The sequence below is a fragment of the Bradyrhizobium sp. Ken64 genome (genome assembly GCF_055807555.1).
The window spans coordinates 167,233-214,769 of record NZ_JBVVPA010000015.1 but is presented as its reverse complement, the minus strand read 5'-3'; the positions used below and the strand labels follow the sequence as shown (position 1 = coordinate 214,769).

The window sequence follows — 47,537 nt, the reverse complement described above, 5'->3', positions numbered from 1 at the left end:
GAGGTCCCCCTGAGCGCCGATACCCGCGTCTATGTCGGTGACGTCATGACGCTGGTCGGCAGCACCCGCAACATCGAGCGCGCCGCCTCGCAGGTTGGACAGATCCTGAGCTCCGAAGACCGTACCGACATCGCATTCCTTGCCGCAGGCATTGCCATAGGTCTGCTCGCCGGTCTCGCGAGCGTCAAGATCGGGTCTGTGCCCCTGACCTTGGGAGGTGGCGGCGGCGCCCTGATCGCCGGGCTATTCTGCGGCTGGCTGCGGTCGCGACGACCAACGATGGGCGCAATGCCGCCTGCGGCGCAGCAGACGCTGAGCGACCTCGGCCTTGGCGGCTTCATCGCTGCGATCGGGCTCGGCAATGGCCACGCGGCCTGGGTCGCGATCCAGTCACACGGCATGCTGCTGGTCGGCATGGGCCTGGTCGTCACACTGGTGCCGCTGATCGTGACGACCCTGTTTGCCCATCGCGTACTCCGCATGAACCCGGTCATCATTTGCGGCGCGCTGGCCGGCGCCATGACGGTCGACGCCGCCGTGACCGGCGCCTGTGATGTTGCAGAAAGCCAGACGCCGGTGCTCGGCGTCGCGGTGCCCTACGCTGTCGGAAACGTTGTGCTCACCGTGCTTGGACCGATCATCGTGGCCAGCACTTTCGCCGGTTGAAGGAGGCGCGCGTGAATCTCCGCCATGCTTCAACAGCGACCTACCTGGCGGCGGCCTTGAGCATCCTGGCCGGCCTTCTTGCGCCTGTACGCGCCGACGACAATGTTCGGATTCAGGAAGAGGTCTGGGCTCTGCCGCTGCCGCTGCCGATGTTTGCCTATGTGGTGCGGCCCGTCCGCGACGGCCCCTTCCCGCTGGCGATCATGAACCATGGCGTCTCGCTCAAGCCCGTCGATCGCAGCTTCTTCCCGCTGGTGGAGTTCCGTGACGCCGCCAAGTGGTTTGCCAAACGCGGCTACCTCGTGGTGGCGCCCGTGGGCACCGGCTTTGGAGCAGCCGCCATCGACATTCCCGAGCACGGTGTCTACGGGCCGTTCTTCTCCAAGGTCGGTAACAGCACCAATCCGAACTTCCACGACGCCGGCCGTACCGTTGCGAAAGCCGATCTCTGGCCCGCCTGGTCGAAGCGCATGCACGACGCCTTCACCGCTGCCGGCGGCTCGGCCGAATATCATCTGATGCCGCCCTTTGGCAACGACGGGCGTTTCTTCATCGACTCTCCCGACACGATCCCGATGTGGTCACCGCTCCTCGAAAAATTCCTCGACGCGCAGAAATAGCCGTGGAGGCCGGCGCCCGGAGGCAGAACATGGCAGACGCAACTTCAACGCCATCGCCGGGGCGCGCGCTCGTCTGCTTGTCGATGGTGTTCGCCGCGGCTCTTGCCGAACCAGCTTCGGCGCAGAATACAGCCGCGCCAAAGCCGGCCCCAGAGGCAAACTCCGCCGAAATCGCACCTCGCGGGCACCGGGAAGCCAAAGACATCACTTATGGCGAATGGAAAAAGCTCTGCGTCAAGCCTGAAGGGAGGCCCAGGCTATGCCGGACCTCAATCGCGGGCCGGTTTGCTACCGGCCAGAGGGCAGTCCGCGTCGACCTGATCGAGCGTGACGGCGACCGCACTGCCCGGCTCCAAGTGTTTGTTCCCGTCGGCATGTATCTGCAGCGGCCTGCCAAGCTGACGGTCGATGGGGCAAACGTCCAGTCATTGCCGTACACTCGGTGCCTGACCAATGCCTGCATTGCAGCCGACGCGGCGGATCCCAAGTTCATCAACGACATGGAAGCCGGCAAGGCTCTGGTGCTTGAGGTCACCGACTCCAACCTTCTGTCTCTCACGACTTCGCTGCCGCTGGCGCAGTTCGGCTCGATTCACAACGGCGCGCCCGCACAAACCCTGGAGCAGGACATCGAGGAGTGAGCACGCGGTACAGAATCAGCCATGCTCGGTGCAGGCGCGTTCGATGGAGTCGATGAGTGCGCTTGCTGCGAAGGGCTTGGCCAGATAGGCGGCGCACCCAGACTGAATCGCGGCAACCTGATTCGCCTGGCAGTCGTTGCCGGTAATGTAGATGACGGGGACCGTGGCACCCTCGCTGGCGAGCCTGCGGCGGAGTGAGATACCCGACTCTCCGTTCAGATTGATATCCAGAACGATGCAGCACGCCTCTTCGATGCACCCATGACGAAGCAACGCACCCGCGGAATCAAAAGCAACCGCGTCAAAGCCGTGCTTTCGAAGCAGCCGCTCCAAGCTTCGGCGCATTGATAAATCATCATCCACGACGTAAATCGGCTTACGTGCAAACAATGGCCCGTCTTTCTGATTGGAAACCTGTCACTTGCGTCGCAACGACGCTACGGGGCAAAGGTTCCTGCGCTAATCCGACGGCTAACGACGCCGGTATGTAGGCGGTCCAGGCCGAATTATGTCAATAACATTTCATACTGTCCCATCGTACAGGTCTGATCACCGACCTGACGAAGCCACGAAAACCGGCCTGCATCACATCTTTGCCGAATCCAGAAGGCCGAGCCGCTCTGCAGCGGACACCAGTTCGGCAAACGATAGTACCTGCATCTTTGTCATCACCTGGTGGCGATGCGCCTTCACCGTGCGTTCGGTCGTTCCAAGCTCATAGGCGATCTGCTTGTTGATTTTACCGCGTACGATCAGGTCGAACACCTGTCGTTCGCGCCGCGATAGAGACCTCAAGCGAGAACGTAGCGAATCGAGCTTGCTGTGTTGACTCCGCGCCGCCTCCTGTTGAGCCATTGCCCGCTCAATCGCATCGATCAACTGTTCCGACGACACCGGCTTGGTCAGAAAATCCTCCGCGCCGGCCTTGATCGCACGGACCGTCGTCGCGGTATCCGCATGTCCGGTCAGAAAGACGATGGGCAGCTGCGAATGGCATCGGATGAGCGAGGCTTGCAACTCCGGCCCGCTCAGGCCCGGAAGCTGCACATCGAGCAAGATACATCCCGGTTCGTCGGACCCTGGCGGATCATCCAGTAGCTGCTGGGCGGACGCGTAGGTCACGACTTCATACCCGGCCAGTTTAAGCCGACGCTGGATCGCCACCCGAAAGGATGCGTCGTCGTCCACGACATAAACGAAGCCGGGCAAGTTATATCCCTCGCAGGGTACTTCAAATGCAGAATGACCGGACGCGCCGTTCAGTACCTGAGCAAAGCAGCGCAATTGGGATGCCGCAACCGTGAACGCAGCGTCCGTTTTCGGCTTATTGCCGCACCATCTGACAGACACTCTGACGGGTTCTCATCCGGCGCACCATCGCCATGCCTGTACCTTGGTACAATGCACCTACAGACAATGGTTGAAAACCCCACTTATGGCCTAAACAACCTTCGCGGGAAGCGGATTTTCGGCGGCTCCTTATTCCCAGCGATGGAAATACCGCGTCACCATCAGTTCGGGAGTTGGCCATGTTCGTTCGCACCGCTGCCGACGCCTCCTCGCGACTTCATTCGCTCCGCGAGCTAGGGTTAAACACCGATTCAAACCCAATCATCAGTTTAAACGAATTTACCTACAAGAAAGGCTCGGAAGTCTACGGCGAAAAGGAGGCTGCGGAATACGTTTATCAGGTGAAGAGGGGCGCGGTGCGAAGCTACAAGCTGCTGTCCGACGGCCGGCGCCAAATCGGCGCATTTCACCTGGCCGGCGATATTTTCGGGCTCGAGAACAGCGGCGCGCACAGATTCACGACCGAAGCGATCGTCGACACCACGGTTCGCCTGGTCAAGCGCCAAAGTCTCGAGCTGGTTGCGCAGAGCGACCCCATGGTCGCCCGAAACCTGCTGAGCATGACCACCAGCAACCTTCAGCATGCGGAAGACCACATGCTGCTGCTCGGCCGCAAGACGTCGCTGGAGCGGGTCGCAGCCTTCCTGATCGAGATGGACAAGCGGCTGACGGCCGCCGGAATCATGGCGCTGCCGATGTCGCGGCGTGATATCGCCGACTATCTCGGATTAACGCTGGAAACCGTCTCCCGCGCACTATCGCGATTGCATGAGCTCGGTATCCTCGGCTTCATCGGCAACACTCAGCGCCAGATCGTGCTGCTGGACAGGCTGAAACTCGCTAGCCTCGATCTCCAGAACTAGACCTGGGTGCCGCAATCGCGGCGAGATGCTCGACCGTCTTGCGCAAAACCTCAAACAGGACCGCAGTCGACCATCCGAACATCAGGATGCCGTTCATCGCTGTCATAGGTCCCGTCAACCGCCACCCCGGCGCGGGCGTGATGTCGCCATAGCCAAGCGTGGTGTAGTTCACGAAGGTGAAATACAGCAGATCGCTGCCCGGAGGCGCCGCGCCGACTATCGCATAGGCGAGCGCCCAAATGAGAACCTCGACAGTGTGCGCGACCATCAAAATGACAGCAGTGGTGACCATCACGGCCATCAGGTGCGACCGGGGCCGCGCCGTGTGCTTCAATCCGGCAGTACGAGCGATGTCGATGGCCGCAACGGTCACCAGCGCGTGAATCATGATGTTGATCACGCTGATCAAGGTACCGAGCAGGAATTGAACTGCCATCGCGCTCCGTCCGCTCGCTTATGCTGTTGGTTGGGTTGATCAGCGCTGTCATGCAACGGTGAGAACGATGCGGCGCCTTGATGCAGATCAAGAGTGTGCGGCAGCCTAGCCCCAGCATCCTCAGCTAGGGCCTTTGTCGCCTACCCGCTGACCGGAGCTGCATCTTGCGTACCCTCTCCGTCGAAGAAGCCATTTCCATGATCCCCTCGGGCGCCAGCGTCATGGTCGGCGGATTCATGGGCGTGGGGACACCGGAGCGCCTGCTTGACGAGCTTGTGCGGCAGAAGAAGACCGACCTGTCATTGATCTGCAACGACGCAGCCATGCCTGGGAGAGGCGTCGGCAAGCTGTTCGACGGCGCGCAGGTCTCGCGGTTGACCGCAACCCACATTGGGCTCAATCCAAAAGTGCAGCAGCAGATGCTGACGAATACGATCGCCGTCGATCTCGTCCCTCAGGGAACCTTGGTCGAGCGCATCCGCGCCGGCGGTTGCGGCCTGGGCGGCGTTCTGACGCCGACCGGCGTCGGCACGCTGGTTGCGGAAGGCAAACGTGAGATCGAAATCGACGGCAAATCGTTCCTGCTGGAGACGGCGCTGCGCGCACAGTTCGCGCTGGTGCACGCCTTCCTGGCCGACTACCTCGGAAATCTCGCCTACGCACTCACCTCGCGGAACTTCAATCCCGTCATGGCAATGGCCGCCGATACGGTGATCGTCACGGCCGAGAACATCGTGCCTGTCGGCGTGATCGCGCCGGATCACGTCATAACGCCGGCACCGCTGGTCGACTACCTCATTACGAACGGGTGACGTCATGGATCCGCAGACCCTGATCGCTCGGCGCGTGGCCAAGGAGCTCCGGAGCGGCGACCTCGTCAATCTCGGCATCGGCATCCCCACGCTCGTCGCAAACTACGTTCCAGCCGACCTGAAGGTGTTCTTCCAATCAGAAAACGGCCTGATCGGCACCGGGCCGATCCCCGAGCAAGGCTTGGCACATCCGGCGCTGACGGACGCCGGCGGACGTCCGATCAGCGCACTGCCCGGCGCTTCAACCTTCGACAGCGCGATGTCATTCGGCTTGATTCGCGGCGGTCATGTCGATGTGACCGTGCTTGGAGGTCTCCAGGTCGATGCACACGGCCATCTCGCCAACTGGACGATTCCGGGCAAGATGGTGCCAGGCATGGGCGGCGCAATGGACCTCGTCAGCGGCGCCAAGCGCGTCATTGTCGCCATGCAGCACGCGGCAAAGGGCAAGTCCAAGATCGTCGCGAAATGTACTTTGCCGCTGACCGCGGTGCGGCCCGTGAGCCTGGTCGTCACCGACATGGCAGTGATCGGCTTTGCCGGGGGCAAGGCAACGCTGCTCGAGACCGCGCCCGGCATTACGATCGGCGAAGTCATGGCGGTCACGGACGCCGACCTCATCGTTCCCGACCACGTCCCGGAAATGATGATCTGACCGGGTGGTGCGCATGCGGATATTCGGCGATTTCAATGAGATTAGATCCGCCGTCGGCACCGAGATCGGTGCCAGCGACTGGATCGAAGTCACGCAGGATCGGATCAACAGATTTGCGGAAGCGACCTGCGATGAACAGTGGATCCATGTCGATCAGGAGCGCGCGAGGAAAGAAATGCCCGGCGGCACCACCATCGCCCACGGGCTGCTGTCGCTGGCGCTTGCGCCGATGTTCATCCGCTCGGTGATGGGGCTGAAGGGGCTGCGTAAACACCCTGAACTACGGCGCGGACAGGATCAGGTACCTTTCGCCGGTCCAGGCGGGATCGAAGCTGCGCGGCCGCGTCAGCGTTGCCGAGACGGAGGACGTGCCTCCGGACGGCCTGCGTGTGAATTATCATCTCGTTATCGAGATCGAGGGCGGCAAACGACCGGCCTGCGTCGCCGAACTGATCGCCCTGCACTATCGCTGAGCAACGCGCCGGTCTCTCCTCAATCGATAATGTGATAACCGCCGTCGACGTAGAGAACGCTGCCCGTGATGAGCTTGGCGCCGTCGAGCGCCAGGAACGCAGTGGCGTTCCCGACATCGTCGATGCTGACGAGGCTGCGCGATGGTGCCTTCGATTGCGCCTTGTCCATCAGCTCGTCGAACTCGGGTATGCCCGAGGCGGCGCGCGTGGCGAGCGGTCCAGGCGAAATCGCATGCACGCGGATTCCTTTGGGTCCGAGCTCGGCCGCAATGTAGCGCACCGACGCTTCGAGCGCGGCCTTGGCCACGCCCATCACGTTGTAATTTTCAACCACCATCTGACTGCCGTAATAGGTCATGGTGAACATGGTGCCGCCGTTCTTCATCAGCGGCTCGGCCAGATGAGCCATGCGCATGAACGACCAGCAGGAGACCTCCATCGTCTTCAGGAAGCCGTCGCGACCGACATCCACGACGCGCCCGTGCAAGGCTTCCTTGGGAGAGAAGGCGATCGAATGCAGCAGGAAATCTAGCTGTCCCCACTCCTTCTCGATCCGCGCGAACACCTCTTCGGTCTGCCCCTCTACCATGACATCGAGCGGCATGAAGATGGGAGCCCCAAGCGCCTGCGCGAGCGGCTCGACGTGCTTCTTCGCACGCTCGTTGAGATAGGTGACGGCGATATCGGCGCCGAGGGCGCGAAAGGCCCTGGCGCAGCCCCATGCAATCGACTGGTCGTTGGCGATGCCTACGACGAGGCCCTTTTTTCCCTTCAGGGCAATCTTGGTATCAGGAAACACGGGAATCATGACGCCCTCTCCTGTCTGACGTTGGTGGTCGGCCGTTTCATCAGCAGCGATAGCGTATGTTGCGCGATCATCAATTCCTCGTCCGTCGGGACGACATACACCGGAATCAGGCTGTTTGAGCCCGATATCAGTCGCGAATGACGGGAATTTTCCGCCTGATCGAGGGTAACACCAAGCCATCTCAGTTGCTCGGCTATACGTGCACGGAGGGTGGCGGAGTTCTCGCCAATGCCAGCCGTGAAGACGAACGCATCAAGACCTTGCAGTGCTGCTGCGAGCATGCCTGCGTTGAGCCCGGTTCGGTAGACGAAATAGTCGATCGCCAATTTGGCGTTGACATTGTCGCTGGCCTCGAGCTCGCGCATGTCGTTGCCGATGCCGGACAGTCCCTTCAGGCCGCAGTCGCGGTAAAGAAAATTCTGAACGTTGGATGCCGACATCCCTTTCTCCGAGATCAGGTAGAGCACGACGCCCGGATCTATCTGACCAGGGCGCGTTCCCATCGGGAGCCCGTCGAGAGCGGTGAAGCCCATCGTGCTGTCGATGCTTCGCCCGCCGCTGAGCGCGCACATCGACGCGCCGCTCCCGAGATGAGCGACGATGACCCGTCCCTTCGCAATCTTCGGCGCGATCTTCGGCAAGGTCTTCGCGATGTATTCGTACGAGAGGCCGTGAAATCCGTAGCGACGCACGCCTTCGGCATGAAGCCCATACGGGATCGCGTAATGGTCGGCGACCGCGCTATGCGTGCGGTGAAAGGCGGTGTCGAAACAGGCGACTTGCAGCAGCTCCGGGAAATTGGCCAGAATCGAGCGGATCGGCGCCAGATTGTGTGGCTGATGCAGCGGCGCCAGCGCGACAAACCGTTCCAGCCGGGTCACGACACCATGATCGACCTGGACCGGGCGGTCGTAGTCCGGCCCGCCGTGGACGACGCGGTGGCCGACGGCAATGGGGCGGATGCGAAGCTCGTCCCGCAGCCACGCGCCGGCGATGTCCATTGCGGCCGGAACGTCCGGCACGGCATCGATCGGATAGGCGCGATCGGCGAGCGGATCACCCTCAGTGCCGCTCGCCCGCAAACGGGGACGGCTGCCGATGCCGTCGATCTGCCCCTTAAGCTGCTGCCGCAGCATTCCTTCGTTCTCGATAGAATAGATCCGGAACTTGACACTGGAGGAGCCGGCATTGACCACGAGGATGGTATCCATGGCGCTCACGCCGCGATCGTGGGAGCATGCTGGCGCCGTGCATGGGCATACAGGGCTGCAACCGCACAGGAGGCCATCCGTGCGCGCGGCGAATCCGCACGCGACGTCAGAACGACCGGCACCCGGGCTCCGAGCACGACGCCCGCGCCGTCAGCCTTGGCGAAATAAGCGAGATTCTTCGCCAGCATATTGCCGGACTCGAGGTCGGGAACCACCAGGATCTGCGCCCGGCCGGCGACTTCGGACTTAATCCCCTTGATCCGCGCCGCCTCTTCGTCGATGGCATTGTCGAACGCCAGCGGCCCATCAAGTATCCCGCCGGTGATCTGGCCCCGGTCCGCCATCTTGCAGAGTGCCGCGGCCTCGATCGTCGACGGAATCTTGGAGGTTACGATTTCGACCGCCGACAGAATCGCGACGCGCGGCGATTTCCCGAAGCCGGCTTGCACGTACAGATCGATTGCATTCTGGATGATGTCGCGCTTGGCATCGAGATCCGGGAAGATGTTGATGGCCGCATCCGTGACGAAGATGGTTTCGGCATAGGCCGGCACGTCCATGACGAAGACATGGCTGATGCGCCGGTCGGTGCGCAGGCCGCCGGCCTTGGCGGTGACGGCGCGCATCAGCTCGTCCGTGTGCAGGCTGCCCTTCATCAGCAGCTCCCCCTTGCCTGCGTGGATCAGCTCGACACCCCGAGCGGCCGATGCTTCGCTATGCGCGGTATCGACGATCTCGAACGCGCCAACGTCAAGACCGTGCCTGGCGGCCGTATCCCGGATCTTCTTGTCGGGCCCGACCAGGATCGGCCGAATGATGCCGGCCTGTGCGCTCTCGACGGCGCCGCGCAGCGATGTCTCGTCGCAGGGATGCACGACGACGGTCGGGGTCGGCGGCACCGCCCTCGCCGCGGCGATCAGGCGGTCGTACTTGCTCGCGGGCTGTGTCTGCGTGGCATCGGCTGACATGTGGCCGTCCTTCCAACGAGTATTACGACGCCTTCGCCTTGGCATCGAAAGGGGCGATATTCGACGCTCTCCCCGGCTGTTCACCAGCCTCAAGGCCAAACAATGCCGCGATCTGCTGCAGGCGAATTGCGCGCTCGCCCGTGATTTCCTCGCTGGCGGACAGCACCTCGCTGATCGCGGCGAAGACCTCGCGGCGTTGATCGACGTGGTCAGGCAACAGCTTCGGGATCGCGGCCAAGGCGGCCTCGCGATCGATCAGCAGCATGAAGAACTGTTCGCGCACCAGCGTCTTGAACTCGGGCAGAGTCAATCGCGCTCCGGCGTAGTCGCGGCGAACCAGACGCAACGCCTCGATGCTCCGCTCGTCGACCATTCCTCTCGCCGAACCGACATACAGCAGGGCACGAAGCGCCGCTTCGCGCAGCCCTCCTTTTTCCATCGAGGACCTGAGTTCAGCGGCCCGCTTATCGAGCAGGGCACGATGCTCGGCGGGCATCTCGCGCGGGCGCGAGGGTTCGGCTTTCGGATCTATACCAAGCGCGGTCTGGAGCGCAGGCGAGCCATAGACATTGAGGAAGATCGCCTCACTCATTGCTTCCTGCGAATCGCGCCAGCTGTCGAGCACATGAACGATCTGCTTGGAGAGCTGCTCCTGGAACGCCAGGAACGGATTGTCCTTCGAAACTGGCTTGCGGTTCTCTTCCACTCCTTCCGCGACTGACTTCACCGCGCTCATCCACGGATTTTGACTGCTGAACGCCTCATACTGCGTCCGCAACGGATGAAGATTGCGCATCAACTCCGCCGTCTGCGGCGCGACCATGCCGCTAATCCACGGCTGCACGAATTTGCGATAAGCCGCAAGATTGAGCTCGGAGACGCGCTTGGCCGCGGCGAAGCGCCGCTCGTCCTCGGGCGAATTGCCGCCCATGGCACGGATGTCGTCGAGCGTCCGGGCCTCGCAGCGCATCACCCATTGTCCGGCTGCGAGATCGGCATGCGTGGTGTCGGCGCCCTTGGCTTCGAAGGTCGCCTCATAGAGTCCGGGCGGCAGCACATCGATCAGATCGATATTGCTGGAGAATTCGGCATGCTCCTTCTTGGCGACGCCCCCGGAGACGAAGATGCCGAGATGACCGACGCTTTCGTGAACTGTGTAAACGATCGTCTGCCCATACGCCCTGATGTCGTCGACGTCGGTGTAGCAATCGAGGATCCAGTCCAACGCCTGCTGCGGCGGCGTGACGTTATCGCCCTTCGAGCAGAACACCACGATGGGCGACCTGATGTTGCGCAAGTCGACCTGCTCGCCGTCAGACATCTTGATGTTGCCGGAGGCAAGGTTGTTGCCGACAAAGAGCTCATCGACGATGAACTGGATCTCCTCGGCGTTGAGGTTGACGTGTCCACCCCACCAGCGTTCGAAGTCGAGGTAACGCTCGGCTTCGGTGTCGATTTTCGAATAGACGTTATACTGCTTTGTCCAGAGCGTGTTCGAAGGATTCTGGCCCTCGAAGTTCTGCACCAGCCAGGCGCCGTCGAACTTGCCGGCGCCGAGATCGCTGACAAGGGCCGTCAGCCAGCTTCCACCCAGCAAGCCGCCCGAATAGCGCATTGGATACTTGCCATGCACGCCCGCCCAGTAGGCGAGCGGTGCACCGGCAATGATCAGCGGCCCGAACAGTTCAGGCCGCAGAGATGCCAGGATCATGACTGCCCAGCCGGCCTGGCAATTACCGATCACGCAGGGCTTGCCGTCGGCGTCCGGATGGCGGCTGATGACCTCCTCGACGAACCTGGCTTCGGCGCGAGCGATGCGCTCGATCGTCTGTCCCGGCATTGGCTCCGGCAAGAAACCGACGAAGTAGCAGGGGTGCCCCGCCTTCATGGCGACGCCGATCTCGCTGTCGGCCCTGAATCCGCCGATGCCCGGCCCGTGTCCGGCGCGCGGATCGATCACGATGAACGGCCGCCGCGCAGGATCAATCTCCACGCCTGCTGGCGGGATGATGCGGACAAGCGCGTAGTTGACGGGTTCGTTCAGCTGACGGCCATCGATGATCAACTCGGCCGCGTATTGCAAGACGTGAGGAGCGGTCTGAGCGACGTGCTCTCGATACTGATCACCGCGCCGGCGCATCACATCAAGGAACAGAATGCTCCGTTGTCCTGCATCCACCATGTATTCGACCGCCGAGGCGACGAACCCGGACATCGGGCCACCGGGCAATACAGACATTTCCATCCACGTTCTCCGGCCTTATCGTCGTGTCGATCCATCCAAAGCCCGCTGTACTTGGCGGCGTTGATATAGGTCAACGCTTGGCCGCCAGCTGCACCGGCGCAGCACCTTCCGTCCGGATCCAGGCCACTGTGAGCTCCCAGACAACAGATAGAATGATTGGTCCGATGAAGAGACCGAGTATGCCGTGGAAGAGAGTACCCCCGATCACTCCGATCAGAATGACGAGCGCCGGCGTGGTCAGCCCGCGCCCCATGACAAGCGGCTTCAGGACGTTGTCGAGTACGGCGACGGCCACAAGGAACAACGTCAGCAGCAGTGCGATGGAGAATTCCTTGTCGGTCCATATCCAGATGATGACTGGCAGGATCACGATCGTACCGCCGATCTGCACGATGGACAGCAACAGCACCACAAACGCCAGAAGCCCCGCGCTGGCAATGCCGGCCAGCTTGAATCCGATGCCGGCCAGCAAGGCTTGAATGACCGCGACACCGATTACACCTTGAGCCACCGCGCGGATGGTGGCGCCCGCCAAGTCCAGAAAATGCTCGCTCTGGTCCGGCACGATGCGTGACAGAAAGCCGCGCCCCGCCGCCACGAGCTGAGGTCCATAGGGAAACAGCACCCCGGCCACAGCTACCGACAGCAGAAACTTGACCGTTCCCACGCCGGCATTGCCGGCAAAGCCAAGCAGGGTGGCCGCGAATGGCTTCAGATAGGGCAGCACTGGGCGCAAGAGCGACCGGAGATTGGTCGTCGCCTGGTCCCAGAGATCGAACAGTTGAGGCCCGACGATGGGCCAGTCCTTGAGAGACTGCGGCGGGGATGGAACATGCAGTTCACCAGCCGTCATTTGGGCTGCGAGATCGGTGATGCCGTCGACCGCTCCGATGCCCAGCCACGTCGCGGGCCCGATCACGACCGCGAGATTGACGAGCGTGAGGATCGTCGCTGCAAGCTTCGGTCGTCCTCCGAGAATGTCACTGAGGCGCCGAAACACCGGGTTCAGCGCAGCGGCGAGCACGACACTCCAGGCCAATATGGGCACGAATGGGCGGACCAGGAGGAGCGCCCAGATGAGCAACAGCCCCAGCAATCCCAGCCGGATCAAAAGCTGGATGATCTCGTCTCCGGAGAATATCTGGCGGAGTGTTTTCACGGACTCGCCTTCAGCTCATGCTGCGCATGCTGAAGCGAGTTAGCCAGTCCCCTCGCTCAGCTGGCTTGATCCAGATCAACGAGCGCGCGCTCTTCTAGGGCTGCGGTCCGGATAGGTTCAGCTCACGCTCGGCCCGAAACACGTTGCCGTACAGACTCGCGATCCACTGCCGGCCGCGCGAGGTCACATTGAGATAACGTATCGCCTGCTGGATCTGAGGAGCGACGTTGCCCCAATAGAATTGAGGATATTTGTAGACGATATCCGCCGGCGTCGCGTAGCCCAACGTCTTGTTGAGACCGATCTCCTCGAACTCGTAGAACAGCGCGTTCGACTTCTTCAGATAGTTGGGATCGCCGAGCTGACCGATGAGATCGGCGGCCCGCAACAGCAATCCCTCCTCTTCGATGAGGCTGTCATTCGAAGACATCGCGTAAGGAAACCGGGTATATTCGATCGCCCGGGAAACCCGGTCGGCATCCAGCAGCTCAACGGAATCCAGCCGCTCCAGCACGAACAGTTTCGACCGATCGACATGGTATGGCGCGAGAGCTGCATCGGACGATCCTCGCGGCAGACGAACCGTTCTGCCGGTGACGTCCGCGATGAACAGATCATCCTCATCGCCCTGAACGACGCCGCGGACGTATCCGATGTCGTGGGTAAGGCACGCCAGAATGAAATTCGCATAGTCGTTTGCCGTGGTGGGCCGGAGCAGCGCGCGCCCCGTCAGGATATCGTGCCCGGCAAGGGTCACGAGCAACGTATGCTCGATGTTATGATAGAGAGCATCGCTGTTGCCGATGCACTCCATCGTGAGCTTGGCTGCAAACGGAAGCAGTTCGGTCAGGCCGGCATGGGAGGCGCCGAACCGGTCCTTGGTTTCCGTCGTCAGAAATGCGCCCAGAGCTTGCGACACCAGTTCCGGAACTGTGATCATCAGGTCTCCCCGCTATGGTATTGTCGACGATGCAGATCAAGCCGTTGCGATTAATGTTCGCGATATTCGCAGGTTCTTCAAGCCCGCCGCGCTCTGCGATCTAAGGACGATCCATCGGGTGCCGCGCCTCGGGCAAGCGGACCCGTGATCGGCCGGAGCCGCTCACGGCCTCCAACCTCGCTCGTTGATTCAAATCAAGGCCAAGCCGGTAACGACCGCAAACATTTCATGTGCACGGTCGTGCCGCCGGCGTGACGGAATTCTTCTCTCGCCGGTCAGTCGAGATTTAAACCAGTGGAGGATATAATGAGTTTCATCAAAGGAGCATTTGCAGCAATTCTTAGTGTCGCGACCACCATGATTTTTGTGGCCGGAAGCGAAGCAGCGCCCTTGCCGACCAACGTCGGCGCCATGAGAGCCACGCTCGATAATGACGTGGTGAAGGTGCGCTACGGAGGCTGGGGTTATCGCGGCGGATGGGGCGGAGGCTACCGCGGAGCGGGATTGGGCTATCGTGGTTTGGGATATCGCGGCGTCGGATATGGCTACAGAGGTTACGGATATAGAGGCTACCGCGGCTGGGGCTCCGGTGCAGTGATCGCGGGCGCTGTGGTCGGCGGCGCGATCGCAAGTTCCGGCTACTATGGTGCATATCCCTCCTACGGCGGCGGATACTCCTCTTACGGGGGAGGATACGGCTATGAAAATTGTCCGCCCAGTGCCTACAGCGCCTACGGTAGCTATGGCGGTTATGGCGGTTATGGCGGCTACTATGCGAGGCGGAGCTACTATTCCGGCTGGTAGATCTGCGTCGGATTCTCCTGAGCACGCGCTCTTGGTGCCCGGGCTCGTCTTCGCGAGCCCTGAAAGCGCCAACGCCGTCGCGTATACTGCCAAAACGTGAACTACCCCACGCATTGCGTCGCAAGACCGGGCGTGGTCCTGGGAGTGCGTCCCGTCGCGCGCGCTGGCGCACGAGAAGCGGAGCGGCCCGGCACTCCGGCCAACCGCGGCGGTCCGGTCGATCGCGCCGGCAGACGCTGACTGGCTTGCGCGATAAGACCACAAAAATGAGGGCCGACATGACTGCCGGCCCCCTGAAGACGTCAGACTCTGGAGAGCTCAGTACCTCGCGACGACCGGGTTGGCCCCACCGAAGCGGTAATTGAAGCGCACGGTGAGCATATCCACGTCCTGGGTGATCCGGTCGTTCACGAAAGCAGCAAGTCGCGGATCAGCGACCGTGAACGAATTATTCCGGTGCCCCATGAACAGATGGTCGTATTCGAGACCCACCGACCAGTTCGGGGTGAAGCCATACTCGAATCCGACACCGATGACACCACCCCAGCGGGTTGCGCTTTGCGCCGCGAGCTCGGCGCCGGTCGCAGTATCAAGCACGCTGAGACGATTGTCTGTTACCGCAGCGCCGCCCTTCACGTAGAACAGTGACGCATTCCAGGCGTAGCCGATTTGGCCGGTGAAGAGGCCGATGGCGCTCGTTTTGGCGCGCGTGGAGAGCGTCGGATCGAACAGGCTGACGCGCTGGTTGCTGAGATCCGCCCAATCGCCCTGAGCCTCCAGACCAAACACCCACTGGCTGGCCTGCCAGCGATAACCGAGCTGGCCACCGATAACGCCACCGGATCGATCGCGGCAGCCGGAGGCGACGGCGACGCCAGCCGCGTCAAGGAAATCGACGCAGTTGTGGTTCTGCGCCCAGCCACCGTTGCCGCCGATGTAGAACCCCGTCCAATTGTAGATCGGAATGATCGGTGCCGGTGGCGGCGCCTTCACGGCCATATCGGCAGCCATGGCGGGTCCCATGGCCAGCGCCACCAAACCAATTGTTGTCAGCAGAAGTCTTTTCATCATGCTCTCTCCTTGCCGGCCGCTTTTTAATTGCTCGAACGGCGGCTTGTTGCACTGCAATCGTCCCCCAACTTCCAGCTGAAACTCTACGGGCGAGGGCACAAACTCCACGTGCCAAAATGGCAACACTCAAGACATTTCGAACGCAACATCGGCATGATGCACCAAGACTATGCGGCTTATTTCTCCGGGTCGCGCTTGGCATCGTGGCCGGCAATCTCGTCGCGTTGGTCTTGCTCTATCCAGGACGGAATGTCGCTCGAGGGAATCAGCCGTCGCGGCAAAAAGGGATTGAGCGTGCCAGCAAACACGATCAATCCTTCATTGAACTTCTCTCGCGCGAAAGCCCGCGCCTCGGCTTCGCTCTCGAACGTGCGTGTCTCCCGTGGACTTCGCCGCTTCGGCAAGGTCCCACGCTTCTGCACCTCGAATGTTACGTACCAGGTCTGCGGCATCCGCCAGCTTCCGGATCGCGATCAAGCAGACATCTGCCGGCGAACGATGATGGGTGAGATCATGTCGGCGTCCTAGTTGCGCCGCTCTTCACGGCGCTCCGTGCGCCCGGTACGCCTTTCCTGGCGGCGTTCAGTCCGGCCCGTGCGCCGTTCCTGACGCCGCTCGTGGCGGGCTCCCCGCCTCTCCTGGCGTCGCTCCATTCCGATCGTCTGAGCCGGCACTTCTGTTGCTAACAGCACCGTGCCGGATGCGGCCAATCCGAGTACAGCGGCCCATCCGAGCAATGAAAGAGCCCCGCGACGATCGATTCGTTCAAACCTTGACGTTTCACTCATGTCAGTTACTCCCGATCTTGAAGGACGTTTGATGGGCAATGCCTCGACGTTCACTCGTTGATAGGATCAATGGCGAGCGCCCCACTCCGAAGATGCGACCATCGGAGACGCTCACCAAACCTGGTTGCCAAACCAGCCGTACTGCGGCGGCCGCGCGACGAGCCGGATCTTCTTTTCGATGTGCCTCCTCGCACTTTTGTTTTGACGCTGCGGCTTCACATCAGCCTTTGTCGGCGGACGCGCTGGCGGTCGTTCGGCATCGGGTGCTACTAGCTGAGCAAAGGCCTCGCGAACACGAATCTGTGGGAGGTCGGCGCCCGGCAGGGCACCAAGCTCGGCCTTGGCGATGTCGGTTGCGACAATCGTCGGCAGGCTAGTGTCGAGAATGACCCGCTCGGGCAATTTCCGATCGGAATGGATGCGGATGGGGGCGGAGCGCGCAGATCCACCGTGGATGGCAGGCCGATCCGGCACCAGGGCGTCCACAACGAAGAGCATCGCGAGCAACGTACCGCCGACATAGAACACATACCGCGAGATGGGCATTGTCGGCGCCATTGCCGCCGCAGATCTTCGTCTGGCAAGCAACGGGCCACGGCGGCAAGATTGGCGAAGAAATGCAACCTGCATGGGCATGGCTGACTAAATCGAGCGGCCGTTGCTTCCGCCGCGGCGCGCCCCTGGTGGACCACTTGCTGATGCATGGGCGGCGCTTCACTGGTAAGCGCACGCACGGCTGCAGCAGGCTAATGTTCACCGCGTTCAAATGCTGCGGCGCTTGAGCCAGATCAACGAATTGAATTTTCGCAGCACCGCCTCGGGCAATATCGCACGGCTCGGTCAGTGGCTGTGACATGATCCTTGGTACAATGACCGGATGGGCAATTGCGGAGATGTTGCACGCAACGCAGAATTCTCACCGCGTACATCGAGCTTCTGGCAGGGAGGGCCGATGATGAGTCAATTCGAGCTGAGTTCGCGCGCAGTACTTTGTCGGAAACTTGCAAGGCAGGATCCGGCAAACCAAACGGTCTGGATGGCCGAGGCAAGAAGCTGGTCACGCTTGGCGGCCGAGAGGCTTCATGATGAACACCGATCGAAAGGTGGCATCACCGCCCGCTTGTTCTTCGCGTTCACCAAATTGATCGAGGCGCAACACGAGCCCACGAACGAAACGGCAGAGATGATGAAGAGCAGATCAAGAGGCGTCATGCCGGCTCGGAGCTTGTCGCCGACTGCATGACGCATTCCCGCGAGAAGCGTTCGCACGATCGGACGTCAGAACTTCGTCATCCAGATTCACTTAACTTGCTTCGAACTTGACCCGGCAAAGTCGAAGACGAAGCGGATGCGATTTGTTTGCCCTTGATCTAAAGCTGCCCTGGTACTGCGTTGGTGTTGTGACGCTAGAGTTCATTTTTGGAGAAGGTCCATGAAATCAACGAGCGCAAGGAAGATTGCCGTTGCCGCCCTCGTATGCGGAACGACGTTGGCCATCGGCTGGAACGACCAAGACGGAATTTCGCTGGGGCTCGACAAGGCGCAAGCGGCGACGAGGTTGTACGTCACTCCCTATTATCGTGGACACTACTACACTAACGAGAGTCTGCCCTGGTACGCCGTGCGAGCCTATTACTCCGGCGGGCCATGGAGCTACGGCTATAGCGGCTGGACCGACTATGCGGCGCGCAACGGCATCGGGTGCGTCCCAGGCTCGCTGGTGAAGGGCGGTGATGGCATCATGTATGTGTGCCAATAGACTGATAATGGCGCGATGGGCGGCGCTCGTTAAGCCGCCTCTCGCGCTAATCTGCGCTCAGGAGATCGACGGCTGAGGGGGAGAATACCATGACCTATGTTCTGGTCGTCATCAGCTGGCTCGGCGTCGCGAATGGCGCCGTCATATCGACACAAGAGTTTTCAAGCGCAGAGCGTTGCGAAGCGGCCCGGACGGCGCTGATGGAATACGCGAAAGCGCGCAGCAGCGACGAGACGCTGAGACCGCTCTGCGTGCAGAAGTAAAGAGTCGAAGAAGCTGTCGCTCCGCCCATTCTGCAGGAAGCGCCTTCGCGTGTTGCTCGCGCTTACCAGCTGCATCGTTTTCTTGCGATTCCTTGACCTTGATCAATGGTCCGAGCAGCGAACCATGGAGCGATCGAAATTCACTCTCACAGGACGGAGACCATCATGAAGCGTGGCTTGCTCACAAAATTATCACTCGCAGGTGCCGTGATCGCCCTCGGAGTGTCCGGCTCAATCGGCTGGTCGGCCGACGAAGGGCTTTCACTCTCGCTCGGCCGGGCAGAAGCACGGGTCGGACGCCCCTTGACACCCGTGTCGGTGGCCGGCGTTGCACGGCGCACCACCAGGCGTGCGGTCGTGGGCGGCGCGGCAGTCGGTGCGGCCGCGGTCGGCACGGCATGTGTCCGCGTTCTCGTCAATGGCAGCTACGTCTGCCGCTGATAGCGGGGGGTCACCGGCTCTCAGTACCGCATCCTGCGGGATGAACTCCTTGCAGGATGCCACGGGCCTCCCTTGCCAGAGCGCCGGTGAGCTTGCCAGAACGCCCTGGAGTTACTGCTGGTCGTGAGTGTGTGGAAACTGCCGAAAACAGGAGCCGCCGAGGATCAACCATTCGTCTTACGTTGCGTCCGGCCCAATATGCGCTCGGTCGACGTAAGTACCTGATTCCAGCCACTCAATTTTCGTTCGACGGCGCTGGGGAGCGCCATCATCCGGCCGTTGATGACACGGCGAAATCTGCCGCTCCGCATGAACCTCCCCGCCCCTCGCCGCCGACCAATGTCCTGTTGGAACCGGATGCAGGCCCATGGCGCAGCATAAATCTCCCTCGGACGACCAGGCCGGGATCGCCTCGCCGGCGCCGCCGCCATGGATCCACCGCTCGGCAGCCTACGCGCCGGAACGGCGCGCCAGAATGCTGGAACACATGGCGCGCGCCAGATCGGGGCCTCGGGCCACGGCTGTGTCGGAGCCGTTGCATACGGCCGGCACGACCGTCGTCAGTGACGCTTTCGGCTACGCCGTCCTGTTCGGCATCATCGCGCTGCTGTTTCAGTCGCGCGTCCCTCTCTATCTCGGCGCCTTCCTCTTCTTCAGCGATGGCGAGCGCATCGAACTCGCTCTTGGAAAGATCGGCATCCGTCTCGAGCCTGGCACGGTCGGGCCCGAAATCATCAAGGGCTTCGTATCCCTGTTCGGATGGTTCGCGCTGCTGGCATCGATGAAAGCGTCCGTCCCCGCGTGGCTCGCGGCATGGATGCTGCCGGACGCATCATGGTCCTTCCTCGCCGGAATCGCTCTTCTGCTCGCCATCGTCGAAGCATTTGCGACGCGTGCGATGCGGCATGCATTGCCGTGGTTCGGACTTGAGAGCAGACCGGACAGCCTGGCCTGCGCGACGATCAAGCTCGTCCTGGCCATCGGCGCGCTCGCCCTGCTGGCGCTGCTCGGATGACGCGATCGTGAGGTCACGTGCCTCATAATTGCGGCGCTATGCCGCCCGTCCGGATCCGCGCATTTACCAAGAATTTACCCCTGCTCGTGAGTGCCGGTATCATTTGCTTAGAATTTGCTTGTTACCGTGGAATTACGGAAACACTCCGAAACACGATTGGCGCCCATGTCCGTCGCAGAGTTCCTCAGACAGCGTGCCGTGCAAGTCACCGTGAGCGGCAGCTACTCGCTGCCGCGCTGGTACGATTGCGAGGGTAAGCTCCGAACCTTCGCCTGCCGCACCAGCCGCGTGTCGCCGTTCCGGATGATGGTCGACGTTCCCGTGGTCGGAAAGGTCGGCGAGCGCGTGACCTCCTACTTCCAGGATTTCGGCGAATTCCAGTGCACCATCAGCGCGACGCTGAAATTGGGCTTCCTGATGGAGCTCGAGATGACGCGGGCCCGGCGCGCCTGGATGTCGGAAAAGCTGACCTGGCTCGAGAAGAAGCAGAAGGACGCCAGCGTTCAGGAGCTGCGGCGTGACGCCCGCTTCGTTCCGCAGGTCGCGCACACCTTCCTGACGCTCGCCGACGGCAGCACCCATGCCTGCTTCATCATCGACGTCTCCACGGCCGGTGTCGCGATATCCTGCGAATACGATCCGCCAGTGGGAACTCCGCTTGCGGTCGGCGCTTGCGTCGGACGGGTGATCCGCAAATTCGAAAACGGATTTGCGGTCAAATTCGCGGAAAAGCAGTCGCGGGACGATGTCGTCCGGCTGATCGTCCGCTCGCACATGCTGCAATCGGCCTGATCCTGCGGCCGCGCCGCCCTATCGCAGCCCTATTTCGAGATAAGCTTTTGAAGGTCCGCGCCTCGTTCCGGACGTCATTTGGAGACTTGCGATCGGGGGACCGAATGGCAGTCGAGAAAATTACAGTCGATAAGATCACCTGGGACAAGGTCGGCCGGGTCACCGAACCCGGACGCTACATGTACACGTTCGGCTGGCTCACCATCACCGCTGGCGACCTCGATATCTGGAGGCAATACCCGCAGGCCGCGTTCACGCTGATGGCGCAGCATTCCGAGCCGGACGCGTCCATCGGCGACGAATTCCATCTCGGCGCCTTCGACGTCGCGCCCGACGCACCGCCGCCGTTCACCACGCATTGAGACAGTCAAAAGCGGATTTGGGATCGGCAGCCGTTGCAGATGGCGCAAGCCGCGGCAGACGCGTGCGGGAACGTATGGCATGGGCGTTGCTTTATCATTGCCATGACTCACATCCCTGCCGCCGACCAGGCCTTCCTGCTGTTGCTCATCGTGCTCTGCCTCGGCACGTGCCTTATCCGCGCCTTCTGGGAGGTGGAGCAAGTCCGGGCCCGCCGGACCGCGTCGCCCTCCCGCGCGACCGGGCGTGACTAGGCCGGTCCGCGAGGCCATGCGTTGCCCGGACGGGGCAATCCCGGCTCTGGACTTGCCGCGGCGACACGTGCATCGTGAATCGAAGAAACCTGCACATTGCCTTGATCTGACTTACCAATCGCGATCCGATGACAGGCGCGCGACCGTTGTCATGGATAACGAGGTGGTTCTGTCATGCGATTGATTGCGCTCCATATTCGACACCCCGGCGACCATCCTGATGAACGCAGGCTGTCACGCTTGTTAAGAGACCCGACAGCGAGCGCATGACACAAGGTCGCATCAGGGAATGTAGATAAGCGGATCAAGGGAACCTATTTTCGGCGCCGATGTACCTGATCGAAGCGTTACCCACCGTCATCGGAACGGCCGCCATCGCCCCGGCGCTGCTGATGCTGTGGCTTGTCATTGCCGCCGAGGAACGCCCGGGACCGCCGGCCCAGGTCTGGACCGCGTTCCTGCTCGGCGCGGCCAGCATTTCGCTGCTGGGCTTGGCCCGCGCCCCTTTCGCCAAGATGGTCGCGGCCCCGGATAACCAGTGGGCGGCGCTGGCCATGCATTCGATCTTCGGCGTCGCGCTGCCGGAGGAAGCGGTCAAGGTGATCGCCATCGTGCTGGTCGCCTCGACCAAGCGGCGGACCTTCGCCAATCCGATGGACAGCGTGGTCTATGGCGCCGCGGTCGGCCTCGGCTTTGCCGCCTACGAGAACCTCGCCTATCTCGTCCAGCATGCCGAGATGTGGCGTTCGCTGGCCGCCTTGCGCAGCGTGCTGACGGTGCCGTTCCACGGCGCGCTCGGCATCATCGCCGGCGCCTATCTGACCATCGCGCGCGCTGGCACGGCGCTGGGTGCGAACCGCCATCATCGCGACTGGGCCCGTCTCTCCAGCCGCCTGCTGATCTTCGCAGGCCCGCTCGCCTTGCATTCGGCCTTCGACTTCCCCCTGCTCACACTCCAGCGCATGCCGGATCTCGATCCGACGCTGCGGATGTGGTTGGGCGGCGCGAGCCTGCTGATCGGCTTCAGCTCGATCGCCTTCGCCATCCGCCTGGTACGGCGCGTCGCGCGCCATCACGCCCCCCGGACCGACGTCGCGCGCGAGCGCCTCAGCCAGCTCCGCCGGATGTGGGCGCTGCTGCTTGCCGGTGGCGGCGTCGGCTTTCTCGGTCTTGCCTTCGTGTTGACCTCGATCCATCACTGGCTCATCAATCCCGAGCGCAATCTGACGCTGGCCCTGATCCCGATCGGCCTGGTCTCGATCCTGCTCGGCCTCGCACTTCTGATCGTCACGACCGCGATCTATGTTCTCGGCCGCAACCGCATCCGCACCAGCGGCGAAGGTTTTTCGTCGGCGCACGGCGGCGGCTGAACCGCGGGATGGCAAGCGCGGTGCGCACGTACTAGACTAGATCGAGCACACACCTCTCGATCCGGAGCCTGCCCATGACATCGCCTGAGGATCTTTCCCGGCTGCAATCCGCCATGAGCCGGACGGTCAAGGCACATTGGAAGGCCTTCCTGTTCGAAGGGATCCTGCTTGCGGTGCTCGGCGTTGCCGCGCTGATCCTGCCGCCGCTCGCAAGCCTTGCGATTGCGATCTTCCTCGGCTGGATGTTCCTGATCAGTGGCATCGGCGGATTGATCGCGACCTATTGGGCGCGCAGCACGCCGGGCTTCTGGTGGTCGCTGATCTCGGCCGCGCTTGCCGTGCTCGCAGGCATGCTGCTGCTGGCGCGGCCGATGCAGGCCGTGCTGACGCTGACCATCGTGCTCGGCGCCTATTTCCTCGCCGAGGGCGTCGCCACCATCATGTACGCGCTGGAGCATCGCCGCGAGCCGGGCGGCCGCTGGTCGTGGCTCCTGATCTCGGGCCTCGTCGACATCGCGATCTCGTTCATGGTGATCACGGGATTGCCGAGCTCGGCGGAATGGGCGATCGGCATCCTCGTCGGCATCAACCTGCTGTTCGGCGGCGCCACGCTGATCGGCATGGCGCTGGCGGCACGCAAAAGCAACAGTTGAGGCGCCGCTTGGCCGTCACCCTCCATTGGGGGGTGACAACCCGCCGATCGCACGCTATATGACTGGCCATGATCACCCTCGTCACCAGCTACTTTTGGTACTTTAGCTACGACAGCTCGCTGGCGGCAGGAGGATCGCGCTCAATCTGAAACATTGCAGCAAACGTCCGAACAAGCCGCCAGACCTGGCGGCTTTTTTATTGGCCGGCAGGGTCTCAACATGACAGGAGCCCGCCGTGCTGAGCACGACCGACGATCTTCGTATCCGCGAACTGAAAGAGCTGAGCACGCCCGAAGAGGTGATGCGGGAAGTCCCGCGCACGCTCACCGCGACGCGCGTGGTGATGGCCGCACGCAACGCCATCCATGCCATCCTCAATGGCCAGGACGACCGGCTTCTGGTCGTGGTCGGCCCCTGCTCGGTGCATGATCCCAGGGCTGCGCTCGAATACGCCGAACGCCTCGCGAGCTTGCGCGAAGAGCTTGCCGACCAACTCGAGATCGTGATGCGGGTCTATTTCGAGAAGCCGCGCACCACGGTCGGCTGGAAGGGCCTGATCAACGATCCTGATCTGGACGGCAGCTTCGACATCAACAAGGGCCTGCGGCTGGCGCGCAACGTGCTCTCGGCGGTGAATAATCTCGGCCTGCCCGCCGGCACCGAATTTCTCGACATGACGACGCCGCAATACATTGCGGACCTCGTGTCCTGGGCCGCGATCGGCGCGCGCACGACCGAAAGCCAGATTCATCGCGAGCTGGCCTCGGGGCTGTCCTGCCCGGTCGGGTTCAAGAACGGTACCGACGGCAACGTGCGCATCGCGGCGGACGCGGTGAAGTCGGCCTCGAATCCGCATCATTTCATGGCGGTGACCAAGCTCGGCCGCTCGGCGATCGCCTCAACCGCGGGCAACGAGGATTGTCACATCATCCTGCGCGGCGGCAGCACTCCGAATTACGATGCGGCAAGCGTCGCAGCGGCCTGCAACGATCTGGCGAAAGCGAGCGTCGCACCGCTCGTGATGGTCGATGCGAGTCACGCCAATTCGAGCAAGAAGCCGGAAAACCAGCCGCTCGTGACGGCCAACATCGCCGGGCAGATTTCCGGTGGCGAGAACCGCATCATGGGGGTGATGGTCGAGAGCAATCTCGTCGCCGGACGCCAGGACGTGGTGACGGGAAAGCCGCTCATCTATGGCCAGAGCATCACGGACGGATGCATCGACTGGGCGACCACGGCAACCGTGCTCAAGCAGCTCGCTGACGCGGTCGAGATCCGGCGCAACACCAAGCGCGCAGGGCTGCACGAGCGCTCCGCCTGACCGAACGATTGCGGGCGGGGTGAGGCTGTCGCACCCTGCCCGCTGCTCCGGCGCCTAGCAGCCGCGGCAGATGCTCTTGATCTTCTTGTCGAGCGCCTGATTTTCCTTGCTGAGGGGATCGTTCGGGTCGCTCAGGTTCTTCTCGTTCGGCACGTCGCCGACGCGCGGCTGGCGATGGCCCACGGGTGCAGGCGGCAAAGAACCCGCCGATTGCCCCGAGGACGTCGATCCCTTGCTTCCCGTCTGCGCGAAGCCGGCGCTGCCGAACACCGTCAGAAGCGACAGTGCCAAAATGATGCTTCTCATTTTACCTCTCCATTCCTCGAGCCAGCATCTCCATCACGACCATTCAGGTCTCGGGCGGATAGAGGTGAACGTCGCCACAATAATCGACGATACGATAGCGCGTTTCTTGATCTGCATCACGCGCATCGGGTGCGGTATTTTGCATCGGCAACACGTAATTCGGCCCCACCGGCGACTTGCCGGCGCCGCCGGGAATGTCGATGACGTAGTCGGGCTGACACAGTCCCGACACCCGTCCGCGCAGCTGCCGCATCAAATTCTGCCCCTCGGCGAGTGTCGTTCGCAGATGCGCCGTGCCGGGCGCGAGATCGCCGTGATGCAGATAATAGGGCTTGATCCGGCATTCGACGAAAGCTCTCATCAAATCCGACAGGGCGGTCGCGTTGTCATTGACGCCGCGCAAAAGCACGGACTGGCTCACCATGGGAATCCCGGCATCGACCAGCCGCGCGCAGGCGGCACGCGCCGGCCCCGTCAGTTCGCGCGCATGGTTGGCATGCAGCGCTACCCAGGTGGTGGCGCCTTCGGCCTTCAGGGCAGCGACCATCTCGTCGCTGATGCGCGCGGGCTCGGCCACCGGCACGCGAGTGTGAAGGCGAATGATCTTCACGTGATCGATGCCGGCCAGATCGGCCATGATCTCGCTCATCCGCCGCGGCGACAGCATCAGGGGATCGCCCCCGGTCAGGATCACCTCCCAGATATCACCGTGCGAGCGGATGTAGTCAATCGCCGCGCGATAGGCGCCATCCGAGAGCGCGTTCTCCTTGCCGGGGCCGACCATCTCGCGGCGGAAGCAGAAGCGGCAATAGACCGCGCAGACGTGGACGAGCTTGAACAGCACGCGGTCGGGATAGCGATGCACGATCCCGGGAACCGGCGAGTGTGGATGATCGCCGATCGGATCTGCGTTCTCGCCCGGCTGCATCTCCAGCTCCGCGGCAGTCGGAACGAATTGCCGCGCGATGGGATCGTCGGGATCGGACCTGTCGATCAGATCGACCAGCGCCGGCGTGATCGCAACCGCATAGCGTGCCGCAACGCGATCGAGCGCCGGCAGCGCTGTGGCAGGCGCCAGCTGTTCGGCCACAAGTTCGGCCGGCTCGCGCAATGTCCGTGCAAGATTGCTCTTCGTCATGTCTCGCTCAACGTTTCATTTGCGGGCGGCGTCCAGACTACCTGATCAATTCGCGATGCGCCGCTCGCCAGCATCACCAGCCGATCGAAGCCGAGCGCGACCCCGCTCGCCTCCGGCATCGCCGCGACCGCGGCCAGAAAGTCCTCGTCCAGCGGATAGGCTTCGCCGTAGCGGCGTTGCTTCTCTGCCATGGATTGCGTGAAGCGCTTGCGCTGCTCCTCGGCGTCGGTCAGCTCGCCAAAGCCGTTGGCGAGCTCGACACCGCAGGCATAGACCTCGAACCGCTCGGCAACGCGGGGATCGCCTGCCTTCACGCGCGCCAGTGCCGCCTCTGGAGATGGGTATTCGAACAGAATGGTCAAACGCCCCAGCCCCAGATGCGGCTCGACATGCTCGACCAGAACCTTGCTGAAGATGTCGGACCATGTGTCGTCCGCGGCCACGCGGACCTTGCCGGCAGCCGCCCGGGCGAGCCCGGCGCGGTCGCCCTCGCCGCCGGAAATGGTCGCAAGCAGGTCGATCCCCGCAAACTGCTCGAAGGCGCCGGCCACCGTCACTAGCTCCGGCTCGGCGAAGGGATCGGCGGTCCGGCCGCGGAAGGCGAAGGCGCCGATACCGGTCGCCTGGGCCGCGCGGGCGATGAGGACGACGCAGTCAGCCATGATGGCGTCATAGGGGGCGTCTGCCCGGTACCATTCCAGCATGGTGAATTCGGGCAAATGCAGGTCGCCGCGCTCACGGTCACGGAACACCCGGGCGAACTCGAAAATCCGGGTCTCCCCGGCCGCCAGCAGCTTCTTGCAGGCGAATTCCGGCGACGTCCGCAAATATCGGCTCACACGGCTGCCGTCGGGTCGCATGATCTCCGTCCGGGGGGCGTGCAGGTGGGTCTCATTGCCGGGGGAGACCTGGAGAACGGAGGTTTCGACCTCGACGAAGCCCTGCTCGGCGAAAAATCCCCGTAGAGCCCCGGTGATGGCTCCCCTGGCCTGCAGGAAGGGCCGGCGGTCGAGATGCCGCGAGGGGGACCAGAACGGCGACATCGGCTTGTCCCCAGCCATTAACCGGCCGTCCCGCAGGCCAGCAAAATGCTGGCATCCAACGGCAAAACCAGTATGTTGCGGCCCGAAACGGGTGCCGCGGTCTGATTTGGGGCCCCAGGTCCCCCATCAATTTGACCACGTCCTGGCCCGAGCCGGGCCAAGCAAGCAGGAAATAAAGCTTTGAGAGTCATCGCCAGTTCTATTCGCAAGGGCAACGTGATCGAGCAAGACGGCAAGCTATATGTCGTCGTGACCGCCGAGAACATCCATCCCGGCAAGGGCACCCCGGTCAGCCAGATCGAAATGCGCCGAATCTCGGACGGGGTAAAGATCTCCGAGCGCTACAAGACCACCGACCAGGTCGAGAAAGCCACGATCGAAGAGCGCAACTACACCTTCCTGTATGAAGATGGTGACGGCTATCACTTCATGAACCCGGAGACCTATGACCAGGTCCAGGTGTCCAAGGACGTGATCGGCGATGCGGCGGCCTATCTCCAGGAGAGCATGACGGTCAAGCTGTCGCTGCACGGCTCCAATCCGGTATCGATCGCCCTGCCGCAGCGCGTGACGCTGGAAGTGGTCGAGACCGAGCCCGTGACCAAGGGCCAGACCGCCTCCTCGTCCTACAAGCCCGCTGTGCTCTCGAACGGCGTTCGCACCACGGTGCCGCCGCACATCGCCGTCGGCACCCGAATCGTCGTGATGACCGAAGACGGCTCCTACTCCGAGCGCGCCAAGGACTGACGGGACCAAAGCGAGCGCAACAGGTGCCGCCGGGGGGGCGAGACAGTGGTTGGGAAAGGTTTCCGCTTCGTCTCGCAACTTCTGGCGTCGCTTTCGCTCCTCATTGCCTCTCCGCTCGCTGCGGATGAGTTCCGCAGCCCCTCACTCACGGCGCTGCGCGTCGATTGGCGCGCGGCGCTCGACCAGCTCCGCACCGAAATCAATGCCCATCCCCGGGCCGCGGACGATTTCATCTTCGCGCCCCGTCGTTCGGTGCCGCGCTACGATCCGCGCACGATGCCGGCGCTGGTGCAGCTCAACGCGATCTCCTCGCAATTCTTCACCGGCATCGCCAACAGCTCCGTGCCCGTGCTGCTGCCGTTCGACGCAGCCGCTTATTTCGAAGCACGGCGCAATGGCGCGCCGGCGACCGTCGCGCTGTCGCGCTACCAGGCTGACTTCAATTCCGTCGACCTGTTCGATGCCGGCCCCGCCGGCTACAGCGCGACCTTCTCGTTCGAGCCTGGCGCGGGAGACGGCATGCCGAGCCGGGTGTTCGCAAGGCCGGTCGAGGTGCAGATCACGGGTTCGGCGCTCGTCTATGACATTGCCGATCCATCCGGCGGCAAGGGCGAGCCGGTCAAATCGCTCGCGGCGCTCTACCCGGACCTGCGCAAATTCATCCGGGAAGGCTATGTGCGCTACGCTTTCACCCGTTTCGGCGTCGCTTATGTGGTGTCGATCCAATGCCTCGACAGCGTCGCCAAGCCGCGGCGGCTTGCCTGCAAGGAGGCCTATCCGGTCGCCGAACGCTTCGTGAGGGCGCTGCGCGTGGCCGGCGGGCAACGCATGCGGCCGCTGACAGACGTTGCTTCCAACATTCTCGATCGTCCCGCGGTACGTTCCCCGGACTTCAGCTACCGGCCGAGCGGCGACATCATCCCGAACACCGGCTATCGCAAGCAGGGCGGCCATCCCGACGTGATGGCCTACGCACAGATCCGGTTTCCTCTCGAGAAGGCGCCCGCGTTCATACACTCGCAATCCTATGCCAAGCGCGACAAGATGGAGAGCACGACCGCTTACCCCTGGCGCGACAATTTCTGCGAATCCCGCAGTTTCGAGGTCTGGCAATGCGGCGGCGGTTATGGCCATCAGGGCGAGGACATCCGCGCGGCCGAGTGCCCACCGCCCGGTGAAGGCCGCCAAGCCTGTGATCCCAAGCAGCGCGCCGTCGTCGCCGTGCGCGATGCCAGGGTCATACGCGCTTCCAAGGACCAGGCCGTGACGCTGCAAATCAACAGCCGGACCGAGCACATCCGTTTCCGCTACATGCATATGAACCCGCAGGCGCTAAACGCCGATGGCCTGCTCAATGGCCGCATCGTATCGGAGGGCGAGAGGATCGGCATGGTCTCGAATTATCTCGACCATCCCGCCGGCACCTCGATGCACCTGCATTTCGACGTGCAAGTGTTTACCCGCGACGGCTGGATCTGGGTCAGTCCGTACGTCACGCTGGTCTCGGCGTACGAGCGCCTCATCCGCGCCCGCGGCCGCGAGGTCGGCCCGGAGATCGCCGGCACGCCGCAGCCCGTGGTGCATGCGCTGCCGGAGGACGTGCTCAAGCCGGACTTTCGCGAGGGATCGGGCGGCGAGGAGAATTGACGCTGCTCGTCCTCATGCCGGGCGGTCGAAGGAACAGGGTTGATGAGTGCCGGACTGATTGGTCTTCTCGATGATATCGCGGCGATTGCAAAGGTGGCGGCAGCCTCGCTCGACGATGTCGCGGGCCAGACGGCCAAGGCGGGAGTAAAGGCGGCTGGCGTGGTCATCGATGATGCAGCCGTCACGCCGAACTACGTGATCGGCTTTGCTTCGAAACGCGAACTGCCGATCGTGGGTAAGATTGCGGTTGGGTCACTCCGCAACAAATTGCTGATCCTGCTGCCCATCGCCCTGTTGCTTGGTTATTTCCTTCCCGCCGCGGTTACGCCGCTGCTCATGCTGGGCGGAGCCTTCCTGTGCTATGAGGGCACCGAGAAGGTGCTCGAGGCCGTGATGCCGCATCATGCGCACGACCACGAAACTCAGCGCCAGCCAGCGGCGTCGAATGCGCGGTCACTTGAGGACGAGAAGGTCGCAAGCGCCATCAAGACGGATTTCATCCTATCGGCGGAGATCATGGCGATCACGCTGGCAGCCGTCCCGGCAGGCAGCATCTGGACCCAGGCACTCGTGCTGGCGCTCGTCGCCATTTTCATCACGGTTGGTGTCTACGGCGTGGTCGCCCTGATCGTGAAGGCGGACGATGTCGGCCTGGCCCTTGCGCGATATGACGGCGCCTCGGTCATTGGCGGCGCGATCCGATTGCTTGGACGTGCTCTCGTCCGCGGCATGCCTGCCTTCCTGGCGGTGCTGAGCACCATCGGCACCGCCGCCATGATCTGGGTCGGCGGCGGCATCATCCTGCACGGCATCGAACAATATGGCCCACCAGTAGTCGGCCATACGGTCCATGCCGCGACCGAAGCTGCCGCGCGCCTCCTTCCCTCCATCGCCGGCATCGTCGAATGGTCAGTCGAGGCAGCCATCTCAGGCGTCATGGGGCTCCTTGTCGGCGCAGTTGCGATACCCGCCGTCGCATACGGTCTTTCACCGCTATGGAAACGTGTGAAGCGATCACAGCCTACGTGAACAACGGCGACTTCGGATTGCGAGCGCCAGCTACTCCAGCAACGTCGTCAGCTGCGCGCCCTCGTCCGCCACGAACACGGCGATCAATTCAGCCGGCTCCGTGGTGCTGGCATTGGCCGAGACCAGATGCGTCGAGCCGGGCGGCTCGAAGAAGGACTGGCCGACGCCGAACGTCTCAACCGGACCGCCGCCGAGCTGGGAGCGGATCTCGCCCTTGGTAATGTAGGCGGTGACGGATCCCGCGTGACGATGCGGCCGCGAGAACCCGCCGGGGCCGTAGAACACGCGCACGATGGTGACGCGCTTGCCCGGCACGTTCGGCAGCGCGTAGGAGCCGATCGGCTCGACCTTGTCGAGCGGCGAGCTTTCGGCGGCGGTGGCGCAGACCGGCGAGAGTGTGCCGGATATGGCGTCCATCGTCACCGGCAGCGCTTCGCCGATCACAAGCGCGCAGGCGAGCCCGCCGACGACTGCGATCGCCATCGAGCGCGATGGCGCCGGGCGCGGTACGGTGGGTAAACTCATTGCTGTCATCATGATCTCCCTTCGTTGCAATCAGGATGCCGCTGCATTCGCTGCGACCGGCCGCTTCGCCGGCGTCCAGCGAAACGCCGCACCAAAACGGTTCCAGACGTTGATCGAGGCGATCGCCGAGGTCAGGTACGTCAGCTCCGTCTCGGAGAATTCACGGCTCGCCTCGGCGTACACGTCTTCGCCGACTCCGGCGGGCAGGCAGGTCAGCGCCTCGGCCCAGGCCAGCGCGGCACGTTCGCGCGCGGAAAAGATCGGCGCCTCGCGCCAGACCACGACCAAATTGAGCTTGTCGACGGGAACGCCGATCCGCTCCGAAAGCAGGATGTGATGCTGCAGGCAGAAGGCGCAACCGTTGATCTGCGATGCCCGCAGCTTGACCAGTTCGAGAAGCTGCTTGTCGAGGCCGGCCTTGGCCGCGACCTGGCCGAGCGCCAGCACCAGCTCATACGCGTCGGGCGCGATCCTCTTGAAATCCTCGTATTCGCTGCGGGCGTGTGACATTGCCGTTCACCTCGTGGTATTGTAAGAGCGCTGAGACATTATAAGAGCCGTTACATTATGCGCAAGCCGGCCGACATCACGAGATCGCAACGCCGGCGGAAGGCACCCACGGCTGCCTCAGCGGTGCGCGTGCCAGCCCCAGGGGAAGGCAAGCGCGGCGAGCAAGGCTATCTCGGCTATCTGCTGCGCCAGGCCCATGCCGCAGTCCGCCTGACGATGGAGCGGTTGCTGGCCGATCTCGGCGTCACCTCACCGCAATTCGCGGTGCTGACCATGCTCAATGCCTATCCGGGCCTCTCGGGCGCCGACGTTGCCCGCCTTACCTTCCTGACGCCCCAGACCGTCGGCGTCATCATCCGCAACCTCGAACGTGACGGTGCGATTCTGATGACGCCCCATCCGGTCCACGGCCGCATCCAGCAATGGACGCTGACGCCGCGCGGCGCGACGCTTTTGAAAGCGTGCCGGGAACGGGTGATTGCGTTGGAGAAGCGCCTTGCTGCCGGGCTCGATGCCAGGACCGAAGCAAGCATTCGCCGCTGGCTCGCAGGCATCGCGGCCGATTTACAGGACTAGGCGAATCGCGCTTGCCGCTGGCGGGATCTAGTCGCCGCAGCCGCCACCCTCGCCACCGTCCGAATCCGAGAAGTCACTGACGGCGCCGTCGCCTTGAATACCGCGCCCAAAGTTCTCCGCGAGGATCATCAGGATCACGACGAACAACCCGGCGCCGAAGGGCCAGGGATTGGCGCGGATGATGTCGAACAATTCCTGCATCCACGCATTGTGCGCAGACGGAAGCAAACCGACCGTAAAGTGACAGGCTCAAAATTGGGGATATCCGACCCGTTGCGGGCGCGCCCTACCCGCCCTTCAACACTTTCTTAACTTCGCCATCAGGCCAAGTCTCGCCCGCTGCGATCACCCGCACGCGGCTTTGATCGGCGTCGTTCACGAGCTCATGCGAACTCACCTGGTCGCCGCTTCGCTCCAGGTGCAGATCGGTTTCGGGCTTCCAGCTCAGCGTGGTCGCGAGATCGCCGGGAAAGATCTGCCATTGCGAGCCGTCGTCGAGCTCGACGACATGGCTTTCCGCATGCGCGCGTATCTTCATTCCACCCCGAATTTTCGATGAACGGACTGCGTGCGACGGCGGGCCCCGGCGATCGGCCGGGGCCCCACTCCATCAGTCGTTGTCGTGATGAATCACGGTCTTGCTGCGATTGCCGAATTCATCTTCCTTCTTGATCACCGTGGTGCGGTCGGCGGGTTCGCGCTCCCTAATGACGGTGGTGCGGTCGCGATCGCGGTCCCGCTCACGATATTCGTGAGACTGTCCGACGGTCACCCCGGCACCGACCGGACCCACGTGAACGCCGACTTCGTCGGCAAACGCAGGCGCGGCGATGGCCGTGACCATGGCGGCGGCAAACAGATATTTCCGCATCTTCTCCTCCTCTAACTTGGTGCTGGGGGAATGCGGGAGTGCGACAGTTTGTTCCGGGGAACGCGGGGCCTGCGTCTCTTCCTCCAGTTCCAGGAACCGGGTCACAGCCGCCATGTTTCCCGCTAGAATGGGTCCATGAAACACGCTGATTCCATGGCCTCTCGCAGCCGCCGCGCTCTGCTTCGATCCACGCTGGGCGCAGCCGCACTCGTCGCAATCCCAACGCGGATCCTGGCCGCGCCTCCAGGCTTCGAGGAATGGCGCGAGGGCTTTCGCGCGCGTGCAATGGCCAAGGGCATCTCGGCTGCGACCTGGCAGCGCGCGATGGCGCGGGTCGAGCCCGACATGAGCGTGTTCAAGCAGATGCGCAACCAGCCCGAATTCCATGAGCAGGTCTGGCAATACATCAACCGCCGCGTCTCTGACTGGCGCATCATCAACGGCAAGATCGCGCTGAAGAACAACGAGACGCTGCTTGCACGCATCGAGCGCGATTTCGGCGTCGAGCGCGGTACGCTGCTGGCGCTGTGGGGCGTCGAGTCCGCCTATGGCGATCCGCTGGTGCAGCAGAACCACATGACGCCGATATTCCCCTCTCTCGCCGCCCTCGCCTGGAACGAGCCGCGCCGAAAAGCCTATTGGGAAACCGAGCTGATCAACGCGCTGCGTATCGTCGACAAGGGTTGGAGCACGCCGGAGCAGATGCAGGGATCCTGGGCCGGCGCGATGGGGCATTCGCAATGGATGCCGGAAGTCTGGCTCAATGTCGGCATCGACTATGACGGCGACGGCAAGGTCTCGCCGTTCGGCAAGCCCGACGATGCGCTGGGCTCGACCGCAAAATATCTCGTCAACCGGGGCAAATGGCACCGCGGCGAGCATTGGGGCTACGAGGTGCGCGCGCCCGGTGAGATGAGCGGCACCCGGACCTATGCGGCTTGGCAGGCAGCCGGCGTCACCCGCGCCGACGGCCAACCGTTCCCGCAAGCCTCCGCATCCGCGCAGATGTGGACCCCGGTTGCTGGCGGACCGACGTTCCTGTTGGGACCGAATTTCAACGCGGTGAAGAGCTACAATCCCTCGATGAACTATGCGCTGGCGATCTGCCATCTCGGCGACCGCTGCCTCGGCGCCCCGCCCTTCATCCAGCCGTTCCCCGGCTCCGAGCGCGCGCTGACGCTCGCCGAGGTGCAGGAGATGCAGATACGCCTGACCAAGGCCGGTTTCGACACCGGCGGCACCGACGGCCGTGTCGGCAACGACACCATGAAGGCAATCAAGGATTTTCAGCAGCGCGCGGGCATCACGCCCGCGGACGGCTATGGCGGGTTGAAGGTGCTGGCAAAGCTGCGGCAGGGGTCGTAGGCAGGCTCAGTGCCTATATTGCGGCTCCTCCGCATCGAGCTGGCGGCGGATTGCGGCGAGATGCAGCCGGGCGGATTCGGAATCTCCCTCGCGCATCTGCCTGTAGGTCTCGGCCGCAATCGTGGGATCGACCGGCAGCACCTGTCGCCCCGTCGACATCGCCAGCACCTGCACCTCGGCGGCGCGTTCGAGATAGTAGAGATCGTCCCAGGCTTCCGCGATGGTCGGTGCCAGCACCATCACGCCGTGATGCTTCATTAAGATGATATCGGCATCCCCAACGCTGGAGGCGATGCGCGCGCCTTCGCGGTTGTCGAGTGCGAGGCCGTTGTAGTTGGGGTCCACAGCCGTGCGGCCGTAGAATTTCAGCGCGGTCTGGCCGGCCCAGATCAGGGGATCGCCCTCGGTCATCGACAGCGCCGTGGCGTAGGGCATGTGGGTGTGGAAGGCGACCTTGGCGCGCGGCAGGCGCTTGTGCATCTCGGCATGGATATAGAACGCGGTCGCCTCGGGCACGCCCTCGCCGTCGAGCACGTTGCCGTGGAAGTCGCAGATCAGCAGTTTTGACGCGGTCAGCTCGCGGAAGGCGTAGCCGTAGGGATTGACCAGGAAGAGGTCGTCATGGCCAGGCACCACCGCCGAGAAGTGGTTGCAGATGCCTTCTTCAAATCCGTTGCGCGCGGCCATGCGGAAGCAGGCGGCGAGGTCCTCGCGCGCGCTGCGGATCGCGTCGGTGGCGAGGTCCGGCCGGTTCGAGCGGAACGGCGAGGGCGCGGAAGAAGAAGAATGAAGGCTGTGCGCCATGGCGAAGGACACCTTTGTCGGTCGGGAGCTGCTCGCGTTGTACAGGGACGACGCCTGCGCGTCAGCCCCTGCGGGCGCCACCCTGCCCTTCGCGCCCCGCGCGGCGGCTTATTGCCGCCGTGGCACGCCACCGGCGTTTATGCCGCCGTCGATGACGAGCTCGCTGCCGGTGACGTAGCGCGAGGAATCGGAGGCCAGATACAGCACGCCGGAGGCAATTTCCGCAGCCTGGCCGGCGCGGCCGAGCGGCGCGACGACGCGCGCACGCTCCTCGGGATCGATCGGCGCGTTGCCCTGGTTGCCGGTCGCGCCGGTCGGGATCTTGCCCCAGATCGGCGTGTCGATGATGCCGGGATGGACGGAGTTGACCCGAATGCCGTCGCCGGCGGCCGCGCACTCCATCGCGATCGACTTTGCGAACAGCCGCACGCCGCCCTTGGTCGCCGAATAGGCCGACAGCCCGGGTGCGCCGCGCAAGCCCGCAAGCGAGGACATCATGACGATCGAGCCGCCGCCGGTCTTGCGCATCAGGGGCAAGCAATGCTTGACCGAGAGGAAGACGCCGTCGAGGTTGATCGCGTTCTGCCTGCGCCAGTCGCTGAGCGTCATGTCGACGATCGAGGGCACGGCGATGCCGATGCCGGCATTGGAGACGAGAATATCGAGCTGGCCAAAGCGCTTCGTGATCCCGGCTGTGATCTCGATCCAGCGCTCTTCGCTAGTGACGTCCTGCTCCAGGAAAATCGCCTTGCCGCCGGCCTTGGTGATGCGATTGGCGAGCTCGGGGCCGCGCAGCTCGTCGATGTCGGTGGCAATCACGATGGCGCCCTCGCGCGCGAACAACTCGACGACGGCCTCGCCGATGCCGGAGGCCCCGCCCGTCACCAGCGCGACCTTGCCCTCAACCTGCCCTGCCATGTTCACTCCCTTTTTTGCTATTCGTTTTTTGTTGTTTGCCGGGCCTATCTAATCATGGATGGTCCCTGGTCGGGTAGCGCGACGTCGATGACGCGGAATTGCACACGCTCGGCGCCCTGATAGCGATCGACCGACAATGATCCCGCGACATGCAATTGCTGGCCGCGATTGGCAACGAGCGCGTTGCCGAGCTTCTGTCCGATCGAACGGAACGCGATGCCGTTGACGATGGCGCCGTCGCCCGACTTGAAGCGCAGCCTCAAATGTGCCTGCCCCACCTCGTCGGCATAGACGAGCTGGTGCGCCGGCAGCGCCAACACGACTTCCGGATTGCCGCTGCCGAAGGGACCAGCGCGGTTGAGCGTCGTTGCAAGCTCGGTGGTCACCGCGCGCGCGGAGACCGCGCCGTCGATGTAGAGCTCGTTGACGTGGCGCGCCTCGGCAACGTCGCGCGCCAACGCATGCTCGAGATAGGCGCGAAATTCGGCGAGCTTTTCCTTCCGCAGCGTGACGCCCGCAGCCATCGCGTGGCCGCCGCCCTTGAGCAGAATGCCGTCGGTGACCGCTTGACGCACTGCCTTGCCGAGATCGACGCCGGCAATCGAGCGGCCGGAGCCGGTGCCGATGCCGCCGGGCTCCAGCGCGATCGCGAAGGCGGGCCGCGAGAACTTCTCCTTCAACCGGGATGCAACGAGACCGACCACGCCCGGATGCCAGCCTTCGGAGGCCGTCACGATCCCCCCGATCTTGTCCTCGAGTCCGATCGAGGCCAGCGCCTCGGCTTCGGCCTGCGCTTCGGCCGCCTGCTCGATGATCCGGCGCTCGCTGTTGAGGCGGTCGAGTTCGGCTGCGATCCGCGCGGCCTCGACGCTGTCACCCTCCAAAAGCAGCCGCACGCCGAGGTCGGCGCGGCCGATGCGGCCGCCGGCATTGATGCGCGGTCCCAGCATGAAGCCGAGATGCCAGGCCTCCGGCGGGCCGTTGAGCCGCGCCACATCCATCAGCGCGGTGTGGCCGACATGGTCGCGGCGCCGCATCGCGATCAGGCCCTTGGCGACGAAAGCGCGGTTGAGACCGATCAGCGGCGCGACATCGGCAACCGTGCCGAGCGCAACGTGATGCAGCATGCCGAGCAGGTCCGGCTCGGGCATCTCCGCATTCCAGAAGCCGCGCTGGCGTAGTTCACGATTGACCGCGACCAGCGTCACCAGCACGAGGCCCACGGCGGCGAGATGGCCGAGACCGGAGAGATCGTCGAGCCGGTTCGGATTGACCAAGGCGTCGACCTCCGGCAATTCCGTGCCGGCCTGATGATGGTCGATCACGACGACCGACATGCCGAGACGTTTTGCTTCGGCGAGCGGCTCGATGCTGGTGGTGCCGCAATCGACGGTGACGAGCAGCGTGGCGCCCTTTTCGGCCAGCGCACGCACGGCTTCCGTGTTGGGCCCGTAGCCCTCGAAGATGCGGTCGGGAATGTGGATCAGCGGATCAAGCCCGCAATGGCGCAGATGCCAGGTCAGCAGCGCCGCCGAGGTCGCGCCGTCGACATCGTAGTCGCCGAAGATCGCGACCTTCTCGCCGTTCCCTGCGGCATCCGCGATCCGCTTCGCGGCGGCCTCCATCTCCGTCACCGTGAACGGGTCCGGCAGAAGCTTGCGTATGGTTGGATCGAGGAAATCTGCGACGGCGTCGCTGTCGACACCGCGGCCAGCCAGCACCCGCGCCAGCAGCTCGGGCAGTTGGTGGCGCTGCACGATGGCAAGCGCCTTCGCCGCCCCGCGCGCATCCAGCCGGTCGCGCCAAAGCTTGTTGGTGAGCGAGCGCGCCACCCCCAGGAACGCCTGGGGCGCTTCGACAGGCAAGGCGGTGGCGAGCGGCGTCATGAACATCGGTCGGTTTGAGGAACCTGGAAGCCGGAGGTATTCGCCCGGCCGATGGCACGATTGGCTCGCAATCCCCCGGGATTTGCAATGTCTGCGCCGCACAAAGCGGTGGATTGCCGCTTTGCTACGCGCACTGACTATCATTTGAGCATTCCGCAAAACAGCAAATTAAGCAGGCGTTAGGCGGAATCTTCGAAAAAGAAATGTATTCGATCTGTAGTGGTTGTTCCGGGTTCGTTGCAGATCAGACCTCATTGCCAAGGGAAGCCCCCGATGTCTGCTGCGCTGGGTCTCAAAGCCAAGCCGATCGCAAATGAACCCGCTGATGATGAGTCCGACATCTCCGCGCTGATCAACCGCCTCACGGCGGAGGTCAACCAGATCGCGGTCGACAAGACCAAGGCGATCCAGCAGATCACCAACCAGATGAAGATGCTGGCGCTGAACGCGCTGATCGAAAGCTCCCGCGCCGGCGCGCAGGGCGCGGGCTTCGCGGTGGTGGCGCAGGAGGTCCGCGGCGTCGGCCAGCAGGTCGAGACCATCGCCCGCGAGCTCGAAAGCCAGCTGACGAAACGGACCGGCGATCTCGTCTCCTCGATCGACCGGATGAGCCAGCGCTCGCGCGGCGAGCGCATGGTCGATTTGTCGCTCAACGCCATCGAGCTGATCGACCGCAACCTCTATGAACGGACCTGCGACGTGCGCTGGTGGGCGACCGATTCAGCGTTGGTCGATTGCGCGGCCTCGCCCGACGGCGCGGCCGTGTCCCATGCCTCGCAGCGTCTCGGCGTGATCCTGGGGGCCTACACCGTCTATCTCGACCTCTGGCTCTGCGACCTCGACGGCAACGTCATCGCCAACGGCCGCGCCGACCGCTTTCGCACCGTCGGCCAGAACGTCGCCCACACCAAATGGTTTCGCGAGGCCAATACCCTGCGCTCGGGCGACGACTATGTCGCCGGCGACGTCGAGAATCAACCGCTGCTCGGCAATGCCCAGGTCGCGACCTATTGCGCCAGCGTCCGCGCCGGCGGCCATGCCAACGGCGCGCCAATCGGCGTGCTCGCCATCCATTTCGACTGGGAGGCACAGGCCCGCGCCATCGTGCAAGGCGTGCGCGTCGGCGACAGCGACAAGGCGCGCGTGCTGCTGGTCGATTCCAATCTTCGCATCATCGCCGCCTCGGACGGCCAGGGCATCCTCAGCGAGCGCATCTCGCTCTCGCTGGACGGCCAGCGCTCCGGCTTCTATCAGGACCGCTCGGGCACGCTGGTCGCGTTCCACGCCACGCCGGGCTACGAAACCTATCGCGGGCTCGGCTGGTATGGCGTGATCGTCTGCGGGGCCTGAAGCTGGAGGCGGCCTGCCTATCCAACTCAAAACCGTGAAAACAACCCCATGCACAGTAGCCATCTGGTTGTTTTCATGACGGTTTTTTTCGCCGTTTCACGCCGGCAAAACACCGGCATGCATGCGATCATGGCGTCGGTCGCGGTCCGGGCCCAGAGCGCTAGGCTCTGGCGATGTCGTCTTCGACTGGCTGCAGCATCGTAATTCCAAGCGTTTGCGACGGACGCTCCCCGAACATTGCAAAGTAATATTGCGAAAACCGGCCGAGTTCGTAAAAGCCCTGCTGCATGGCGACGGCTGTCACGGTGGTCGAGCCGGGTGCGCTCTGGTGCAGGATGGAGTGAACAGCGCAGAGACGCTTGTGCCTGAGGAAGCTGGCCGGACCGAGGCCGAATACCTCCTGAAAGGCGCGGTGCAGGGTACGCCGCGATACGCCGAGCACCGCGCAAATTTCCGAAACATGCACCGGACGCGTGCCGGCGTCGTCGAGAAACTCCTCGACCTTGCGGACCAGCCGTCGCGCGGAAGGCAGCCAGCCGTTGCCATCGGGTGGCAGCGACGACGCGACGTTGGCAGCCATGCATTCTGCGATCGATCGCTTCCAGAACTCGGCAGTTGATGGCGTCAATCCATGTTTGTTGTCGCGCAGGTGCGACATGATCCGGACCAGGCGGCGCGAGGCGATCGCACCGGTCGCGGGGTCCGCGCGGAAATGACCGCGACTGCGCCATGTATCAGGATCGCTCAACCGTGATTCTCCGCCGAACAGCGTCGCGACCTCGCCGAGGTCGAACCGCATGGCGGCGTAAGCGGAGCCGCCGTGAAAAACACCGTCATGTTCGAGCAGCGGCGGAATGACGAGCACATCGTTGAGCTGCATGTCGAACGACCAGTGGGCGACGCGCTCTTCGGCCGCGAGGAGCATTCCGATGATCAGTCTGTCGTCGCTGGAAACCCGCTGCGTGCGCATGCCGACGTTGAAAGCACCAATGCTGAGCGAGAAGTCGCCGATGCCGACATGGGATAAAGTTCCGCGCAACCGACCGCGGCCAAGTTGCATCACATCGACATGCGAGCCGTGGACGGCCTGCTGAAGACCTTCGAAACCATCCAGCTTGCGCGAATCAACCAGAAGGAATTGCCCCATGGCTGTATCGTGTTACTGAAGCGCGACAATTCTGCGGCACGCGATAGCGAAGCACCACCACAACGCGAGGTGGGTGCGACAAGCTGGGTTCGCGTTTTGAGGCAAATCATCGTCGAATTTGTTGCAAGATTTGCCGCTGAAGTGCCTCTGCATTGGGGATTTGCGTCATGGGGCATCAGGTCTCACCAACTACCCACGCAGACTGGCACAATCTGCACATCACAGCCGTCCAATCTTCGGATACCGTTTGCAACCTTAGCGATATTCAGCGGACGCGCTCTGCGGATGGCAGAGCGGACGCGGCATGGATTTGCCGCGTGCTCGAAAACGTGCGTGCAAAGGAAAGAGATGTTGACGCAATGCAGCGTCCTCCTCTCCCCGAGCGCCAAAAAAGTGGGGATCAGACAATGCGTCTCATGGGCAGGGCAAAAAGCTATTGTCGAAGTCTGCCAGAGTTAGCGCAGTAGATCAGGTGGAATGCGCGTAGCGGAGCTTCCACCATGTTGCGAGCGGATCTGGATCACTGCGAGTGGTTGCCGGATGATTTGAAGACCGGCGAGATGGTCTTCATTCCCGGGGGAACATTTCGCATGGGATCCGACCATCATTATCCCGAGGAAGCGCCGAGCCATCGCGTCGCTGTCGACGGCTTCTGGATGGACCGCACGCCGGTGACCAACCGTCAGTTCAAGCAGTTCGTCGATGCAACCGGCCATGTCACCGAGGCGCAGGTCGTTCCCGATCCGAAGGACTATCCAGGCGCGCTGGCGGAGATGCTCTACGCGGGATCACTGGTGTTCTCACCGCTGCCGCACATCACCGATCTCACCGATTGGAGCCAGTGGTGGACTTTCCTGCGCGGCGCCAACTGGCGTCATCCCTATGGTCCCGGCAGCAACATCAAGGACCTCGACGACCATCCCGTCGTCCACGTCTCCTTTAGCGATGCGGCAGCCTATGCGCGCTGGGCCGGCAAGGACTTGCCGACGGAGGCGGAATGGGAATTTGCGGCGCGCGGCGGCCTCGAGGCGGAGGAATACGCCTGGGGCGATGCGCTGATGCCGGGCGGCAAACACATGGCCAATATCTGGCAGGGCAACTTCCCCGTCCAGAATCTCGGCGAGGATGGGTACGAGCGTACCTCGCCGGTCATGGCCTTCCCGCCGAACGACTACGATCTCTACGACATGATCGGCAATGTCTGGGAGTGGACCTCCGACTGGTGGTCGTCAAGGCACGCCGCCGACGCCGCAAAACCCTGCTGCATCCCCAAGAATCCCCGCGGCGGCGGTGAGCACGCAAGTTACGACCCGCGCCTCCCCGACATCCAGATTCCGCGCAAGGTCCTCAAGGGCGGCTCGCACCTCTGCGCGCCGAACTATTGCCGCCGATATCGCCCGGCCGCGCGGCACGCGGAGCCGGTCGATACCTCGACCAGTCATGTCGGGTTCCGCTGCGTGGTGCGAATGTCGTCTATAACCGAACGCCGACAACAAGGACGTGCTGCGATCTAGCGAGCGCGCTGGCGGATGCCGGCGTCAGCGGTGCGCTCCGCGCGTCGGATGATTTCGACACGCAAGTTTATCTATCGGCGATCGATAAACATCTTCAGCATTTTTTGGGCAAGGCAAGCCGGTTACAGGCAAGAGCCTGCCCCATTTCCTGGGTAAGAGTCGCACCGCATCACTTGTCGCGACGCGCGCGCCGTCGACCCTGAAACGCTCGCGCCCGCAACGCCCGAGGAGATAGGCCATGAAGATCGTCGTGATCGGCGGGACCGGGTTAATCGGATCCAAGCTCGTAGCGAAGCTCAAGCAGCAAGGCCACGACGCCGTCGCGGCTTCGCCGAAATCAGGCGTGAACGCCGTGACCGGGGAAGGTCTCGCTGCCGTGCTGGCGGGCGCCGATGTCGTCGTCGACGTTGCCAACGCGCCGTCCTGGGAGCCTGCCGCCGTGCTCGAATTTTTCGAGCGTTCGAGCACAAACCTCGCGGCGACCGAGGCGGCTGCGGCCGTGAAGCATCATGTGGCGCTCTCGATCGTCGGGACCGAGCGCTCGCCCGACATCGCCTATTTTCGGGCCAAGCTCGCGCAGGAGACCATCGTCAAGGCATCTCCAGTTCCCTACTCGATCGTCCGCGCCACCCAGTTCTTCGAATTCCTCGGCGCCATCGGCGATATGGGTGCGACCGAGCGTCGGATCGTCGTTCCCTCGGCATTGTTTCAACCCATCGCGGCCGACGACGTGGCCGATCGCCTCGCGGAGGTCGCGATGGGCCAGCCGCTCAACGGCACGATCGATATTGCAGGACCCGAGAAGGCGCCCTTCAATGAATTCATCGCACGGCGCCTGAAGGCGTCCGGCGACACCCGACCCGTGGTGGGATATCCAAAGGCGCCGTACTACGGCGCTCCCATCGACGACACGACGCTGAACCCGCTCGGCGAGGCGCGGTTCGGCAAGACGTCGCTCGCAACATGGCTCGCGAGACTTTGAGGAGACTCCCATGCGCAGATTGCCGATCGCAATCGCTGTTTATGCCGCATCATTCCTGACGGCCCATGCCGCCGAGACGGCGACACCCACGGCCAAGGTGACCGTCGTGTTCGACCAAGCGCTGCCCAATGTCCCGGGCAAGAGCATGAAGGGCATGCTGGTCGAGTATGGTCCCGGAGGCTCCTCGCCGGCCCACATCCACGCGCCCTCGGCTTTCATCTACGCCACCGTCCTGGAAGGAGCGATCCGCAGTCAGGTCAATGACGGCCCCGCCAAGGTCTTTCACAAGGGCGAGAACTTCTCTGAAAAGCCCGGCGACCGCCATGCCGTCAGCGCCAATGCCAGCGACACCGAGCCCGCCAAGCTGCTTGCCGTGTTCGTAGTGGATACCGCCGAGAAAGAGCTGACGATGTCTCTGCCGAAATAGCGCCAGATCAAGTGAGGCGACGCGCGGCCATCTCCGCGGCAAGCAACGCCGCGGCGCGGCTGGCGCCGATTGATGCGATGCCCTGGCCGGCGATGTCGTAGGCGGTGCCGTGCGCGGGCGTGCAGATCGGGAATGGAAAGCCGCCGAGCAACGTTACGCCGCGATCAAAGCCCATCAGCTTCATCGCGATCTGGCCCTGGTCGTGATACATCGTCAGCACCGCATCGAAGGCGCCCCCCTTGGCGCGCAGGAACACGGTGTCGGCGGGAAACGGTCCTTCGACGGCGATACCCTCGCTCTGGCCGGCCGCGACCACGGGGGCGATGACATCGATCTCCTCGCGGCCGAAATTGCCGCCGTCGCCGGCATGCGGATTGAGCCCGGCGACCGCGATGCGCGGCCGGGCGAATCCGGCATTGCGCATGCAGGCATCAGTCAGCTTGAGCGCGCGATGGATACGTTCGCCGGACAGTCGCGCGGCGACGTCCTTGAGCGGGATGTGGGACGTCACGCGGGCGTTCCAGAGCCGGTCCAGCACGTTGAACTCGCTTGCGGGGGTTTTGAGTCCGACCACTTCGGCGGAGAACGCGATCTCGTCGTCATACTCGGCGCGGGCCAGCCGCATCGCCTGCTTGTTGAACGGCGTGAAACAGACGGCATCGACCCGACCGTCGCGGCCGAGTTCGAGCGCGTGCTTGTAGTTGGCAAGCGCGAACTGGCCCCCGGCAAGGCTCGCAATGCCCTGCCTGATGTCGCCGGGATCGAGGTGCCCGAGATCGACGAACAGCGTCTCGCCCAGCGCCTCGCGCAGATCGGCCCCCTGCTCCACCATTGTCAGCTCCGGCTTGACGCCGGCAACGCGCGCGCCCTCGTCGAAGATGCGGCGGTCACCGATCACGGCGATCCGGCTGCGCGCGCGGATGTCGTCCTGCACCACGAGCTTTGCGGTCAATTCCGGGCTGATGCCGGCGGGATCTCCCATCGCCAGTGCAATGAGCGGCTTTGCGGTCATATGGTCACCTTCTCTCGCGCGGTCTCTCGAGCTCTCTCTTGGGCTGTCATCTCATCAGCGGACGGCGCAGGCTTGCGCAGCAGCCGCGCAAGCTGGAGCACGAGCGGAAGCAGCAACAGCGCGATGCCGGCCACGATCAGGCATGTCACCAGCTTGTTGGCGAAGAATATCCCGAGCGATCCCTTGGACATCAGCATCGACTGCCGGAACGCATCCTCGGCCTTGTCGCCGATGACGATCGCGAGCACGAGTGGCGCCAGCGGATAGAACAGCTTCTTGAAGAGATAGCCGACGATGCCGAAGCCGAGCATCATGACGACATCGAGATAGGAATTCGATACCGAATAGGCGCCGACGACGCAGATGATCACGATCAGCGGCGCGATGATGACGAAGGGAATCCGCATCAGGGCAGCGAAGACTGGCACGGTCAAAAGCACCAGCACGACGGCAACGATATTGCCGACATACATCGAGGCAATCAGGCCCCAGACAAAGTCCTTCTGGTCGACGAACAGCATCGGCCCGGGATTGAGGCCCCAGATCATCAGCCCGCCCATCATGACGGCCGCGGTGGCCGAGCCGGGAATGCCGAGCGAGAGCATGGGCAGAAGCGCGCTGGTGCCGGCGGCATGATCGGCCGTCTCCGGCGAGATGATGCCTTCGACCTCCCCGGTGCCGAAATATCGGCCGCGGCGCGAGAAGCGTCGGGCGATGCCGTAGCTCATGAAGGATGCCGCGGTCGGGCCGCCCGGCGTGATCCCCATCCAGCATCCGATGGCCGCGCTGCGCAGCAGCGCAACGCTATGCCGCGGCAGGCGGCCGATTGCGCGAAACACCTCCCGCCACTCAATCTTCGACGAGACCGCGCGGGCATGAAACTCCTCTTCGACGGCGACGAGCAGCTCGCCGATACCGAACAGGCCCATCACCGCGACGACGAAGTTCACGCCCTTGACGAGCTCATCGACGCCCATGGTGAGGCGCACGCTGCCGGAGACGGTGTCGATGCCGATGGCGGCAATGGCAAAGCCGATCGCCAGCGCGACGATGGTCTTGATCGGCGCCGCCCCGCCCATGCCGACGAAGCTGGCGAAGGCCAGGAAATAGACCGCGAAATATTCCGCCGGCCCAAAGGCGAGTGCGACCTGCGCGACCCACGATGCGAGGAAGGTGATGAGGATGACGCCGATCAGCGCGCCGAATGCCGCCGAGCCGAAAGCGGTGGCGAGCGCCGTGGTCGGACGTCCATCGCGCGCCATCGGGTAGCCGTCGAAGGTGGTGGCGACAGACGACGGCTCGCCCGGGATGTTGAACAGGATCGAGGTCACGGATCCCCCGAACAACGCGCCCCAATACATGCTGGAGAGCAGGATGATGGCGGAGACCGGCTGCATGCCGAAGGTCAACGGCAGCAGCAATGACACGCCATTCGGAGCACCCAGCCCGGGCAGCACGCCGACGAGAATGCCGAGCAGCACGCCGATCACCATCAGCGCCAGATGCGGCAGCGTGATCGCGATGCTGAAGCCGTGAAGAAGTTCTCCAAGATTGTCCATCGGCCTCCCCGTCAGAAGCCGAACGCCGCGGCGAGCGCGCCGTGCGGCAAGCTCACCTGGAACATGCGCTCGAACACGACGTAGAGCGCGAGCGCCGTCGCCGCCGCCATGGCCAGAGCACGTGGCACGGATTGTTGTCTGGGGACTGCCAGCACCGCGAAGATGTACAGGGCTGAGGCGACGTACATCCCGGCCAACGGGATCGCCGCCACGAAAATCGCGGCCGGAACGAACAGGCCGGCAAGCCGGCGCAGCTCGATCGATGTGATCGCGATGGGGACGCTGGCGAGCGTCGCGGCCGGCACGACACCTCGCACCAGGTTGTAGACGCTCCCGAGCACGATGATGGCCCCGGTCAGGAACGGAAACGTCCCGGCGTCCACACCCGCGCTCGACCAGCCGATACCGTTATCGAGGCTGGAGACGACGACGGCCACACCGAAGCTGCCGGTGAGGATTGCGGTCGCAAGTTCGAGAGCGCGGCGCGATATCATTGAGGGCTCCGGTCAGGCTAAGTACAATGGCCGGCTATGGCGCACATGTTTCCCCAACGCCCGGTGTCGTCCCGGCGAAGGCCGGGACCCATAACCCCAGGAAGGCGTTTGACGACGACTTGACGTTAAATCCACATCGGTACGACGACCAACACTCCTCGATAGATCACGCGGTATGGGTCCCGGCCTTCGCCGGGACGACGGAGGGGTTGGAGGCTTGCCCCGCCTCACTTGACCAACCAGCCCTGCTCGCCCGCGACCTGCTTGACGTGCTCGAGGTCCTCCTTGATGAACTTGTCGAGCTCGGCGCCGGTCAGGAAGGTGTCGACCTGGGAGGTTTTCTCGATGTAGTCCTTCCAGTCCGGCGTCGCCTGCACCTTCTTCATCAGGTCAACATAGAACGCGGCCTGGTCGGGGGTGACCTTGCCGGGGAGCCACACCGTCCGCGGCTGCTCATATTGCTTGATGTCGAGGCCCTGCTCGACGCAGGTCGGAACGTCGCCCCAGCCTTCGGTCGCGGTGACTTTGGCGCCCTGCGGCAGCCGCTTCGGGCTGAACACGCAAAGTGGCCGCTGCGTTCCACCGCGCCATTGCCCAAGACTTTCGCTGGGATTGTTGACGTGGGAGTCGAGGTGTCCGCCGGCGAGCTGAACGGCGGTCTCGGCGCCGCTCTTGAAAGGAATGTAGGTCAGCTTGACGTGGCCGGCCTTCTCGATCATGCGGGTCAGCACCTCGTCGGTGTCCTTTGACTGCGCGCCGCCCATCTTGAAATCGCCCGACGCGGCCGCCTTCAGATAGTCGCCCGCCGTCTTGTAGGGCGCGTCCTGCTTGACCCAGAGCAGGAACTCGTCCTGCGCCATCGCCGCGATGGCAGTAAGATCGGTGTAGTTGAAGGCGACCTTGGAGACGAGCGGCTGCTGCCAGGCATTCGACGTGCCGAAGATCACCT

Annotated in this window: 55 protein-coding genes and 1 pseudogene (1 of these 56 running past the window's edge); 28 read left to right on the top strand and 28 right to left on the bottom strand. The window is 63.3% G+C overall.

Annotated features, from left to right (window positions below; all coding sequences use genetic code 11):
• From AC0L2F_RS24220 to AC0L2F_RS24210, 3 genes are all read left to right on the top strand, one after another.
• Positions 1-666, top strand: a 666-nt coding sequence (locus tag AC0L2F_RS24220; RefSeq protein ID WP_473250101.1) for an aspartate-alanine antiporter-like transporter, incomplete at its 5' end; no start/stop codon positions are given.
• An 11-nt stretch (positions 667-677) separates the two neighbouring features.
• Positions 678-1,286, top strand: coding sequence for an alpha/beta hydrolase family protein (locus AC0L2F_RS24215; RefSeq protein WP_473250100.1), 609 nt, complete (start codon positions 678-680; stop codon positions 1,284-1,286).
• A 29-nt stretch (positions 1,287-1,315) separates the two neighbouring features.
• Positions 1,316-1,927, top strand: a complete 612-nt coding sequence (locus AC0L2F_RS24210) for an invasion associated locus B family protein (RefSeq protein WP_473250099.1) — start codon at positions 1,316-1,318, stop codon at positions 1,925-1,927.
• A 15-nt stretch (positions 1,928-1,942) separates the two neighbouring features.
• Here AC0L2F_RS24210 and AC0L2F_RS24205 read toward each other — a convergent pair whose 3' ends face one another.
• Positions 1,943-2,317: a response regulator gene (locus AC0L2F_RS24205; protein ID WP_007610006.1), complete on the bottom strand. Its 375-nt coding sequence runs from the start codon at positions 2,315-2,317 to the stop codon at positions 1,943-1,945.
• 195 nt (positions 2,318-2,512) lie between these two features.
• On the bottom strand, positions 2,513-3,136 hold the full coding sequence (locus tag AC0L2F_RS24200) for a response regulator transcription factor (RefSeq protein WP_007610003.1): 624 nt from the start codon (positions 3,134-3,136) through the stop codon (positions 2,513-2,515).
• Between the two features lie 320 nt (positions 3,137-3,456).
• On the opposite strand from AC0L2F_RS24200, the gene AC0L2F_RS24195 reads away from it, so the two are divergent.
• The gene (locus tag AC0L2F_RS24195; RefSeq protein ID WP_473250098.1) at positions 3,457-4,140 is read left to right on the top strand and encodes a helix-turn-helix domain-containing protein; all 684 of its coding nucleotides are present in this window, start codon (positions 3,457-3,459) and stop codon (positions 4,138-4,140) included.
• On the opposite strand, the gene AC0L2F_RS24190 is transcribed toward AC0L2F_RS24195, so the two are convergent.
• On the bottom strand, positions 4,118-4,576 hold the full coding sequence (locus tag AC0L2F_RS24190; RefSeq protein WP_007609999.1) for a potassium channel family protein: 459 nt from the start codon (positions 4,574-4,576) through the stop codon (positions 4,118-4,120). The genes AC0L2F_RS24195 and AC0L2F_RS24190 overlap by 23 nt on opposite strands.
• Positions 4,577-4,740: 164 nt before the next feature.
• On the opposite strand from AC0L2F_RS24190, the gene AC0L2F_RS24185 reads away from it, so the two are divergent.
• The 3 genes and pseudogenes from AC0L2F_RS24185 to AC0L2F_RS24175 all read left to right on the top strand — a co-directional run bounded on the left by AC0L2F_RS24185 (position 4,741) and on the right by AC0L2F_RS24175 (position 6,516).
• Positions 4,741-5,388, top strand: coding sequence for a CoA transferase subunit A (locus AC0L2F_RS24185; protein WP_007609996.1), 648 nt, complete (start codon positions 4,741-4,743; stop codon positions 5,386-5,388).
• A 4-nt stretch (positions 5,389-5,392) separates the two neighbouring features.
• Complete coding sequence (locus tag AC0L2F_RS24180; protein ID WP_007609995.1) at positions 5,393-6,043, top strand: 3-oxoacid CoA-transferase subunit B; 651 nt, start codon at positions 5,393-5,395, stop codon at positions 6,041-6,043.
• A 13-nt stretch (positions 6,044-6,056) separates the two neighbouring features.
• A pseudogene (locus AC0L2F_RS24175) lies at positions 6,057-6,516 on the top strand (MaoC family dehydratase).
• 19 nt (positions 6,517-6,535) lie between these two features.
• Here the strand turns inward: AC0L2F_RS24175 and fabI are convergent.
• From fabI to AC0L2F_RS24145, 6 genes are all read right to left on the bottom strand, one after another.
• Complete coding sequence (gene fabI, locus AC0L2F_RS24170; RefSeq protein ID WP_063994252.1) at positions 6,536-7,324, bottom strand: enoyl-ACP reductase FabI; 789 nt, start codon at positions 7,322-7,324, stop codon at positions 6,536-6,538.
• Positions 7,321-8,535 (bottom strand): acetate/propionate family kinase, encoded by a 1,215-nt coding sequence (locus AC0L2F_RS24165; RefSeq protein ID WP_473250108.1) that lies wholly within the window; start codon positions 8,533-8,535, stop codon positions 7,321-7,323. The genes fabI and AC0L2F_RS24165 overlap by 4 nt, the downstream gene beginning before the upstream one ends.
• Positions 8,536-8,540: 5 nt before the next feature.
• A complete protein-coding gene (locus AC0L2F_RS24160; protein ID WP_007609988.1) occupies positions 8,541-9,503 on the bottom strand; it encodes a phosphate acetyltransferase in 963 nt (320 codons plus the stop codon).
• Between the two features lie 22 nt (positions 9,504-9,525).
• Positions 9,526-11,748: a DUF3141 domain-containing protein gene (locus AC0L2F_RS24155; protein WP_473250097.1), complete on the bottom strand. Its 2,223-nt coding sequence runs from the start codon at positions 11,746-11,748 to the stop codon at positions 9,526-9,528.
• A gap of 70 nt (positions 11,749-11,818) precedes the next feature.
• Positions 11,819-12,907 (bottom strand): AI-2E family transporter, encoded by a 1,089-nt coding sequence (locus AC0L2F_RS24150; protein WP_473250096.1) that lies wholly within the window; start codon positions 12,905-12,907, stop codon positions 11,819-11,821.
• Between the two features lie 94 nt (positions 12,908-13,001).
• A complete protein-coding gene (locus AC0L2F_RS24145; RefSeq protein ID WP_007609981.1) occupies positions 13,002-13,847 on the bottom strand; it encodes a hypothetical protein in 846 nt (281 codons plus the stop codon).
• Positions 13,848-14,153: 306 nt separating this feature from the next.
• On the opposite strand from AC0L2F_RS24145, the gene AC0L2F_RS24140 reads away from it, so the two are divergent.
• A complete protein-coding gene (locus AC0L2F_RS24140; RefSeq protein ID WP_473250095.1) occupies positions 14,154-14,651 on the top strand; it encodes a hypothetical protein in 498 nt (165 codons plus the stop codon).
• 318 nt (positions 14,652-14,969) lie between these two features.
• On the opposite strand, the gene AC0L2F_RS24135 is transcribed toward AC0L2F_RS24140, so the two are convergent.
• The 3 genes from AC0L2F_RS24135 to AC0L2F_RS24125 all read right to left on the bottom strand — a co-directional run bounded on the left by AC0L2F_RS24135 (position 14,970) and on the right by AC0L2F_RS24125 (position 17,056).
• Complete coding sequence (locus tag AC0L2F_RS24135) at positions 14,970-15,722, bottom strand: outer membrane protein (protein WP_007609979.1); 753 nt, start codon at positions 15,720-15,722, stop codon at positions 14,970-14,972.
• 176 nt (positions 15,723-15,898) lie between these two features.
• Positions 15,899-16,174 carry a hypothetical protein gene (locus AC0L2F_RS24130; protein ID WP_007609978.1) on the bottom strand — a complete coding sequence of 92 codons (276 nt, stop codon included), beginning with the start codon at positions 16,172-16,174 and terminating at the stop codon, positions 15,899-15,901.
• A gap of 447 nt (positions 16,175-16,621) precedes the next feature.
• Positions 16,622-17,056 carry a hypothetical protein gene (locus AC0L2F_RS24125; protein ID WP_473250094.1) on the bottom strand — a complete coding sequence of 145 codons (435 nt, stop codon included), beginning with the start codon at positions 17,054-17,056 and terminating at the stop codon, positions 16,622-16,624.
• Between AC0L2F_RS24125 and AC0L2F_RS24120 the strand changes: the two genes are divergently transcribed.
• From AC0L2F_RS24120 to AC0L2F_RS24070, 11 genes are all read left to right on the top strand, one after another.
• The gene (locus AC0L2F_RS24120; RefSeq protein WP_473250093.1) at positions 17,056-17,292 is read left to right on the top strand and encodes a hypothetical protein; all 237 of its coding nucleotides are present in this window, start codon (positions 17,056-17,058) and stop codon (positions 17,290-17,292) included. The genes AC0L2F_RS24125 and AC0L2F_RS24120 overlap by 1 nt on opposite strands.
• 170 nt (positions 17,293-17,462) lie before the next feature.
• Complete coding sequence (locus AC0L2F_RS24115) at positions 17,463-17,753, top strand: hypothetical protein (protein WP_231170939.1); 291 nt, start codon at positions 17,463-17,465, stop codon at positions 17,751-17,753.
• Between the two features lie 189 nt (positions 17,754-17,942).
• Positions 17,943-18,269 (top strand): hypothetical protein, encoded by a 327-nt coding sequence (locus AC0L2F_RS24110; RefSeq protein WP_007609974.1) that lies wholly within the window; start codon positions 17,943-17,945, stop codon positions 18,267-18,269.
• Between the two features lie 89 nt (positions 18,270-18,358).
• A complete protein-coding gene (locus AC0L2F_RS24105) occupies positions 18,359-18,532 on the top strand; it encodes a hypothetical protein (protein ID WP_007609968.1) in 174 nt (57 codons plus the stop codon).
• 165 nt (positions 18,533-18,697) lie between these two features.
• The gene (locus AC0L2F_RS24100) at positions 18,698-18,973 is read left to right on the top strand and encodes a hypothetical protein (protein ID WP_007609967.1); all 276 of its coding nucleotides are present in this window, start codon (positions 18,698-18,700) and stop codon (positions 18,971-18,973) included.
• Positions 18,974-19,340: 367 nt separating this feature from the next.
• Positions 19,341-19,988, top strand: a complete 648-nt coding sequence (locus AC0L2F_RS24095; protein ID WP_473250092.1) for a hypothetical protein — start codon at positions 19,341-19,343, stop codon at positions 19,986-19,988.
• A 165-nt stretch (positions 19,989-20,153) separates the two neighbouring features.
• Positions 20,154-20,780 carry a PilZ domain-containing protein gene (locus tag AC0L2F_RS24090; RefSeq protein ID WP_473250091.1) on the top strand — a complete coding sequence of 209 codons (627 nt, stop codon included), beginning with the start codon at positions 20,154-20,156 and terminating at the stop codon, positions 20,778-20,780.
• Positions 20,781-20,884: 104 nt separating this feature from the next.
• Positions 20,885-21,142, top strand: a complete 258-nt coding sequence (locus AC0L2F_RS24085) for a hypothetical protein (RefSeq protein WP_007609964.1) — start codon at positions 20,885-20,887, stop codon at positions 21,140-21,142.
• 581 nt (positions 21,143-21,723) lie between these two features.
• Positions 21,724-22,764, top strand: coding sequence for a PrsW family glutamic-type intramembrane protease (locus AC0L2F_RS24080; protein ID WP_473250090.1), 1,041 nt, complete (start codon positions 21,724-21,726; stop codon positions 22,762-22,764).
• A 74-nt stretch (positions 22,765-22,838) separates the two neighbouring features.
• The gene (locus tag AC0L2F_RS24075) at positions 22,839-23,417 is read left to right on the top strand and encodes an HdeD family acid-resistance protein (protein ID WP_007609955.1); all 579 of its coding nucleotides are present in this window, start codon (positions 22,839-22,841) and stop codon (positions 23,415-23,417) included.
• Positions 23,418-23,652: 235 nt separating this feature from the next.
• On the top strand, positions 23,653-24,738 hold the full coding sequence (locus AC0L2F_RS24070; RefSeq protein WP_473250089.1) for a 3-deoxy-7-phosphoheptulonate synthase: 1,086 nt from the start codon (positions 23,653-23,655) through the stop codon (positions 24,736-24,738).
• Between the two features lie 54 nt (positions 24,739-24,792).
• On the opposite strand, the gene AC0L2F_RS24065 is transcribed toward AC0L2F_RS24070, so the two are convergent.
• From AC0L2F_RS24065 to epmA, 3 genes are read right to left on the bottom strand one after another with little or no spacing between them, the layout of a single operon-like run.
• Entirely contained in the window at positions 24,793-25,044 is a 252-nt protein-coding gene (locus AC0L2F_RS24065; protein WP_007609951.1) for a hypothetical protein, read from the bottom strand.
• Between the two features lie 43 nt (positions 25,045-25,087).
• Positions 25,088-26,182 carry a lysine-2,3-aminomutase-like protein gene (locus AC0L2F_RS24060; RefSeq protein ID WP_473250088.1) on the bottom strand — a complete coding sequence of 365 codons (1,095 nt, stop codon included), beginning with the start codon at positions 26,180-26,182 and terminating at the stop codon, positions 25,088-25,090.
• Positions 26,179-27,243, bottom strand: coding sequence for an EF-P lysine aminoacylase EpmA (gene epmA, locus AC0L2F_RS24055; protein ID WP_473250086.1), 1,065 nt, complete (start codon positions 27,241-27,243; stop codon positions 26,179-26,181). The genes AC0L2F_RS24060 and epmA overlap by 4 nt, the downstream gene beginning before the upstream one ends.
• A 162-nt stretch (positions 27,244-27,405) precedes the next feature.
• Between epmA and efp the strand changes: the two genes are divergently transcribed.
• The 3 genes from efp to AC0L2F_RS24040 are packed head-to-tail and all read left to right on the top strand — an operon-like array spanning position 27,406 to position 30,648.
• Complete coding sequence (gene efp, locus AC0L2F_RS24050) at positions 27,406-27,972, top strand: elongation factor P (protein WP_007609944.1); 567 nt, start codon at positions 27,406-27,408, stop codon at positions 27,970-27,972.
• Positions 27,973-28,017: 45 nt separating this feature from the next.
• On the top strand, positions 28,018-29,619 hold the full coding sequence (locus AC0L2F_RS24045; protein ID WP_473250085.1) for a M23 family metallopeptidase: 1,602 nt from the start codon (positions 28,018-28,020) through the stop codon (positions 29,617-29,619).
• 42 nt (positions 29,620-29,661) lie between these two features.
• Positions 29,662-30,648 carry a DUF808 domain-containing protein gene (locus AC0L2F_RS24040; protein ID WP_007609940.1) on the top strand — a complete coding sequence of 329 codons (987 nt, stop codon included), beginning with the start codon at positions 29,662-29,664 and terminating at the stop codon, positions 30,646-30,648.
• Positions 30,649-30,678: 30 nt separating this feature from the next.
• Here the strand turns inward: AC0L2F_RS24040 and AC0L2F_RS24035 are convergent, their stop codons facing one another.
• Positions 30,679-31,182, bottom strand: coding sequence for a cupin domain-containing protein (locus tag AC0L2F_RS24035; RefSeq protein WP_473250107.1), 504 nt, complete (start codon positions 31,180-31,182; stop codon positions 30,679-30,681).
• A gap of 21 nt (positions 31,183-31,203) precedes the next feature.
• Positions 31,204-31,683, bottom strand: a complete 480-nt coding sequence (locus tag AC0L2F_RS24030; protein ID WP_473250084.1) for a carboxymuconolactone decarboxylase family protein — start codon at positions 31,681-31,683, stop codon at positions 31,204-31,206.
• A 54-nt stretch (positions 31,684-31,737) separates the two neighbouring features.
• Here AC0L2F_RS24030 and AC0L2F_RS24025 point away from each other — a divergent pair, with 54 nt between their 5' ends.
• Complete coding sequence (locus tag AC0L2F_RS24025; protein ID WP_473250106.1) at positions 31,738-32,259, top strand: MarR family winged helix-turn-helix transcriptional regulator; 522 nt, start codon at positions 31,738-31,740, stop codon at positions 32,257-32,259.
• A gap of 27 nt (positions 32,260-32,286) precedes the next feature.
• Here AC0L2F_RS24025 and AC0L2F_RS24020 read toward each other — a convergent pair whose 3' ends face one another.
• The 3 genes from AC0L2F_RS24020 to AC0L2F_RS24010 form a co-directional block, all read right to left on the bottom strand.
• Positions 32,287-32,451 carry a hypothetical protein gene (locus AC0L2F_RS24020; protein WP_473250109.1) on the bottom strand — a complete coding sequence of 55 codons (165 nt, stop codon included), beginning with the start codon at positions 32,449-32,451 and terminating at the stop codon, positions 32,287-32,289.
• Between the two features lie 94 nt (positions 32,452-32,545).
• A complete protein-coding gene (locus AC0L2F_RS24015; protein WP_063992515.1) occupies positions 32,546-32,797 on the bottom strand; it encodes a hypothetical protein in 252 nt (83 codons plus the stop codon).
• 72 nt (positions 32,798-32,869) lie between these two features.
• On the bottom strand, positions 32,870-33,130 hold the full coding sequence (locus tag AC0L2F_RS24010; protein ID WP_035974993.1) for a hypothetical protein: 261 nt from the start codon (positions 33,128-33,130) through the stop codon (positions 32,870-32,872).
• A gap of 135 nt (positions 33,131-33,265) precedes the next feature.
• On the opposite strand from AC0L2F_RS24010, the gene AC0L2F_RS24005 reads away from it, so the two are divergent.
• Entirely contained in the window at positions 33,266-34,495 is a 1,230-nt protein-coding gene (locus tag AC0L2F_RS24005) for a lytic murein transglycosylase (RefSeq protein WP_473250083.1), read from the top strand.
• Between the two features lie 6 nt (positions 34,496-34,501).
• Here the strand turns inward: AC0L2F_RS24005 and AC0L2F_RS24000 are convergent, their stop codons facing one another.
• From AC0L2F_RS24000 to recJ, 3 genes are all read right to left on the bottom strand, one after another.
• Entirely contained in the window at positions 34,502-35,299 is a 798-nt protein-coding gene (locus tag AC0L2F_RS24000; RefSeq protein WP_473250082.1) for an aldolase, read from the bottom strand.
• A 108-nt stretch (positions 35,300-35,407) separates the two neighbouring features.
• The gene (locus AC0L2F_RS23995) at positions 35,408-36,217 is read right to left on the bottom strand and encodes an SDR family NAD(P)-dependent oxidoreductase (protein WP_473250081.1); all 810 of its coding nucleotides are present in this window, start codon (positions 36,215-36,217) and stop codon (positions 35,408-35,410) included.
• Positions 36,218-36,261: 44 nt separating this feature from the next.
• The gene (gene recJ, locus AC0L2F_RS23990) at positions 36,262-38,103 is read right to left on the bottom strand and encodes a single-stranded-DNA-specific exonuclease RecJ (RefSeq protein WP_473250080.1); all 1,842 of its coding nucleotides are present in this window, start codon (positions 38,101-38,103) and stop codon (positions 36,262-36,264) included.
• A 273-nt stretch (positions 38,104-38,376) separates the two neighbouring features.
• Between recJ and AC0L2F_RS23985 the strand changes: the two genes are divergently transcribed.
• Entirely contained in the window at positions 38,377-39,453 is a 1,077-nt protein-coding gene (locus AC0L2F_RS23985) for a methyl-accepting chemotaxis protein (protein ID WP_063992519.1), read from the top strand.
• A 160-nt stretch (positions 39,454-39,613) separates the two neighbouring features.
• Here AC0L2F_RS23985 and AC0L2F_RS23980 read toward each other — a convergent pair whose 3' ends face one another.
• Positions 39,614-40,600 (bottom strand): helix-turn-helix domain-containing protein, encoded by a 987-nt coding sequence (locus AC0L2F_RS23980; RefSeq protein WP_473250079.1) that lies wholly within the window; start codon positions 40,598-40,600, stop codon positions 39,614-39,616.
• A gap of 500 nt (positions 40,601-41,100) precedes the next feature.
• On the opposite strand from AC0L2F_RS23980, the gene AC0L2F_RS23975 reads away from it, so the two are divergent.
• From AC0L2F_RS23975 to AC0L2F_RS23965, 3 genes are all read left to right on the top strand, one after another.
• Positions 41,101-42,114 (top strand): formylglycine-generating enzyme family protein, encoded by a 1,014-nt coding sequence (locus tag AC0L2F_RS23975; protein WP_063992521.1) that lies wholly within the window; start codon positions 41,101-41,103, stop codon positions 42,112-42,114.
• Positions 42,115-42,352: 238 nt separating this feature from the next.
• Complete coding sequence (locus AC0L2F_RS23970; protein ID WP_473250078.1) at positions 42,353-43,096, top strand: SDR family oxidoreductase; 744 nt, start codon at positions 42,353-42,355, stop codon at positions 43,094-43,096.
• 10 nt (positions 43,097-43,106) lie between these two features.
• On the top strand, positions 43,107-43,523 hold the full coding sequence (locus AC0L2F_RS23965; protein ID WP_473250077.1) for a cupin domain-containing protein: 417 nt from the start codon (positions 43,107-43,109) through the stop codon (positions 43,521-43,523).
• A gap of 7 nt (positions 43,524-43,530) precedes the next feature.
• Here the strand turns inward: AC0L2F_RS23965 and AC0L2F_RS23960 are convergent, their stop codons facing one another.
• From AC0L2F_RS23960 to AC0L2F_RS23945, 4 genes are all read right to left on the bottom strand, one after another.
• Positions 43,531-44,535: a 4-hydroxythreonine-4-phosphate dehydrogenase PdxA gene (locus tag AC0L2F_RS23960; protein ID WP_473250076.1), complete on the bottom strand. Its 1,005-nt coding sequence runs from the start codon at positions 44,533-44,535 to the stop codon at positions 43,531-43,533.
• On the bottom strand, positions 44,532-46,094 hold the full coding sequence (locus AC0L2F_RS23955) for a tripartite tricarboxylate transporter permease (protein ID WP_007609894.1): 1,563 nt from the start codon (positions 46,092-46,094) through the stop codon (positions 44,532-44,534). Before AC0L2F_RS23955 ends, AC0L2F_RS23960 begins: the two co-directional genes overlap by 4 nt.
• Positions 46,095-46,105: 11 nt before the next feature.
• A complete protein-coding gene (locus AC0L2F_RS23950; RefSeq protein ID WP_473250075.1) occupies positions 46,106-46,588 on the bottom strand; it encodes a tripartite tricarboxylate transporter TctB family protein in 483 nt (160 codons plus the stop codon).
• A gap of 227 nt (positions 46,589-46,815) precedes the next feature.
• Positions 46,816-47,537, bottom strand: the 3' portion of a protein-coding gene (locus AC0L2F_RS23945) for a Bug family tripartite tricarboxylate transporter substrate binding protein (protein WP_473250074.1). Its footprint extends 271 nt past the window's final position; 722 of the gene's 993 nt are visible here — the last part of the coding sequence; its start codon lies off the right edge, out of view; its stop codon occupies positions 46,816-46,818.

What these genes read in the sequence shown, in the direction of transcription:
- recJ (WP_473250080.1), bottom strand. Translation starts at nt 38,103, where the DNA reads ATGACGCCGCTCGCCACCGCCTTGCCTGTCGAAGCGCCCCAGGCGTTC.
- AC0L2F_RS23955 (WP_007609894.1), bottom strand. Translation starts at nt 46,094, where the DNA reads ATGGACAATCTTGGAGAACTTCTTCACGGCTTCAGCATCGCGATCACG.
- AC0L2F_RS24010 (WP_035974993.1), bottom strand. Translation starts at nt 33,130, where the DNA reads ATGCGGAAATATCTGTTTGCCGCCGCCATGGTCACGGCCATCGCCGCG.
- AC0L2F_RS24145 (WP_007609981.1), bottom strand. Translation starts at nt 13,847, where the DNA reads ATGATCACAGTTCCGGAACTGGTGTCGCAAGCTCTGGGCGCATTTCTG.
- AC0L2F_RS23960 (WP_473250076.1), bottom strand. Translation starts at nt 44,535, where the DNA reads ATGACCGCAAAGCCGCTCATTGCACTGGCGATGGGAGATCCCGCCGGC.
- AC0L2F_RS24005 (WP_473250083.1), top strand. Translation starts at nt 33,266, where the DNA reads ATGAAACACGCTGATTCCATGGCCTCTCGCAGCCGCCGCGCTCTGCTT.
- AC0L2F_RS24030 (WP_473250084.1), bottom strand. Translation starts at nt 31,683, where the DNA reads ATGTCACACGCCCGCAGCGAATACGAGGATTTCAAGAGGATCGCGCCC.
- AC0L2F_RS24160 (WP_007609988.1), bottom strand. Translation starts at nt 9,503, where the DNA reads ATGTCAGCCGATGCCACGCAGACACAGCCCGCGAGCAAGTACGACCGC.
- AC0L2F_RS24085 (WP_007609964.1), top strand. Translation starts at nt 20,885, where the DNA reads ATGGCAGTCGAGAAAATTACAGTCGATAAGATCACCTGGGACAAGGTC.
- AC0L2F_RS24180 (WP_007609995.1), top strand. Translation starts at nt 5,393, where the DNA reads ATGGATCCGCAGACCCTGATCGCTCGGCGCGTGGCCAAGGAGCTCCGG.
- AC0L2F_RS24075 (WP_007609955.1), top strand. Translation starts at nt 22,839, where the DNA reads ATGACATCGCCTGAGGATCTTTCCCGGCTGCAATCCGCCATGAGCCGG.
- AC0L2F_RS24040 (WP_007609940.1), top strand. Translation starts at nt 29,662, where the DNA reads ATGAGTGCCGGACTGATTGGTCTTCTCGATGATATCGCGGCGATTGCA.
- AC0L2F_RS24100 (WP_007609967.1), top strand. Translation starts at nt 18,698, where the DNA reads ATGAAGCGTGGCTTGCTCACAAAATTATCACTCGCAGGTGCCGTGATC.
- AC0L2F_RS24190 (WP_007609999.1), bottom strand. Translation starts at nt 4,576, where the DNA reads ATGGCAGTTCAATTCCTGCTCGGTACCTTGATCAGCGTGATCAACATC.
- AC0L2F_RS24110 (WP_007609974.1), top strand. Translation starts at nt 17,943, where the DNA reads ATGAAATCAACGAGCGCAAGGAAGATTGCCGTTGCCGCCCTCGTATGC.
- AC0L2F_RS24165 (WP_473250108.1), bottom strand. Translation starts at nt 8,535, where the DNA reads ATGGATACCATCCTCGTGGTCAATGCCGGCTCCTCCAGTGTCAAGTTC.
- AC0L2F_RS23985 (WP_063992519.1), top strand. Translation starts at nt 38,377, where the DNA reads ATGTCTGCTGCGCTGGGTCTCAAAGCCAAGCCGATCGCAAATGAACCC.
- AC0L2F_RS24000 (WP_473250082.1), bottom strand. Translation starts at nt 35,299, where the DNA reads ATGGCGCACAGCCTTCATTCTTCTTCTTCCGCGCCCTCGCCGTTCCGC.
- fabI (WP_063994252.1), bottom strand. Translation starts at nt 7,324, where the DNA reads ATGATTCCCGTGTTTCCTGATACCAAGATTGCCCTGAAGGGAAAAAAG.
- AC0L2F_RS24035 (WP_473250107.1), bottom strand. Translation starts at nt 31,182, where the DNA reads ATGACAGCAATGAGTTTACCCACCGTACCGCGCCCGGCGCCATCGCGC.
- AC0L2F_RS23995 (WP_473250081.1), bottom strand. Translation starts at nt 36,217, where the DNA reads ATGGCAGGGCAGGTTGAGGGCAAGGTCGCGCTGGTGACGGGCGGGGCC.
- AC0L2F_RS24105 (WP_007609968.1), top strand. Translation starts at nt 18,359, where the DNA reads ATGACCTATGTTCTGGTCGTCATCAGCTGGCTCGGCGTCGCGAATGGC.
- AC0L2F_RS24210 (WP_473250099.1), top strand. Translation starts at nt 1,316, where the DNA reads ATGGCAGACGCAACTTCAACGCCATCGCCGGGGCGCGCGCTCGTCTGC.
- AC0L2F_RS23980 (WP_473250079.1), bottom strand. Translation starts at nt 40,600, where the DNA reads ATGGGGCAATTCCTTCTGGTTGATTCGCGCAAGCTGGATGGTTTCGAA.
- AC0L2F_RS24065 (WP_007609951.1), bottom strand. Translation starts at nt 25,044, where the DNA reads ATGAGAAGCATCATTTTGGCACTGTCGCTTCTGACGGTGTTCGGCAGC.
- epmA (WP_473250086.1), bottom strand. Translation starts at nt 27,243, where the DNA reads ATGGCTGGGGACAAGCCGATGTCGCCGTTCTGGTCCCCCTCGCGGCAT.
- AC0L2F_RS24015 (WP_063992515.1), bottom strand. Translation starts at nt 32,797, where the DNA reads ATGAAGATACGCGCGCATGCGGAAAGCCATGTCGTCGAGCTCGACGAC.
- AC0L2F_RS23965 (WP_473250077.1), top strand. Translation starts at nt 43,107, where the DNA reads ATGCGCAGATTGCCGATCGCAATCGCTGTTTATGCCGCATCATTCCTG.
- AC0L2F_RS24125 (WP_473250094.1), bottom strand. Translation starts at nt 17,056, where the DNA reads ATGCCCATCTCGCGGTATGTGTTCTATGTCGGCGGTACGTTGCTCGCG.
- AC0L2F_RS24135 (WP_007609979.1), bottom strand. Translation starts at nt 15,722, where the DNA reads ATGATGAAAAGACTTCTGCTGACAACAATTGGTTTGGTGGCGCTGGCC.
- AC0L2F_RS24115 (WP_231170939.1), top strand. Translation starts at nt 17,463, where the DNA reads ATGATGAGTCAATTCGAGCTGAGTTCGCGCGCAGTACTTTGTCGGAAA.
- AC0L2F_RS24195 (WP_473250098.1), top strand. Translation starts at nt 3,457, where the DNA reads ATGTTCGTTCGCACCGCTGCCGACGCCTCCTCGCGACTTCATTCGCTC.
- AC0L2F_RS23975 (WP_063992521.1), top strand. Translation starts at nt 41,101, where the DNA reads ATGTTGCGAGCGGATCTGGATCACTGCGAGTGGTTGCCGGATGATTTG.
- AC0L2F_RS24080 (WP_473250090.1), top strand. Translation starts at nt 21,724, where the DNA reads ATGTACCTGATCGAAGCGTTACCCACCGTCATCGGAACGGCCGCCATC.
- AC0L2F_RS24130 (WP_007609978.1), bottom strand. Translation starts at nt 16,174, where the DNA reads ATGCCGCAGACCTGGTACGTAACATTCGAGGTGCAGAAGCGTGGGACC.
- AC0L2F_RS24155 (WP_473250097.1), bottom strand. Translation starts at nt 11,748, where the DNA reads ATGGAAATGTCTGTATTGCCCGGTGGCCCGATGTCCGGGTTCGTCGCC.
- AC0L2F_RS23950 (WP_473250075.1), bottom strand. Translation starts at nt 46,588, where the DNA reads ATGATATCGCGCCGCGCTCTCGAACTTGCGACCGCAATCCTCACCGGC.
- AC0L2F_RS24140 (WP_473250095.1), top strand. Translation starts at nt 14,154, where the DNA reads ATGAGTTTCATCAAAGGAGCATTTGCAGCAATTCTTAGTGTCGCGACC.
- AC0L2F_RS24060 (WP_473250088.1), bottom strand. Translation starts at nt 26,182, where the DNA reads ATGACGAAGAGCAATCTTGCACGGACATTGCGCGAGCCGGCCGAACTT.
- AC0L2F_RS24090 (WP_473250091.1), top strand. Translation starts at nt 20,154, where the DNA reads ATGTCCGTCGCAGAGTTCCTCAGACAGCGTGCCGTGCAAGTCACCGTG.
- AC0L2F_RS23970 (WP_473250078.1), top strand. Translation starts at nt 42,353, where the DNA reads ATGAAGATCGTCGTGATCGGCGGGACCGGGTTAATCGGATCCAAGCTC.
- AC0L2F_RS24095 (WP_473250092.1), top strand. Translation starts at nt 19,341, where the DNA reads ATGGCGCAGCATAAATCTCCCTCGGACGACCAGGCCGGGATCGCCTCG.